The organism is Bradyrhizobium sp., from assembly GCF_036735945.1.
In the GTDB taxonomy this organism is placed as follows: domain Bacteria; phylum Pseudomonadota; class Alphaproteobacteria; order Rhizobiales; family Xanthobacteraceae; genus Bradyrhizobium.
Genome location: NZ_DAINNI010000021.1, coordinates 1 through 56,181 on the forward strand (window position 1 = coordinate 1; position 56,181 = coordinate 56,181).

Sequence of the window (56,181 nt, forward strand, 5' to 3'; positions counted from 1 at the left end):
GCGCGCGCGCTGAAAACCCGCAAGGTGCGGCAGCTCGGCGAACTGGTCATCGCCACCGGGGCTGACACACTCACCGCCAATGAACTGGCGGGTGCGCTGATCGTGCTGGCCGAGACAAAAGAGGCTGGAAAGAGGGAGGCTTGGGCCAGGCGCGGGGCCGCGTTCTTTCAGGGACGGGCGCGGGGAACTGCGTCGGCAACTGACCGCGACCCAGACGGCGCTCCGGCGCAACCGGGGGGCGCGCAACCGATCTCAGGTCGCAAGGGCGCGACATGACATGCGCACGTGGCAGGTCGAGCGCCGCAAGCGGACGCGGCACCTGATCGAACTCGGTGGCCTCGTCGTGAAAGCTGGGCTCGTCAACCTGACTGGCGACGACCGTGCCCTGATCTACGGCGCGCTGCTCTGGATGGCCGACAAGCTCCAAACCGATCAAAGCGAACAAGCGCGAGCGCTGTGGTCGGCAAAGGGGAAGCAAGCACTCGAAGCGGACCCGGCGCCACACAAGGGGACAGATCGAACTGTTCCAGAAGCTCGTCGTTGATAGACGACAATGGCATGTCAGCCGAGCGCTTCGTGCGCGGAGCGTCGTTTGAGCATGCGATCAAGCTGGAATCGGAGCGACAGAGCACGCAATCCACCAAATGTAAATCGGCGCCCAACATTGACCCTACACTTGCAAGATCGATCAATCACTTAGGACGCCGATCGGCGTTCGGACCCCACGCCGAATAACACTCACCAACAATCACGTCGTCCAGGGCGTCTCGACAGTTCAGGTGACGACCAAGGACGCCCGGCAGTTATCCGCAAAGGTAATCGGGCGCGATGCGCCGACGGATGTTGCCGTGCTCCAGGTTCAGAACCCCGTCGGGCTCCAGGCGCTTCCCTTCGGCGATAGCGACACACTTGAGGTCGGCTGCTGGCAATCGGCAATCCCTTCGGACTCGGCCAGACGGTGACTTCAGGACTTGTCAGCGCGCTAGGGCGCACCGGACTCAGCAAGCAAGGTTATGAGGATTTTATCCAGACCGATGCTGCGATCAATCCAGGCAACTCTGGAGGTGCCTTGGTGAGTCTGCGTGGCGAACTTGTCGGTATCAACTCAGCGATTATCTCGCCGGCTGGCGGCAATGTCGGGATCGGTTTCGCGATCCCCGTTAGCATGGCGCGCCGGGTAATGGAGCAAATCATCGCCACCGGACGCGTCGAGCGTGGCCGTATCGGCATATCGTTGCAAGAGCTCCAGAAAGGACGCAATGGAGGTGCTGTTATTGCTGACATCGCATCAGAGTCTCCCGCTGAAAAAGCCGGACTGCGCAAGGGGGACATCGCCACTATGGTGGATGATCGTCCAGTGCGTTCGGCGGCGCAGCTGCGTAACACGGTGGGCCTCGCCCGGATCGGCCAAGAGTTGAAACTTACTATACAACGTAGTGGCTCGCAGTCGAACGTGATGGTCAAAGTGGCCCCACAGCAGAAGCCGAGCAACGCGTCGACGTCACTCATTCAGTGAGTCGCGCCGACGGCGCTGGGAAAGACTGGTGGTCGAGGGACCGTGGTAAGTTATGTCCAGCCGGCGCAAGTTGTGACGATCTTGAGCCACAACGCCGGGCGGCAGGAAGATCGGGCGGGCGCTCGGGTCGGCAGCCGATAGGAACAAAGGCCTATCGGGTGTGTTAAGTCGGGGCAGGGTCTAGCGAGCGGCGCGAATGCGACGCTATTATTTCGACTTGCGCGACGGCGATGTGTTAGTCGTCGATGAAGAAGGTTTGGAGCTCTTGGATGTTGTGGCCGTGCAGGAAGAGGCTGCACGCGCTCTGGCGGGCTTCGCTTGGGATGCGGCACGGAGCTCTATAGGCTCTGACAGTCATCAGCTAGCAATCGAAGTACGTGACGAAGCCGGCCCCGTCATGAACGTTCGGTTCACATTCGAAATCGACTGGAAGCACTAGAGCACCCAGTTGGTGCGAACTAAAGACAGAGTGGCCTGCTCCGCTACAAAAAAGGAAAATCGATGGCGTCGCGTTTTGCCGTGAAGAAAGCAGTGGAGAAAGTCGGTACCAGTCGCCGAAAGTGGAGTGCCGAGCCAGTCGCTACCGTTGGGAGGAGGCAGGGTAGTGAGCCGGCGACGGGTGGCCGTCGGTGAGCTCGGGTCCAATGTCGACAACTTCGATGAAGTGGTGAGCGACGTCGCTGTTGAAGCCGATAAAGTTCCACCTTGCGCCGGCGCCGTGGCTGGCAATGCCGGTGAAGCGTGCCGGTTGCCACTCTGAATCCTTCGTGCTCGAGCGCACCAAGACCCAATAGAAGCGACCTTGATTCAGCTGTGCGATGTCGGTCATGGAGTCAGGTTCGTTAATTTTATACCGCCAATTTTCCGTGGATCTCATCACCACAAACCGCGATGCAGCAGTATGGGCCGAGAGCGTGATTCCTCAGGCTGTTGCGCGATGCTCCGTTAAACGGAAGCGCATTGGCTTTCTCCCCGGAGGGTTGCGGGTGCCTCAAGGATTTCATCGATTTGAACTGGCGTCTTCTTTGGATGCTGCCTCCAATCAAAAGACGCGTTAAGGTATTTGTCGCGCGGGCAGACCCGCGCGGCGGCGATCGGTTTCAAGCCGCAGATCGGTCAGGCGGCCTTGGCCTCGATCTGGCTCACATTGCCTGGGCCGGCGCCGCGCCCGCCTTGAAGTTCCGGGCCCGGCTGGCGCCCCGGCCGCGATGTCCGCGGCGACCAAAAAAATCTGCAACCGGCAAAAAAGTTCAAGAGGGGACCAGAAAAATTTTGTGGCCATGGCGGCCGGTTGGTTAATCGTTCTTTGGCCCGCCCGGGGGTCTTGACTTGGGCCGGATAGCCTCCCAATTTTTCGCCGGGGCTTACCCCAAATTCGCAAAGGAACGCACGACGACCGTCAGGAGACGACGATCATGATTGATGAGAATCTGGCCCGCCTGCGCGCCCACCGCAACAACGTCCATCGCTACCGCAGGCTCCTCGCAACTCAGCTCACGGACCTTGAACGCGCTTATATTGAGCGCCGCCTGAGTGAAGAGCGGGCCGCTATGGCAGCTCTTTCCGAAGAGACATTTCCCTTTACCTTGCCGCCGGCCGCGGCTGCAGCAGCCGCCAAAAAGGGCTACCATGCTTGACGTGGACGCCTTCGTTATCCAAGGCCACCAGAAGGTCATCGACTATTACTGCTGGCTGCGCGACTCCACCATCTCTGACGTGGAGCGCGAGCGCTTCCAGCGGCGCATCGACCAAGAGCGCGATGCACTAGACCATCTAGAAGAGCGATTACGCGGCCCGCAACGGGCCGCGTAATCAGTCTCGTTCTGATTGGCTTGGGTCAGCGCCAAAGCGCAGGGGGGCCTAGAATCGATACCCTGCTGCTCCCTGATTTCAATTTTTCGCCCAGATCGAAGAACTCGGCCTTTGCACCTAGTGAGGCCGGCGGGACGAAAGCGGTGATCCCCCGACTATCGCTTACGTAAGCTGTTCCCACCTAAAGAAGGACCTTCGAAAGGCGCCCGATAAATACGGCCCGCTGCGGGCTCGGTTCACGACTCTGGGTCAACGCGGTCCAACAGTTCGCGCACGCGCAAGGCGAGTTTTGCCTGAGAGATCGGCTTTTCCAATAACTCGACTCCCTCATCGAGGCGCCCTTGGTGGACGACGGCATTTCGAGAGTACCCTGTCATATATAGGATTTTGATGCCCCGGCGGATCTGTCGAGCGCGCCGACCAAGCTCCCGTCCATTAATTCCAGGCATGACGACATCAGTCAGTAAAAGATCAACTTTCGCCTCTTCCTGCAGGAGAATGGTCAAGGCAGCCTGGGCGCTGGAAGCAGCAGTGACGCGATAATTCAAATCTCGCAAAAGCTCAGAAACATATGCTCGTAGATCCGCATCATCTTCGACGACGAGTATCGTTTCCAGTCTCTCGCCCCCGGGGCGAAATTCGTCTGCGTCACTATCGACCGGTCGAGCTTCCCCATGGTACCGGGGGAAATACATTCTGATGCTGGTACCCTGGCCAACTTCGCTGTAGATCTTCACGTGCCCGCCAGACTGTTTTACGAAACCATAGACTTGGCTTAACCCCAGGCCTGTGCCTTGCCCAGATTCTTTCGTCGTAAAAAAAGGCTCAAAAGCATGGTCAAGGACGTCGGCAGTCATCCCGGTGCCCGTGTCGGTCACGCAAATGATGACATACTGGCCCGGGGAGAGTTCGGGATTTACCCGGCAATAATCCTCGTCAGCTGCGACGTTCGCAGCTTCAACCGTCAGTTTGCCACCATCCGGCATTGCGTCGCGGGCGTTTATACCGAGATTAATAATGGCGGATTCTAGGTGGTTGGCATCGGCCTCGATCGACCATAGACCTGCACTTCCGACGGTCTGAACTTCGATGCGTTCCCCGAGTGTACGCTGCAGAAACTCTTGCAAACCATTCAGGAAATTATTCACATTGATTGGCTGCGGGTCGAGCGCTTGCCGACGTGAGAATGCGAGCAGGCGGCTAGTCAGTGCTGCTGCCCGTTGAGCTCCCCGCTTGGCATTGGCCAGTGCCCGCTGAAGATTCATGCTGTTAGCCAAGCCGCGGCTGTTTCGCTCGGCGGTCTCAAGGTTGCCAAGCACTATCATCAGGAGATTATTAAAGTCGTGCGCAATCCCACCGCTGAGCTGGCCTACGGCTTCGAGCTTCTGAGAAGCGGCCAGCTGCTGCTGAACGCGCTGAAGTTCATCCTGGGCCTGCTTTCGCTCCGTTACGTCGCGAGTTACTTTTGCAAAACCGACGAGTTCGCCAGCCTCATCTGTGATGCGATCGATGACAACCGACGCCCAAAAACGACTGCCATCCTTTCGCATTCGCCAGCCTTCGGCCTCAAAGCGTCCTTGTTTGGCCGCCTCGGCGAGCGCCAGTTTAGGCACGCCAAGTTGAATATCGTCAGGAGTGTAGAATCGGCTGAAGTGCTGACCGATGATTTCGTCCGGATCGTAGCCTTTGATGCGCTGTGCACCCGGATTCCACGTAGTTACGTTGCCGGCAGGATCCAGCTGAAAAATCGCATAATCGACGACCGCCTCGACCAATCGACGGTATCGTCGCTCGCTCTCTAAAAGCTCGTTGTGGGCCTGCTGACGTTCTGTGATGTCGCGCGTTACCTTTGCAAAGCCGATCACTTGACCTTGCTCGTCGCGAATCGCATCCACGACGACGAGTGCCCAAAAGCGGCTCCCGTCTTTGCGGACGCGCCACCCTTCGGAGCTGAAACGGCCGGTTTCGGCCGCAATCCTCAATGCGGTTTCGGGAAGCCCTTTCGCTCGATCCTCAAGCGAATAAAACGATGAGAATGGCTTTCCGATGATCTCGTCGGCCGAGTAGCCCTTCAGTCGCTCGGCACCGGAGTTCCAACTACGCACAGTGCCATCTACATCGATCACGTAGATTGCGTAATCCACGATGGCGTCTATGAGCAGTTGAAGCCGCCGCGCGTCGGCGACCCCGTCGAGCCCTGATTGTAGTATCATCAACGGGTGGAGCACTCCCAAACAAACCTAACGTATTGGGATGCGCACAGGTTCCAAATCTAACACAGTGCGCTGAGGGCAATCCGCCGTCGTTGCTACCAGCCAGTGCAAGCTGAAAACCAAAAAAAGCTTGGCAGCCTGAGGGGTACCTACGTCAGACACTCGGACAGTTCGAGCCGGGAACCCTGCCCCGGGGTAAAAGTTTCCATCGATCAATGTCGAAGGTTCGCCTGCGGCGAAACGGGGTTTGATATGGATGATGACAAGCGGTTGCCCGACGGGGATGAGCTCCCGAGGATTTCCACTGGGAATGCAGGTTTAGACGACATCCTCGGGGGCGGCATTGATCCCGAGAGAATGTATCTCTTCGAAGGCCAACCCGGATCAGGCAAGACAACGTTGGCTCTGGAATTTTTGCTGGAGGGAGTTCGCGCCGGCGAGCCGACGCTCTACATCACACTATCGGAGACCGAGCGAGAACTGCGTCTGGTAGCGAAGCGTCATGGGTGGTCGATCAACGGCATCACGATCTTTGAATTAATCCCCCCTGAGACCACCTTGGATCCGAGCCAGGAACTCACGGTGCTGCATCCTGCCGAGATGGAGCTCAGCGAAACCACGCAAATGATCTTCGACCGGGTCGAGGCACTGGCCCCGGCACGTGTTGTACTCGATAGCCTGTCGGAGCTTCGGCTCCTGGCACAAAGCCCGCTTAGATACCGCCGTCAGATCCTCGCGCTTAAACACTTCTTTTCAGGCCGCAAGTCCACCGTGGTTTTGCTTGACGACCTTTCATCACAGCAGAACGATTTGCAATTGCACTCGATCGCCCATGGCGTTGTGCTGCTCGAGCAGCTGGCGATCGATTACGGCGCGCAGCGGCGACGCCTTCGCGTCGTAAAAATGCGTGGCATCGATTTCAAGGGCGGCTTTCACGACTTCACCATCCGGCATGGCGGTCTCAAAGTTTACCCCCGACTTGTCGCCGCAGAACATCATAAGGAATTCGACAGCGACGTCGTCTTAAGCGGAAATGCTGAACTGGACACGCTCCTAGGCGGTGGCCTTGAGCGCGGAACGAATGCGCTGCTCATCGGTGCAGCGGGCGTTGGAAAATCATCTCTCGCGCTTACCTACGCGATCGCAGCTGCAGCTCGGAACGAACGCTCCGTGATTTTCGCCTTCGACGAGGGACGTGGCACCATGAGAGCGCGCGCCAAGACGCTAGGGCTTCCGCTTGAAGAGAGCCTCGAAAATGGCCTGATCACTATCCAGCAAATCGACCCTGCTGAAATGGCCCCAGGCGAGTTCGCGGACGCCGTCCGAGGAAGTGTAGAAAGTGAAAATGCGCAGGTAGTAATTATCGACAGCCTCAATGGCTATCTCAATGCGATGCCGGACGAGCGTTTTTTGATTCTGCAGATGCACGAACTGCTGAGCTATCTCAGTCAGCGCGGAGTCTTAACCATCCTCGTGCTTGCGCAGCATGGTCTCGTCGGGCCGATGGATACGCCGCTCGATATTAGCTATCTCGCCGATGGCGTACTGATGCTGCGCTATTTCGAATTTAATGGCAGCGTGCGGCGCGCGCTGTCTGTTGTGAAGAAACGGAGCGGAAATCATGAACATACGATCCGCGAATTCAAGCTCGGCAACCAAGGCATTACCGTCGGCCCTCCACTGAAGGGTTTTAGTGGTATTTTCACCGGTACGCCGGTTTACAAAGGGGACGAGGCGCCTCTGATGTCTCGGGATACCGATGGTCGGGGCTGAAACGCCAAAAGGCAAAGTTTTGGTCCTGATGCCCGTCGGACGGGACGCCGCTACGGTTGCAGGGTTAATCGAAAGGACCGGCTTACAGCCCGTGATCTGCGCCACGGTGCGGGAAGCGGTGGAGAATCTTGAGCGCACCGCCGAGGTCGCGATCGTGGCCGAAGAGGCACTGTACGGCAATAATGTGATCGATCTTGAGGACTGGGTGGGCCGTCAGCCGCAATGGTCGGACCAACCCTTTATCGTATTGACTAACCATAATGAAGGACCGAAATTTGCCGCGTTCAGACGCGAGTTGGTTGCACGCCTGCGCAACGTCGGCTTTCTCGAGCGCCCCCTACAGGCCATCACGCTGCAGGCCACGGTGGTCTCCGCAGAGCGCGCTCGAAGACGGCAGTATGAAACTCGCGCGTACCTTGAAGCTCAGCGGGGGGTTGCGGTTGACCTAGAGCGGCGGGTGGCCGAGAGGACGGCAGAGCTGGAGCGGGCGAACAGTCAACTCCGCGAAGAAATTGCTGGTCGCGAGCGGGCCCAAGCAGCTCTGCTGCAGGCACAGAAGATCGAGGCGTTGGGCCAACTTGTCGGCGGCGTGGCGCACGATTTCAATAACCTGCTTATGGCTGTCATCGGCAATCTGGACCTGCTTTCCAAAAAACTAGGTGAAGATGCGCGACTTCACAGGCTCCTGGACGGCGCTATGGAGGGCGCTCGCCGCGGCGCCACTCTGACACAAAGGCTCCTCGCTTTTGCTCGTAAACAGGAATTGAAGGCGCAAGCCACAGATGTCCGAAGCCTTGTGGAGGACATGATGGGCCTCATACATCGCTCAGTAGGTCCCATGGTTCGTGTTGAGCTTCATGCCGAAGGCGAAGTGCCGGTCGTCGACGTTGACCCGAACCAGCTAGAGATGGCTTTGCTCAATCTCGCCGTGAATGCCCGGGACGCGATGATTACGGGCGGCGTCCTCACAATCGGGCTGTCCGATCAAATTGTCGAGGCCGACGACCAGCTTGGTGTCGAGCCGGGCCGATACGTGGTGCTTTCAGTGCGAGACACTGGAGAAGGAATGAGCGCGGAGACGCTGGCCAGAGCCGTAGAACCGTTCTTCTCGACGAAGGGAGTGGGCAAGGGAACGGGTTTGGGTTTGTCCATGGTATTCGGCCTAGCGCAACAATCCGGCGGCACCCTGCGGCTGGAAAGCGCCCCCTCAACAGGAACAACTGCTAAACTATGGCTGCCGATTGCCAAGGCAACGACGCTTCTTCCCGAACGCACGCCAAATGTCGTCACTCAAGCTTCCGGTCGAGCGAAAATCCTCTTTGTAGACGACGATCTTCTGATCGCGGGCAGTACCGCCGATCTACTGGAAGACCTGGGACATCAGGTGATTGAAGTGCACTCCGCCATGGAGGCGTTGCGACTTCTCGAAGGTGGATTGGCTGCTGACCTTTTGATAACGGACCACGCGATGCCGGGGATGACAGGAATCGAGCTGGCCCGAGAAGTGAGGCGCCAATATCCTCAACTTCCCATCTTGCTTGCGACGGGGTTTTCCGAGTTAGAAGGGGGCACAGTGGTGGACGTCGCACGTCTTGCGAAACCTTACACGCAGGCTCAGCTTGCCGCAGAGATCGCGCGCCTCCTGCCGGATGGAAGGGTTGGCTTCTGAGGTGAATCCCCGGATAGCAGGACCGAAGCCGCCGGATCCCGCTCGATTAATTGTTGTGCAGATGCGAGTTCTCGCCCAAATATTTCTTCATCCTGACCGGGGCCGTTGCAAGCCTAAGCGAATAAGCTCAAAGGATCTCAATAAATTCAACAACGAATTCGCTCGGATTTTTTCATGAAGCTCTCGCTTTCCTAGTGTCCCGCCTTTAGGTTATGACAGGCGACAATCACTACGTTGACTGCTCTTGTGGTTAGTGTGGGGGCCATATCCCGGGAATGGCTCAAGAAAGCGGCCGCCCTTGGCTCTCTATCGGCTGCTTCAATCCCAGCAAGCGAACAGGAGTTCCAAAGTTGAGCCGTGGTCTCGCTGGCGCTAGCCAAGCCTCCGTCACGGCACTTTCGATGAAGCGTTGTTCACTGCTGCATTGTGGGCAAGCAAACGATCGCACGTTCTGGCCCTACATGCTGGGCTCGATACCGTCAATGTCATGGGAGAGTTGCAAGCGTTGTACAGTGGCCCTTGGCTTTGTCTGTCGAGCATACGACACCCGTCTGTCGAGCGGGAGCAAGCCACCGCTCTCTGTCACCGATAGATGATACCGGGCGGTGATGACCGAGCATGCCCCCGAATTCCGGAGGTGTGCACCCCGGTTGAAGGCCGCAAATGTCGGACGTGGATGGTACGCCCGCCGCAAATAATGAGGCCGCCACGGAACTCTTAGGGACCTTTGGGCAATCCAAACGTTACCGTGCCACAGGGAGCCGCCGAGCAGCTATTTCCAAGGCCCATAGAATGATAACAACAAAGGCGGAGTTGAACAGGTACTTTGAGATGATTGATCGGCGCGTGCCGATTGGCGTCTCCCGATTCATTCGCTGGTTGCGTATACCGTCCTCATTTGCAGTTCGTCTCGCCATTGCAGTACTTCTCATTCTCGGAGGCATCTTCAGCTTTTTGCCCATCCTGGGCATATGGATGTTGCCTCTTGGCCTGCTGTTGATCGCGCAAGACGTTCCCTTTCTTCAAAAGCCCCTAGTGGGTGCATTTGCATGGGCCGAGGGGAAGTGCCAGTCGCTAAGAGCGAAATGGAGAGACAGGTGAGGCTTGCGCGCGTCCCGGACATTCGCGTTACGGCTCCCTCTTGATCTCGGGCTTGTCGTACAAGACCGCGTTCAGCAATGAACTATTGACCTCTATCTTCCGTTGGAGCTGATGAAGCCCAGCTTGCGGAACTTGTTCATGAAGAAGCTGACGCGGGACACCACGTTGGCGTGTATCACCCGCGGCCGCTCTGGCTTTGACGGCCGAACATTCGAGTGCCCTGAGTGCGATCACGTCCATCAAAGTGCCCAGGCGGCGTTGGCGTCGGAGTGGGAGTTGGCCCCCGCTGGTAACAAAGCTCGAAAGGCGATGAGGCCGCAGAGGAATCTGCCGCCTTTTTTCATGCGTCGCTGAATGTCGACGTCGCCCCTCACGCAGCTACCGTCGTCGACTTTTCCTGCGTGGAGCTTTCCTGACGCTGGTCCTTTACTCCCGCCGCTTCGATGCAGAGCTTGAGCGCGTCACCCAGGCTTGATGCAATGAGGTCGGCCTTGGCGCCTTCGCGCAACAACTCCAACGCAGCCGGGTCAGCCTCCTTGAGCCAACAGCCCAGGATAATGGTTGCGCTTGGTAACTTCCGCCTTAGGCGCCGTACGGCGTAGCGCATGTGGGCGGGTCCACTGGCATCGAGATAGACCAGGCAGACGATCGCAACGCCCGACGTATCCAGGCGGAAGACATTGGTGGTGGAGAGCGCTTCCGCAGCTTCTACCCGCGCCGGCAGTCCGTGCGCCGTCGAGAGCTGAGCCAGCATGATTGCGGCGGCCTCGTCGATGAGGCTGCGTCCTGCCACGCAGAGCACGGGATGTTCACCTTGCCATTCCGGCGGCAGGGTTTCCTTGCTGAGAATCGGCAAGTGTTCACTGACCGCATTTTCGGCCACGCTTTCCACCGCAGACGATGCTTCCGCATCGGTGGTCGCGCTTTCTTTTGCCGGCGGCCGGTCGTCCTGATCAGAAAGGTCGCCGGCAAATTCGCTAACCGCGTCTCGAATCTTGATGAGACGTTCCCGGTCAAGCGCCCCGCGCTCGGCATCGGCTTGCGCCAGTTGCAGACCCTTCAAGGCAACCTCGTCATAGTACGAAGCCAGAGACCGCTCTTTGAGAAACTCCTCGGCCTTTTCGGCAGCTTCCGTCGGGTCGCCCGCCAGCATCCGCTGATAAAATATTTCGGGGGGAGACAGCGCCGGCCGGTCCCCGAACATGACGTCAAGGAATTCCAGACGCTCGACATGACGGCCGAGCACAACAAGGCACACCGTGAGAGGCGTCGCGAGAACTAGCCCGATCGGCCCCCATAGTGCGGTCCAGAAGGTCGCCGACGCGACCACCGCGACGGGAGAAAGCCCGGTGCTGTGGCCGTAGACCATCGGCTCGACGACGTGGCCGACCAGCGGCTCCACGACAAGAAATAGTGCTGCTGTCCAGAGCAACATCGACCAGCCGGGATCGACGGCTACCGCCAGGGCCAGCGGAAATGCTGCCGCGATGACGGCGCCGATGTAGGGAACGAAGCGAAGCGCTGCCGCCAGGATGCCCCAAAGGATCGCGCTTGGAATCCCGATGATCCACAAGCCCGTCCCGATCACCACGCCGAATGCACCGTTCAGGAGAAGTTGGGTCAGGAACAGCCGGCTGAGCCGGCTTGCCGCGTCGTCGAGCGCCGCTGTCGTACGCTGCAGGTCGGATGAGCCCGCCAGCCGAATGAGACGGTTACGAAGATCTTCGCGTTGAAGCAGAATGAAGATCACGAAAATAACGATGATGCCGGTCGTCGCGAGGGGATGAACCAGCGGGGAGATCAAGGTCCGCAGGCTTTCCAGCGCGCCGGGATCGGGCTGACGTACTTCCACCGGAACCGGCGCCACTGGCCCGGGGACGCCGGGAGCGAGGACGGTACCTGGCGCACGCGCAGATGGCGCGTCCTTTGGCTTATCAAGCTCCTTGCTGAGATCCTTCAGCATATCGGAGGCGCGCTCCAGCGTGCCCCGGCCGGCTCGCGTGTCTCGGAAGGACTGGATCTTTTCGCTAATGGTCGACTGGTAGCGGGGGAGGTCGCCCGCGAGTTGCGTCAGTTGCGTAGCAAGAAGGCTGCCCATCGCGAAGATCAGCCCGAAGGCGAGTATGACCACGCTGACGACGGCCAATCCGCGGGGGACACTGATCCGCTGCAATAATCCAACCAGCGGCGCTAGTACGAAGCTGAGAAGAATAGCCAGCGCGACCGGCACGAAAATATCCCGGCCGAAATAGAGCATCGAGATGATGATGACGGCCAGAATCGCAGTCGCGACCGCGCTAAGCAGCGCCATAAGCTCTTCGGTAGTGCGTGGCTTAAATGGCTGTCTGGCTAGAGGCATCTGCTTTTCATAACGGGGGCGCCCGCATAGAAAAGCCGCTCGGGTATTACTCCGCGCGGCTCTTATAGACGGCTTTCCGGTTCCGCCGCTACCTACCAATAGATTAGCCGCGCAAAGGTTTCTGGCTGGGAGAAATAAAACCGCTGTAGCCGAGCCTTTCAAAGACACGCCTGCGACCCTGAAAAAGTCGGCTCGTTGACGATATGCCCTCTTCGCCGCTTATGGCATAGTCCAGTGAGTCGATCAGCACTCGCAGCTCCACGAACGTGCTGCGGGCGCGCTCAGATCCCGGTCGTAGCGGGCGTCCTCTATGCCGTTGGACTGCGACCCCGTTACCGGGAAAATGACGCGCTCACTGATGTCCTGTTCTCGCTCAAACCGGCCTCGATTTCGTCGCCGATCGGTCCTGACACCGGAAGTGCCGCCGATCAAATAGTCGCAAGTCCAGGCCATGCAAAATCACGGAGAAGGGCTTGCCCGAAGGCAGCCGCATTCTGCCTAAACCGCATCCGTTAGCGGCGGTCGCCAACGCGATTCGCCAACTTATTCGACAGAGCCGGCCCCGAGCGGCTGGGCGATCAGGTGTCCCTTCAAGAAGGTGCAGGCCGGGAGTTGCAGGGGAGCTTGTTGCAACAATGAGAGCTCAATAGTGCAGGCGTCAGCCCCGCATTTTCGAACGTCGCGACTGATGGTCTGGCTGCGGATGCTCGAGAGGCGAGCGGCGATTCATCTCGCTCGACATACGCTAATTCTGACACTCCGTATTGCCTCACCTGCGAATGTTACCCTGATGGCGCCATTGCGGCTGACGATCCGATGTCGGCTGATCGGTCGCGCCAGTTGGCTTTCCCGGCTTGCTCGACGAGAGGGGCTGTGGGCGGGTTGGGCCCTACATAGCCCGAGCCGTCCACAGACCCGGGCCATGGGGCAGCGGTCGTGGTGTCGCCCAGCGGATCCTGAGCGACCAACTGCTCGGCTGCCTTCCTTCTAAGCGCCCTCAGCAGACGCTGCACGATCGAATGCTGCCTCGTTCCGAACTGCTCGGGGTATCTCTCACTCAGCCGGCCGACGATGGCGAGTGCAGTCAACTGCGGCCGCGCAGCGAGCCAGCCCTCTATCGTAGCAATGTGCGGGTCGAGCTTGGACGGCATGCGAACCCTAGTCTTATAGGGCCGATGGGGGCGCCGATGCGTGGCACGCGGCTCGCCGAGCTGCACCGTCCTGCCGAGCGTCTTTGCAAAAGCGGCCGCGGTCGCCGGCGCGGGGGTTTTGCAGGCGCGCTGCAGGCCGCGCGCGGCACGACGATCGACACGATTGCCGAGTTCCTCCTGGGTTACCCGAATCTCGCCCAAGAGTGCGACCGGGTCGAGCGAGCGATACTGATCACGCAGCCGCTTCTTCACAGCCGCGGTCACCTTGGGATGCGCCAGCGCACGTTGATAGGGCGTCGACGGGGCATGATAGCGCTTGATCACTTTCGCCCCTTCGCGGCGCTTCTCCTTCAGCTTGAACGACGGTTGGAAGAAGTTGACGTAGAGCCGCGCCGCCGCATAGAGGCGTCCCATCGTGCGCGCCGTTTCGAGGCCGTCGAAGCGGCCGTAGCCCATCAGGCGGCGCACGACGGCACCGTTCTTCTGCTCGACGAACGCCTGATCGTTCTTCTTGTAGGCACGCGAGCGTGTCACCTCGAGCTTCTGTTCGCGGCACCATGGTACGACGACATCGTTCATGAACGCGCTGTCGTTGTCGAAGTCCACGCCGCGCAAAAGCCAGGGAAACAGGCTCTGTGCGTGTTTCATCGCCTCGACCACCAACGAGCCATCGCGCGTCACCAACGGCAGGCACTCCGTCCCGCCCGTCGCGACATCGACCATCGTCAGCGTCTGGATGAACGAGCCGGTCACAGACGTGCCGCCATGGGCTACCATGTCGACCTCGCAGAAGCCGGGCGGCGGGCTGTTCCAGTCATTGAACGTGCGGATCGGAACTTCGCGCCGGATTGCCGAATAAAAGCCGGCACGTCGGCGCTTACCGCCGCTCGCCGCAATTTTCACATCGCCGAGCAGGCGGTCGATGGTTGCGGCGCTGATGGCGAGAACACGATCACGATCCGCCTGGCCAAGCTTCAATCGGCCATGTTGCTCAAGGGCCGGCAGCAAGGTCGGGATCATCACCTTGAGCCGCTTGCCGCACACCCGATCCGACGCCTCCCACAGCGCCGTCAGTGCATCCTTGATCGTCGCGTCGTATCTGCGCCTGCGCTCTCGCGGTGCTCCGACCTCGGCCGGCGCAACCGTCTCGCGTTGCCGGAGGGCGCGCACCGCATGCTTGCGATGCCAGCCCGTCGTCGCGCACAGCGCGTCGAGCATGCGCCCCTTCTCCGCCCGCTTGGCCGATCGGTAACGCTCCGTCACCGCCGACACCACCTCGCGCCGCGCGCCCATGCTGATCCTTCCCGCCATCGACGACATCGACCCGATTCGGCGACGCCGCTCCAGTCATTGGCGGGAACTTGTCCAGTAACATTCGTGATGAGGCAATGCGCACTCTCTCCGCCAGAGTACCAGAACAAGATATTGAATTTTATGCTATTTTTTCTGTAAATTTCTCTTCCCCACCCACGCGCAAACTGATTTTTTTATCCAATAGGCCCCCTATCAGGGAAAGCGCCTCTTGTTAAGAATTTGCAAAAGGCGAATTTCTGCTGTCCGAAGTGATGGCGAGACTATTTATTCTAACTCAATTTGGCTTTGAACTGACCGGACAACCCGCTCAAAGGCAGCTTTGGCGTGCCGATCGTCAGTGATCCACTCCATCGTCCAATTCGGCTGGCCCTCCAATTTTTCGAACGTTGCGACTTCGTAGGCGCCGCTGGCGCGCGACAGCGACGCCTTGAGAATTGGGTGGTCATGGACCAAGGACCAAACTCTCGCTTCGATCTCGCGTCGTGCCACCTTGACCGGATGCAGTTCGTATTTTGCCTGGAGGTCGCTGGCAATCTGGTTGAGGCGCGCGTAGCAGGCCACGGATACCTTGTCGTCCTTGCCAGCTATCCCAAAGCCCCAATGGCATCTGGGCGTGGCGTAGGGCCAAATATGAAAAGATCCTCCAGCTCGCTGCACTCGTCGTCGTTGCGCGCGGCCGCCAGCATCATCTGGCGCAGCTCCGTTTCACTCCTTCGTTCCTTGACCACCTGGCGTCTCCCTGCATTCAATTCTTGAAGCCAGCCTTCACGGATACGTTCGGGCTCGCGTCGCGCGCTTCCTTCCAAAGCGGTACATCGTGCCCCACGCGTTCTTGATCATTGATCGGCCGTGCGTCGCACAGGCGCAGCTTTTGCAGGGCCCACCTCGACGCTAGAGCTGTAAACAGTGCTATTACGTTCGAACCGAAGCGCGACGCGCCCGCCGAGCGGGGTGAGGCCGATTAAATTGCGAAGCTGGGACGCGCTTCTGATCGGCGTGCCATCGACCGCCTTTACGATGTCGCCCTTCTGCAGCCCCGCTTTCTCCGCCGGCGAACCGTTGGCGATCTCGGCGATCAGCGCGCCCTGATAGCTTTCCCTGGCCGCGAGATCGGCTGCAAGATCGCGGACGGAAATGCCGATCTGGCCGCGACGAACTTCGCCGTATTGAACAAGCTGCTCCATGACCCGGCGAGCCATGTTGATAGGGACGGCGAACCCGATTCCGACGTTACCGCCGCCAGGCGAAATGATTGCCGTGTTGATCCCGATGAGTTGTCCCCTGAGGTTTACTAAAGCGCCGCCGGAATTTCCGGGATTGATGGATGCATCGGTCTGGATGAAGTCCTCATATCCTTGCTTGCCAAGGCCGGTTCGGCCAAGAGCGCTGACAATTCCCGAAGTCACGGTCTGGCCCAAGCCAAACGGGTTTCCGATCGCGATCACGAAATCACCGACCTCGATCTTGTCGCTATCGCCCATAGGAATGGTCTTGAGGTTGCCTCTCGGCCCTTGAAGCTGAAGAACGGCGATATCGGTTGCAGGATCCCGCCCGACCAATTTTGCGTCGAACTTTCGTCCGTCCTTGGTCGTGACCTGAGCTTTTGAGATCTGTGCGACAACGTGATTGGCGGTGAGCACATAGCCGCGTTCGGCGTCGACGATCACGCCTGAGCCGGTTGCCTGCACTTCCTTTTCAAGCTGCTTGGGAAGATCAAAAAACTCCCGAAAGACGGGATCACGGTAGAGCGGATTGTCCTCCTTGACCCGCGCGTGCACCGAAATGTTGACGACCGAGGGGGTGGTTTCCTTTACCACAGGCGCGAGTGTAGGAATTTGGCCGCCCCTGATATCCGGGACCTGTGCGAGCACGGGCGAGCACGCGATAGATGCGCAAAGAAGCAACGCCCAGGCTAATCGTCGATTCACTTTTGCCGATGAGCTATCCGACATGGTCAGTAAACGAGTCTGTACAGGCGGAATTTCCGACGTCCGGACGATTACGCGCCCGGACGTTGGAAGGTGTCAGCCATTGCGATTGATCGCGATGCGGCGGACATTCTTCGCTTCGGCGGATTTCGGCACGGTTATGGTCAGGACGCCGTTCTTGAACGCGGCCGAGACTTTGTCCTCATCGACGTCCTGCAGCGGTATGCGCCGTTCGAACCGGCCATAGTATCGCTCACTGAAACGACGTGCCTTGTCTTCCGATTCCGATTTTTTCTCGCCGGAGATCGACAGAACGCCATTTGCGATTTCGAGGTTGACGTCCTTCTCGTCGAGGCCAGGCAGTTCGGCGGTGATGCGCACCTCCTTGTCGGTCTCATCGATGTCGATCTGAGGCCAGCCAAGCCCGCTCAGTCCCCGGGTCGATCCGAACGGCGCAAGATCGAACCCGCGGAATACATCGTCGAACATGCGGTTCATCTCGCGATGCAGCGTAAAAAACGGATTCACGTCGGTACCCCGGTGAATGGCGACCTCGCGTCCGCCGTTATTCCAGGGAATGAGATCATTGATACCCATGGTGTGTTCTCCTCGATTCAAGCGACTTCCGCCGCGGACAAAAGCCGCCGCGGAAGTCGGTTCGCTGATGTAAGTGTCGCTTCGCGGTCAGGCCGCCTTGCCGTCGATCTGCCGGACGTTCGAAGCGGGCGAGCCGTCGATCGAAATCCGGCGCGGCTTCATGGCCTCGGGGATCTCGCGCACCAGTTCGATCTGCAGCAGCCCGTTGTCGAACGCGGCTCCCTTGACCTGGACATAGTCCGCCAGATTGAACTGCCGCTTGAATGGCCGCGACGAAATTCCCTGGTACAGGAACTCGCGCTGTTGCTTTTCCGACTTCCGGCCCTCGACCGTCAGCACGCTTTGTTCTGCAGTGATCGCGATTTCATCGGCCGAGAAGCCCGCGACTGCCAGCGAGATCTGGTAGCGGTCTTCGCCCAGACGTTCGACGTTGCATGGGGGATAGTTGTCCTCCGTGCCGGCCTGTTGCGCGGCGTCCACAAGATCGAACAGGCGGTCAAAGCCGATGGTCGACCGCCAAAGGGGAGCAAAATCGTAGGTAGTTCTCATAGCCAAATCCTCCATTGAGCAAGATGGGTACGAGCAGGCGTCGGACACCTCCGGCGCCCGTCTCCGCCGGGCCCCGAAGGGCGCCCGGACCGCTCATCGCGGCACGCTAAAAATTAGAAAAAGCCGTTCCGATTTCAAGTGGGCCTCACGTTCATTTTCTAAGCTGTCAGGGAACGGGAATCCGCCGATTTAGTTTTGCTCGCGGTCACCCGGACTCTCTCGCGAAGGGCGATCAACCTCCGGCCAGGCACGCGAAGCCATGACTACCGCGTGTCTGGCTTTTCCACGCTCTCATTTTACGCAATATTTTCGCGCATATTGGTGAGGCCGGCCGGTACTGCGAATGTTGACGAGTTTCCGTGTCAGGACAAGCAAATGCGCGGCACCGCCGCCGATACCAGCGGTGGTGCCGCGTCTGGGCTCGTTTGCGTCTTCTTATTATCTTTATTATCTGGTTGCCATCCTGCTTAGACTTGATTCAGCATTCCAGAGACCGTTGTGGGCAGACGCCGAGTTTTTCGCCAAGCCCGGAGCGTCGAAGTCGGGTAGCCACAAGGTGTCAATTCCGGGTCCCTTCGATTCCGATCCAAAGTTCATCCATGGCATCGTATCGAGATAGGGAATGGGCGGGAGCGGTAGCTTTTCCGGAAACTTTGACGCAACTGGTCGCGCGCTGTCATTGGTCAGCGCACTCTCGTTCGCTTGACCGACTTGCGGAGCCACGAGGGCGCCCGCCAGCAAAAGTGCCAACAGCCTTTCCATCATGTTATCCTCCGTAAAAGGTTGCCGTCGGGCTCGTCCCTGGGGTTTCGGGCCTTGCGCCCAACGCTGGTCGCCGAACGCTCAACCAAAAGAAAGGTTCCCCTCCGCGAATTGCAGAGGATCCGCCTGTCATGCTGTGTCCGCAACTTCACCTTGTTGCCAAGATAAGTCGGCGTTGGCGATGCCGGCGGTATCCGCTGCCAACGCCGGCGAAGCCACACGACCTGTCTCGAACATCGCAGCCTGCAAGGCGACAAGGACTGCTTCAGTCGCTGCGACTGTGTTTGCGATCACGAGTAGAACGACCGACGGAGTAAACATGGCGATCAGTCCGGTGATCTTTTGCGGGCTTAGGAGCGCGCCTCCCTCTGCGTCATTTCTTTCGCGCGGGAAGAGGGCGGGCCATCGGCCTCATGCCGACTTGTCAGCATCGCAGCCTTTACCTTTTGAAACGCTCGCTGCTCGATCTGGCGGACCCGTTCGCGGGATACTCCATGTTCCGCGGCAAGTTCTTCAAGGGTCGCCGACTCCTCGTTCAGCCAGCGCGCGGTGAAGATGTTACGTTCGCGAGGGTTGAGGTTGGCGAGGGCGTTAGCAAGGGCCTGACGACGATGTTTGGTCTCCTGCTCCTCGGCCAACGTGATTTCACTGGTCGGCGCGGGATCGACAAGCCAGTCCAAACTTTGTCCGGCCTCATCCTCGTCGTGGATCGGTACATTCAAGGAAAGGTCTCCACGCAGACGCCGGTCCATGGTGACAACGTCTCGTTCAGCCACCTTGAGACGCTCCGCAATCAGCCTGACCTGCTCCGGACGCAGGTCGCCGTCCTGCAGCGCCGAGATTGCGCTTTTGGCCCTCCGCAGTTTGAAGAAAAGCTTCTTCTGGCTGGCGCTGGCGGCGATCTTGACTAGCGACCAGGACCGCAGGATGTACTCCTGGATGGTGGCCCTGATCCACCACATCGCATAGGTGGCAAGGCGGACGCCCCGGTCCGGATCAAACCGCTTCACGGCCTGCATCAGCCCGATGTTTCCTTCCGAGACGATTTCCGCGATCGGGAGGCCGTAGCCGCGATAGCGCATCGCTATCTTGGCGACGAGCCTGAGATGACTGGTGACTAGGTGGTACGCTGCGTCACGATCCCGATGTTCGCGCCAGCGTCTTGCGTAGGCGAACTCTTGCTCGGGCTTGAGCATGGGAAACTTGCGTATCTCGACGAGATATTTCGACAGCCCAGCGTCGACAGACGGAGCAGGTAGAGCGGCAATGTTAAGCATCTTGTACACCCCCATTGGAGCTAAGGATTGGACTCGTTTCAATTGACCTCAATTGACCGGCTCGTTCTCGCTTGATCGAGGGAGGGCACGCGCGTGGACACGCCGGCACGGGTGCGGCGGCCAGTGAGCGGCCCGGCCTTGCGGGGAGCCCGTCGAACGACCAGCCTTCAGGCCGCTTCGCGCTCGATCTGCTGGACGTCGGATGCGGACAGATTGTCGATCGGGATCCGGCGAGGCTTTATGGCGTCCGGAATCTCTCGAACCAACTCGACCTGGAGCAGGCCGTTGTCAAACCGTGCTCCCTCGACCCGGACGTGGGCGGCCAGAACGAACTGCCGCTTGAACGGCCGCGATGAAATTCCCCGATAGAGGAGTTTAGGTTGCCCGTTATTGGCCTTGCGACCTTCGACGGTGAGCACGTTCTGTTCGGCCGTTAGGGCGATGTCATCGGGGGAGAAACCGGCCAAAGCCAGCGAAATCCGATACCGGTCGTCGGACAGGCGTTCTACGTTGCAGGGTGGGTAGTTGGCTTCGCCGGCACTGCGCCGGGCCGCGTCGACCAGATCGAACACGCGGTCTAAGCCGATAGTTGACCGCCACAGGGGGCTGATGTTGTAGGTCCTCATAGCCAAATCCTCCAAGGAGCAAGATGGGTACGAGCAGGCGTCGGACACCTCCGGCGCCCGTCTCCGCCGGGCCCCGAGGGCGCCCGGACCGCTTATCGCGGCAAGAAAAAACTAGCAAATCGCCTTTTGGTTTCAAGTAGGAAATCGGGAATTTTTGTCCGAGGACTAACCCATGGTTACCGAGCCCCGGAGCACGTCTTCAAAGTTAGGCAAAGCCAACGAGGGGGGAAACGTTTCAGGGGCCCTACCGGAGGCGCGTAGCTGCGTCGGAAAACGCCGCGGCAATATCGTGGCTGGGTTTCGATCGTCAGGCGTGTAAACGCTGCAATTCCGCTTCGGCCATTTCGACCAACCGGGTGAGGCGTTGGCGATGTTCTGCAGCGAGATCCTGAGATTTAAGAAGTAGCCTGCAATGCTCGATCACTCGGCGCTGGCTCGCAGCCAGGAAGGATGGGACGCTGCGGGGCCGCTCAAACACAGGCGCCTCCGGCGGTAACCGGACGCTGGTCAGTACGTCAGACATGATCGAATAACGAGGGGGCCGGTTAGGGGATGCGATCTGCGTAATCGGTCGGAGATCGCATCCCGGTGAGTGAATGAAACTAGCTGATTGCTGGTCTCTTGCTATCGCCGTCTTCCGGCATGAGCTTGATTCCCGATGGGTCCAGGATCGGTGAAAGCAGGATGTCCACCTTCAGCGTGTTCACCCCGGCACCCCACTTCAACCAGGGCATCGAATCCAGATACGGGATCGGCGGCAGCGCGATCGTCCCGAAGGTGTTCCCCGACTTCGGCTTACTGCGCGGGCATCCACCCCCCAAGCCGCCAGCGACGGCAGGGTCAGGACCGCTGCCATCGAGGCCGTGAGAATCCCCCGGACCACGCGCTGCCCGAAGGCTTGTTTGCGTTGCTCCGCACGAGCGGAGACAATGGTTTGATCACTGATCATCTCATCCTCCAATCGGTCGAAAACTGATCCAGGCAATCGTCCCGAAGCTCAACGCGAACATGAGCCAATCCAGAACGATCGACTTGGCCATACGCGGCCTTCCCTGAACTGGTGTGTTCATCTCAGGCTCCTTCGTTATCGATATCCTTTTGTCGTTCGACGACGAGGGGAGCCCGGCCTCTAAGGCCGCGCTCCCCGACGCGCCGCAGCATGCGGTCGCGGGCTTCGGTCGAAAACTTCACGTCCTTGGCAGCCATGATTTTATTCTCCTTTCCCTTCGATGACTGTCAGCTTCTCAAGCGGCCTTCTTCAGCGAGCCGGTCTTTTCGACCACGCCCAGAAGATCGCTTTCATTCATGATCAAAAGATCCTGGCCTTCGATTTTCACTTCGGTGCCAGACCATTTTCCGAACAGGACACGGTCGCCAGGCTTTACGTCGAGCGGGACCAGTTGCCCCTGCTCGTTGCGCGCACCAGGCCCGGCGGCGATCACCTCGCCCTCCTGCGGCTTCTCTTTCGCGGTATCGGGAATGATAATGCCGCCGGCAGTCTTTTCCTCGGCATCGATACGTTGCACGACCACGCGATCGTGCAATGGACGGAAATGCATGAACATCCTCCTTTACAGTTCAGCGATGTCATAAGCCCGGCGCCAAACGGCCCCCGGGGCGAAAACGACTTGGGAGCAGCGAAAATCAGGTTCAAGAGGGCAGGTGAAAATTTTTCAAACCCGGGTCAGGCGCTATCCGGACGCCGGAGGCCAAACTGACGACGTCGGCTCATCCGCGAAACACCTGGCGAATAACGACGGGCAAAGAGCTCTGCGCGTGCGCCAGCCTTGAGGCACGGAATTATTCAGCCCAGCCTTGAAAATTGCCGCCGTTTTTCTAAGTGGATTTTTGTCCTCGAAACGAAAGGAGTTGGGAGGAAGGACATGACGGATATGAACCGACATTTTGACGAGAATGTCTATGACCTGAACGCCATTTTGCATCCCGGCACAGTCTTCGATCACCCTCGGGATGTCCTGGCTGACGCAACGCTTTCGAGAGCCGAGAAACGGGCGATCCTGGCATCCTGGGCTTCCGATGCTGCCGCGGTGACTTCGTGCCCCAGCCTGCGGGCGATACCTGGGACAAAGAACGTCGTGTCGATCGACGATATCCTGGAAGCGCTTTCCAGTCTGGATCACTCGCCGCGAACGCCACCCGGCGGCAAGCCGGCAAGGCTGAAGTCGACCGACCGAGTTGCGATGGCAGCTTGATCGACCCTCACCAAGGAGAGGAGGTGAGCAGCGCTATTTGAACGTCCCGAAATTGGAGCACTGTTCAGGATGATGGGTTACCTTCTAAGCACGATTTTCATCCTGACTGTCCTTATCGGGGGTGCAGCCGCGCAATTCCATCAGATCTGGAACAAAATGTTTCTGGCGACGTTTCGGTGACGCGCGGCCATCGCCCGCCGTTCACAACGGCGCCTGTCGCGGATAGCCAAAGGTCTTCGGACCCGCTGTTATTCACCCACTAGCGCTCGCGCGGATAGCCAAAGGCGATGGCTGCGGTTCGTCGATGATTTCAAACTGCGATGGATGACCCCTACTACGATCTGATTTTAGCCATGTTTGCATTGGCGGTCACTGCCGTCATGCTCGTGGCGGGCGAACTTTACCTCGTGACAAGGCCCGAGCCACCGGAGACCCTCACGCCGCCGGCCTCGATAGTAACATCATCCATCCGGTAACTTGGTAGCCTGCACGTAACGGCGGAAACGCGGCGGCCGATTTTACAGAGAAAAGCTGACGCCCCGCGCCGGCGGGGCCTTCTGAGGGCTACGATAGGTGAGACAATCCTGACCCGACGAGGCGAGCAATGACTGACTTGGCTAAGAAAGACCTGGTGAACGCGCTAGCCGCGCTGGTTAAGGAGCGCAGGATGTGCGCCCAGCTTCTTTCCAAACCCTATGAGCGTGGCACTTATGAAGCCACGATGGCGCGGTTTGTGGAATTCCAAACGGCGATAGAAGCCGTAGAGCGCGCCCTTGTATCGGAAGCTGACTATCCCTGACGCGAGCGCTACACGATCGGCAGAAACTGACCGCGAAGCTGGACAAGGCTTCTTCATGACGTCGACCACCGACCGCCGACTGAAATTGATGGGGCTAGAACTTGGATGAGCTACCATCGGATGCGCCGTTGGCTAGTAGCCAAGACCGTAGGTTCCCACGTGCTGGAATGAAAAACAGCTATTACATCAAAGGGGATTGACTGACACTCTCTCCGCCAGCCACGCGATTTTCGACGCCAGGCTACGATAATCTTCCATCCAGTTCGCTGGCAGAACTCGAACACGCGGCAGGTCCATTCCTTTCGCCTGCCAGATGGTGGTCCTAGATACGCTCCGACTCCTATGAAATATATAAATATATATGGAGTTTAAGCGCCAACCATGAGCCGCCGCCCGGCCTATCGCAACAACGACGCGAGTCCGAAATGCGCAACTGCGGCGGCTATCTGCAGCCTGACACACACGGACTGCCTCAGGCAGCCGTCTCGAAACCGAAGCCGTCGTCGCCGAGATGCTTCTGCAAGTGCTCGACCCGGCGCCGGATGAGGGCCGGGGTGTCGCTTGGGCCGGGAATATAAATCGGCCTGCCGTCGCGACCGAACCGGAAAGCCGCGTCGCTCGCGTCCGCACTGACGTTGCCGAAAGCCCTTTCCACCGAGGCGAAGTCCTGATGCGGCGCGAAACCGATCGATTGCGACCACTCGGCAAGGTCGCGAAGCAGTTTGCGGGCGTAGCTCGGATCGACGGGCACCATAGGGGACGCGGCGGCCGAGGCGTTCATATACAGTTCCAAAATTTCACGATCGATCGTTCTGAGCATCACGTCCTTGACGCCAAGGCAGAAGACGTCGATCAGAAACAGACTCATTGCGAAGCGATCGGACGTGGCGCCGCGCGCCAGAACTAGTGTCCCCATGCCGATGTCGAAGATGTCCTCTGTGAGCAGGCAGCGTTGAATAGGCGCCTGGGCCGCGCGCAGCGCGCGGGCCGGGAGACTTGCTTCGAACGCCTCCGCTTTCCGCTTGGCGGCCACGAGCTGTTTCTGCCGTTGCGCCTTCTTGGCTCGCTTCTGCGCCATGTTCGTCGCCATAATGTCTTCCTTTGCTGATTCGGCCACTGTTAGGATTTTAGCAGTGACGAAGTCGTCGAAGTCACGGCGGCGGGACAAATAAATCTAGGAACAAGTCTCCGAAGTTGTGCAATGGAGGCAAGAAGGTTCCGGTTGCATTATTGCGCATCCGCCAGAGCCTGCGGCTCGACCAGCAGACCCTGTCGTTCGTAACGGCCACGGGTCCTGCTGAAGCGCACGACGACGGCATATCGGCTGCTGTTCGTTTTCGCGCGCCGCGTGAGCACGGCATCGCCCGCCGGCAGGTACTCGAGATCATCGAGACCAACACAGCGCAAGCAGGCCGGACCGGGTGTCTCCATCATCAATAGACTGCCGGAGCCGCCGCACCGATGGCATGTCCAGTCGTCGTTCAATGGCTGGATCACCACCAGCTCCGGGGCGCGGTTGGCCTTCTGCGCCAGACGCTCGCGCTTCTTCTCTGAAAGCTTCGGCGAGACCCAATGGGTCCGATAGGACGCCTCAATCGAAGCATTTCCGCTCCGGCTGAAGCGCAGCGTCTGACGGCGCGGCGTGCGCGCGACATAGGCCGTCGTGCTTGCGGTCAATCCCCGGCCCGTCGCCCAGGATCGGAAAAGCTTCATCGCTTCGGAGATGCGCGGCAGATTGCTCCGGATGACCCGTTCCAAGCAATCAACCTGCCCGCGACGCCAGCTCTCCACCGCTTGCGGGTCAAGCCACCTGATTCCGATGAGTACGTCGATCGCGCTTACAAAATCCCGAACGGCAAGTGCCGCTTCGGCCGCCTTGGCGACGCGATCGGCAAGTGGAACCTTGTTTTTCCGGCTCATTCTGCAGTCGGACTCACTGTTCGGTGCGATGCAAGGCCAACATCATCCACCCAGCGCCGATACATGCTCTAGATCCTGCCGGCGCTGCTTCGCGCGCCGTTCGTGGCTGGCCTGGTTCTTGGTAGCGACCACCGTATGGGGACTACCGTGCCTTTCCGTCGTGAGATCAAGGTCACATGCTGCGCTTCGAACGCTTTGCTCGACATGGGTCCTCCGGTCCTGGACCGCCTTCAGGCGCCATTGCTGTTGATCCGGCGCAACCAGGAAGGCGCCGAGTCCATGGCAGTCGGCGCACGTGCATTTCAGCGGGTTGGTTCTGGTCCAATCCCGTGGTGCGTCCAGCGGCTGCGCGATGCGCTGGCGGAGATGGTCGAGGGCGGCCTCTCGAAGCCGCCCCAGCGCCGGCCAAGCCATGCTTTCCACCAACTTGGCAAACGAGAGAGCAGCGGGGACCAGCACGTCATCCGGCCCATATGTCTTCGGCCGAGCCAGCAGGTGCTCGATCGCACGCGTCGCGAGGCCCACCTCGATCCGGCTCGTCGCCGTCAGAAGATCTACGACGAAACCCGGCTTCACCGGCTTTGGCCGAGCCCAAGTACCTGCGTCCGCCCGCCCCATCGCGTCACCCGGCAACGCATCAATCAAGGCTGTGCCGATCTGCTCCAGGTTGCCCACCGCCCCCGCCGGCGCCGAGACGCAGTGCGAGAGCAGATCGCCGCAGGCGCTGAGATTGGCCGGAGCGTTACGCCGGACGATCCGGACCAATATCTCCGTTGCACGCGCGGTGGGAAGAAGGGCGACGGCGCGAACGATCGCTCCATTGTCGGACGCGGCGTAATGGCCTTCGGCCGACAGCTCGGCGAGAAATGTATCGATGCGTCCCACGTTGCCAAGCCGGACTTGTAAATCGAGCATCCGGCCAGCATCGGCGTCATCGTCCACCCGCCACGGCGAGCGTGGCCAGGAGCGCAGCATGTGCCCCGAGAGCTCATCGGCTTCGCGCCACAATGGCGTCTCGATCGATGTGTTGCTCGTCTCCCAACGCACCGTGAGATCTTGGAGATACGGCAGCGTCGTGCCGAGGCCGGCCTGGTTCAGCACCGCGAGCCTTCGCGCTGCCGGCCACAATACGAAACCGGCGCGGCGATAGGTGCGCTCGAAGGACGCACCTTCATTGCCCGTCGCCTCGTGAAAATGCTGCTCGTCCGGCGTCAGATTCTCGAAAGCATCGGGCGGACATAGTTCGTCCTCGTCGAAGGGAAAATCGCCGAACCCGGCCTCGCCGCCGTCTGGACGCCGCCACTCGGACAGGATCAGGGCCCGGTCGAAGACCTCGGAAACCTCGAACCCGTCTTCATCTTCGTCCTCCTCCTCGCCTCGACTCCAGCGGCGGCGACGGCCGTAATAGAGGGCATGTTCGGCGCTGCCACTCTCCTCGACCGACACGAGGGCAAGGTGGAGATCGCAATCCGCTTCCGCGGCGGCCCTGACCAGCACGGACGCCACGCCCGCATCGGCACCCTTGAGTGCACTGAACGACAGCTCGGCTGGCGTATAGGCGTGCTCCAAGGGCAGAATCAACTTATCGGGCTCGTCCTGAGCGCTCGTCCAGTTCCGCAGCAATTCCACCACTCGCCCGTGCTCCGTCCGATAGTCGGGTGCCTTCAGTGCGCGCCCCTTGCCGATGAAACGCAAATTATAGACGAGGGTCAGGCGACATCCCGTTTCAACGGGACGCACCTCATGCACGCAGTCGGCATAGAAAGCCGCGAAGCCGATCTCCGACGGCTCCTCCGGACGCAGGTCGAGCACCACCTCCCGGCCGAGATGCTTGACGATCAACTCGCCGCCGCTATGGGCCGAGGGCAGCACGAGCACCAACGTCGCGAACATGCCGGGAACCTTCTCGGTATCGCGGTGGTCGATGAAAAAGCTGCCGGTATCGTAGACAAGAAGCTTATAGAAGTCGGCCGCAACCGGATCGCCCACACCGAGCCCGTGGGCCATGTCGGCGACCAGGCCGGCCAAGGTCTTGTCCCAGTGACGCCCTCCGATCCGAACCTTGGCGGTATCGACCTGCCGGGTTCTCCGGACTTCGCGATCGACCACCGTCTCCTCGCCCCGCCCATAAGGGGCTGCCTGCGCGATTGCGACGAGCTGCTCGGCTTGGACGGGCAGGATCGGAAAGGCGAGCCTGCCCACGCCCTCGACGTCGATCGTCGGCATGAAGATTTCGCGAATTCCGCCGACGCAGAAGTCGCCGGGACGCTCAACGGATCGCAGGCCGTTGAGCAACTTGGCACCGATCGACGACATGATAATTCCCCGGCAAGCTTGATGGCGTTTCGTGAGTGATCGTCAAGTCAACGTGCTAGCCCTTCAAGAAATGATGCGCAGCGAACGCACGCGCGAAAAATCGCGGTCATGCGTCGCCAGAGCGGCTGCGTTGATCGCCAGCGCGCTGGCTGCTTGAACGGCGTCTGCGAGCTTAAGGCGGAGTGACGCCCGCAGTCTCGCAGCGCTTTCCGCAATATCGACATCAAGCGCAATCGGTTGCCACGATTCGAGGATCGCACGGTAACGCCTCGCGAGCGCGTCATCACCTGCCTGCAAAGGCCCGCCTAGCACTTCGGCGATGGTAATGGTCGTTACGGCGAAGCGCAGGCGCCCAGTTCCGTGGGCTTCGAACAGCGGCTTGAAGCGCGGCCCGAATTTCGAGTGTCCCTCGAGAAAATAGATGACGGGTGCCGAATCGACGAGAACCAGAGCACCCTCCGGCAGATCCGAGAGATCTAACGGCTCCATTCGTCGCGCAGCTTTCGAAGCGTGCGGGTACTATTCTTTCCCCATAGACCGCGACCGGATCCTGAGACGGGCATCAATGGCTGCTGGCGAACGGCAGCGCCATACGCCTCGATTGGCACCAATGCTGCGACTGGACGGCCATGTCTGGTAATGATTGTCGAACGGCCCTTCTCGGCTGCCTCGAGAAGATCCGGAAGCTGATTGCGAGCTTCTTCCGCGCCCTTGCGCAAGATGGTATTCACCATAATGTTTGCCTCCGGAGCAACCGTACAGCACCGTACGGAAGTAGTCAATGACACGCGGCCGCCAGCCCGACCGGGAAAATGACGACAAAGGACGCCACCACGGCGGCAATGATCCCCTCAATACGTTGCCTTGCGGAGCCGCCCGATGGTTCCTTCAAGCCGCCGACCGCAATTGAAGCTTGGGTGAGCCGCGATCAGCTTGAGACCGAAGGGTCGAACTATCGGCAAAGCCGGCAACTTGAGCTGCTGCCGGTTTGATGGACACCGGGATTAGGTGTTTTATCAAGCCGGAGGTAGGCCATGCAGAGACGGAAGTTCAGTCGCGAGTTCAAGATCGAGCATGCGGACTAGAGTTTAGCACCGGCCCCACGGAGAGTCGGCACGAGCCGCATCACACACAATCGTTTTGGAGAACGAGCCACCAAACCATCTGCTCGTCAACGAGCCATCCTTGTCGATCCAGGGCACCGGCGGCAATGTCGGCAGGTAGGATGCATACGGCATCACTTTCGCAAGCGTCACCCTGTACGGAAACCGAGCGAGGAAAGCCTTGTTCATTCCGCCGTCAAGTCCGCTGTATTTCGGGGCCGCCGGCACGTTGTCTTCAACCAATTTCGCGTAGGCGCGCTCGTCGGCGCGCCGTTTTTCCTGCGCCTGCCGCGCGATGTCCGGATTGACGACGAAGGGGGGACATTTTTCGGTCGCGTTGAACACGAGCGGGCGCGGCGAATTCGCCGGTGGTTGCGCATCGAATACATAGCGGCGGTTGCACACGTCTACCCTGGGTTCGAGTTGCGTCGTCTCGAAGTGGTCGTTGCCGACCTTGAGCATTTTCCAGAAGGCCAGGTTGGGACTGTTTCGGTGCCGCGCCAGATTCGCCGGCGTCAGGCGGAACGGATAGGCCTGGACCTGGAACGACGGCCGGCCGCTGAGGGAGTCGCGGGCCAGCGAATAGATTTCGCTGATCTGTTCGTCGGTCATGGCATAGCAACCGGCCGACAGGCAGTCGCCGTGGATCATGAGGAAGCTGCCGCTGCGTTTGTTCGCTCTGTCAAAACTGTTGGGGAAGCCGAAGTTGATTGAAAGATGGAAGTTGGAGTTGGGATTCATCAACTCGGGCGTGATCGTATAAAACCCTTCCGGCGCCTGCCGGTCGCCCTCGTACAATTTCGGCCCGAGATCGCCCGACCACCGGCAGATCGGATAGGTCTTGAGGATCTGAAAGCGGCCGGCCGTGTCCTGTTTCCAGACTTCGAGCTCCGCCTCTTCCTTGAACAGGCGCACGACGATCGGCGAATATTTCGGCATCTTCTTCTGCTCGAGCAGCGCGAGCAACTCGGGCGGCAGCTCCTGTGTTGCCTTGGCAGGCAACGGTGTGCGGCTTTGCCCAAGGCACGTGACCGGCGTCATGCCTGCGGCAACCGCCGCCGCCAGCACAAGTGAATGTCGGACCATCGCGCGGATCACTGCTGTAGCTCCAGCCCTGGTCCGGGATGTCGAAAATTCCTGATCTTGCGATAAGCGTTTACTGACACACTCTCCCCCGGATCTACGCTGCCGCGCCACCCCGGCAGCCTTCGGCCAAACGACGGCCCGCTGCCAGGCGTCTCTCCAGGGCGGTCATACCAGTTCGATCCTGGCATGATGGCCGGCCGCGGCGGCGAGGCGTTGGTCGCGGGTCAGCAGCGGCGCGTCGAGCGCTTCGGCAAGGGCGACGTAGACGGCATCATAGGCGGTGAGATTGTTTCGCAAATCCCAGACCCGCGGCAAAAGGAAATCATGCGGGTATCGGCGAAACGGAAAGTCGGCGAGGTCGGCGAGAGCCGCGCGACCGCGTTCGCTGTCGATCTCGCCCTTTGCCGCATAGCGGCGGATGACCTGCGCCACTTCGACATCGAGCAGATGCGGCGCATGCAGCGTCTGTCGGGGCGCGAACAGCCGCTCTTCCACTGCCCGTGCCGCCGGTGTGCGGAGTAGCGCCTCGAGCAAGGCCGAGGCATCGACGACGATCACTGGCGATCACGTTCAGCGCGGATTGCCTGAACCGGTGACACCGAGGGGGTCATTCCGGGGCGGCGCTCCAGGCGCGCACGCAATTCATCGAGCGTCGGCCGCTCGGCGACCTGGCGAATCTCGCTGAGCAGGTAATCGGACAGCGACATGCCCGCCAATGCCGCGCGCGATTTGAGCCGACGGTGCAGCGCGTCCGGAACATTGCGAATTTGGATCATCGCGGTCATGTGCAAAACATAAACACATGTGGTGCACATGTCAAGGTCGCGTCCGCGTTGCGCGTAGACGCCCGCTACGTCTCGAACCCGACAAACACCGTCGCTTCCTCGACCGACTTCCGCTCCGACACCACCGCGTTCGCCGGAAAAGTCTCATCCGGCCAGCCCAGCGCGATGCTTTTCATGATGACCTGATCGTCGGCGATCCCTGCGTGCTCGCGCACCACGGGGGATTGCATGATGCCCTGGCTGTTGATCACGGCGCCCAGCCCGCGGGACCATGCGGCATTGACCAGCGCGGTCGCCACGGCGCCGCAGTCGAAGGGCGTGTCGTCGCTGCCGTCGAGCACGCGGTCATAGGTAATGATCACGCAGACCGGCGCGTCGAATTGACGGAAGCCGCGCAGCACCCAGTCCTGGCGCTTGTCCTTGTTGTCGCGCTCGATTCCCATCGCGGAGAATAACTGCTTGGCGACGCCGACCTGCCGGTCGCGGTGCTTGCCTGCAAAGGCCTGGCCCGTTCGGAACTCGCGCGACTGCGGGATGCCCGCCACCATCCGTTCGGTGTTGCCGGCGCGGATCCGATCCAGCGGTTCGCCAGTGATGACGTAGAAATTCCAGGGCTGGGTGTTCATCGACGACGGAGCGCGCATCGCCAAGCCAATGATTTCCGCGATCAGTGCCTTCGGCACCGGATCGGGTTTGTAACCGCGGATACTCCGGCGACCGAGAATAACATCATCAAACTGCATTGGCGTGGGATTCCCTGACGAGTTCTGAAACAGCCCGGATTTTCGCGGTTCCTGCACCCTCGCGCAAGCGGCGGCGTGTCCTCAACGGTCTGGCCACGCGGAACATGATCGCGCCAATATCGCGCGCACGCATTCGTTTAGCGAAATCCGGGAGGATGAAATTGTGCCGCTGAGTTGCCCGACGTGTCAAGCTTTCGGTCCAAACAGTCGGCTGCGGCGGCCGCCGGCTACTGTGCATGGGGTTGTTTTCGATATTTTTGTGGGAGCCGCGGCGAGCCGTCTACTTCACCGACTGAATCGCCCGATCATACGCCTCGATCGTCGCGCTGGCGCGATCGGCGACCTGTGCGGCGCTCATGCCGGGCTTGTAGAGGCTGCTGCCGAGACCGAATGCGGTGATGCCGGCCCTGGTGTAGTCGGCAAAGTTTGCATCGGAGACACCGCCCACCGCGGCGACCATCATGTCGGCGGGGAGCACGGCGCGTATCGCGGTGATGCCCGCGGCGCCGAGCACGCTTGCCGGGAAGAATTTAAGGCTCGAGGCGCCGGCGCTGGCGGCCAGCAGCGCCTCGGTCGGGGTGAAGACGCCGGGCATCGTGACCATGCCGCGCGTCCGGGCGCTGGCGATGATTTCGGGATCGACGTTCGGGGAAACCATCAGCCGGCCGCCGACCTCGTGCAGCTTTGCGACATCGTCCAGCGTCAACACGGTGCCGGCGCCCACCAGGACGTCCGCGGGCGCCCGCCTGACGGCGATCTCGATCGAGCGGAACGGGTCCGGCGAATTGAGCGGGATCTCGATCGCCGTCATGCCGCCCTCGATCAGCACGTCGACGATGGCGGCCGCTTCCTCAGGCTTGACGCCGCGCAGGATCGCGACCAGCGGGCGCTTCATCGGGGGGAACGGGACAGTGCTCATGTTCATATGCTCCAGATCGTGGCCGCGGCCATCGAAAGGCCGCGCCGGGTCGCGTCATCAGCCTCGACGGATCGGACGGCCACGGACATCGTGTCAAACGCCAATTGATAGAGCCGCCGAAGCCGCCCCGACGCCACCAGCGTGACGCCGGCACCGGCCGCTTCGCCGGCCAGCCCGGCCGCGAGTTCGAGACCGATCAGCGTCCCCGAGATTCGTTCGCGGGCTGCGGCGGGCGTGCCGCCGTAAAGGAGCTGGCCCGATCGCACCTGAAACAGCCGGTTGGCGGCGAATGCCGGCCGCTCGAATGCGGCTGACACCGCGGATTTGAAGGCGTCGATGTCGATGGCTTCATCGGCGCCGGCCACCGCATGCGCCAGGATCGTCTCGCGCGCGATTGCGCCGAACAGCTCGCCGGTCATGAAGGTGGCGAAGCGTTCAACGGTGCCGCCATTCACGCTGACCCATTTCGAATGCGTGCCCGGCATGCAGACGAGGGCATCGGCAGCCGCCTGGGGGCCGAGCACGCCGAGCAACTGCGTCTCCTCGCCACGCATGACGTCGGGCGCGCTGCGGTCCCGCTGCGCTATTCCCGGCAGGATACGAACGTCCCGGTCCTGTCCCGGCACCGTGACGGCGTGCTGCAGGACCGATGCGAGCGGCGCCGGCGTATCGACATAGCCGGCTTCGACCCATCCCTGCCGCGCGCCGGCCATGCCGCAGATGATCACGGGCAGCGCAGGCAGAGCGCCGACGGCTTCGAGATGCGATTGCAGCACGGCTGCGAAGCCGGGCTTACTGGCCGCCATCATGCCCTCGTCGCTGCGCCGCTCTCCCAGCACGTCACCGGCGCGGCCAACGAGCCAAAGCCGAAAGCTGCTCGTGCCCCAATCGACCGCGACATAGGCCGCCTCGCTCATTCCAGGTCCGTCCCGATTATTTGTGCCTTGCGGCATGGTACCACGCCGCTCTGCCGGCGAGCTATGCTCGGCTGCCATTGATTTGGAGATGCGCAATCAGCATGATCCGGGGGGTGTGGGGCGCGGCCGTGGGCTGCGGCCCGGCTTTGCCAATGAGCATAAGTCCGCGACCAGGCGGCATAGCAATAAAAGCAAGATCCGGGAGGACGCCGTCGTGAACAATTTCCCCCTCAAGAGCGCGCTTATCGGCCTCGGCCTTCTCATGGCGGCGGTCGCGCCGCAGGCCCAGGCGCAATCGACTGCGAAGACGATCACGCTGGTGGTGCCCTTCGCGGCCGGTGGCGGCACCGACACCGTCGCGCGCCTGATCGGCGAGCGGATGTCGCGCACGCTCGGCCAGACCATCATCATCGAGAATGTCACCGGTGGCGGCAGCACGCTGGCCAACGATCGCGTCGCGCGGTCGACGCCGGATGGATCGATGGTGCTCATCAACCACGTCGCGCTGCTTGCGGCGCCGAGCCTGTTCACCAACCTCAGATATGACACCACTACCGCCTTCGAGCCGGTCGGACTCGTCAACAATGCGCCGATGATCCTGGTCGGCCGCAAGTCCATACCCGGTGAAGGTCCGAAGGATTACGTGGCCTGGATCAAGGCGCAGCGCGACAAGGCGAACTTCGCGCATGGCGGGATCGGCACCAACAGCCATTTGTGCGCAGTGATGATGGGTAATGTGCTCGGCTTCAAGCCGACGGTGGTGGCCTATCGCGGATCGGCGCCCGCGATCGCCGACCTGCTGGCGGGGCAGATCGACCTGTTGTGGGACCAGTTAACCAACGCGCTGCCGCAGGTCCAGGCCGGAACGCTGCACGGCATCGCCATCACCTCGCCGCAGCGGCTCGAGCAGGCCAAGGATGTGCCGACCACCGCCGAGCTCGGCATGCCCGAAGTCAGCTACACGATGTGGCACGGGCTCTATGTGGCGAAAGGCACGCCGAAAGCGACCATCCATGCGCTGAATGCTGCGCTCCGTGCCGCGCTGTCCGAACCGGAACTCGTGGAGAAGCTCAAGCAGCTCGGAACGCTGCCGTTCCCGAATGACGAGCTGACGCCCGAGGCGCATGCGCGCCTGTTCGCCGCCGACCTGCCGCGCGTGGCAAAGCTGATCGAAAGCTCGGGGATCAAGGCGAGCGAAGCGAAGTAACGGGCGCGGCCGGAAACCGCAGGCTTCCGGCCGCAACGTTCGGATCAGTCGAGCTTGACGTTGGCCTCGGTCACGACCTTGCGCCAGCGTTCGACTTCCGCGGAGACCATTTTCGCGAACGCAGGTCCGGTGACGTCAGGCACGTCGGTGCCGTTGCGTTCCCAGGCCTCCTTGATCGTGGGCGTCTGCATCGCCTTCTGCAGTTCCCTGGTCATCTGCTCGACGATCGCCGGCGGCGTGTTCTTCGGTGCGAACACGCCGTACCAGGTCGACACTTCATAGCCGGGAAGGCCCGCTTCCGCAGCGGTCGGAACATCCGGGAAGGCCGGCACGCGTTTCGGTGCTGCGACCGCGAGCGCGCGCAACTGTCCGGCGCGGACGGGGGCTGCCGACGAACCGAGCCCGTCGAACACGACGGGCACGTGGCCGGCGATCAGATCCTGCATCGCAGGGCCGGCCCCGCGATAGGGCACGTGCTGAATGTTGGTCTTGGTCAGGATCTTGAACAGCTCGCCGGCGAGATGATGCGTGGTGCCGGCGCCCGCCGAGCCGTAGTTCAACTTGCCCGGATTGGCCTTGGCATAGGCGATGAACTCGGCCAGCGTCTTGGCCGCGACCTTGTCCGGATTGACAACAACGATCTGCGGCGGCCGCGCCATCAGCGCCACCGCGATGAAGTCCTTCTCGATGTTGTAGTCGAGATTGGGATAGAGCGAGGGCGCGATCGCATGATGCGCCGCGCCGATGAAGAAGGTGTAGCCGTCGGGCGCGGCCTTGGACGCCGCGGATGCGCCGACGGTGCCGCCGGCGCCGGCGCGGTTTTCGATCAGGATGCGCTTGCCCAGTTGGGTATCGAGCTGGGCCGCGAGCGGGCGGGCAAAGGCGTCGGTGCCGCCGCCGGCCGCGAATGGCACGATGAAGGTGACCGCCTTCTCGGGCCATGCCTGAGCCTGGGCTGCGGTCGGGGCCTGGGCGGCCACGGCTGAGATCACCGCCAGAAGTGGCAGCATGGCATGGCGGATAGCGCTTGGCTTCACGAGATTTTCCTCCGGCAATTTGTGGATTGGCGTCCGCATCGGCGACGCGATTGTTGCTTGCAGTCCCGGTTCCGCCGCTGGCGGGCAGGGCGCGACAGGCCCTAACGTAGGCAAGACGCCGGGCGCGATCCATTGAAATGAGCGGTCAAACCGGCCGCAGCCCCGGGACGTTTGGTCGCGCTCTCCATGGGCCGCAGTGCGCCCGCCGGGCGGCTCACCGTCGGCCGCTGCTCGCACTCAGCGCGGTGAACGCCTACCGCGAATTGCTGCCGCGGCCTTGTGCGGTCTGGGCGATCCAGGTGCCCCAGCTGATGCTGGCGAGGCTGCGCTGGTCGGTTGCAAGCGGGCGCCGGGTCTGCCGTTCGTAGGCGGCGATGATGTGCTGCGACTGCCGGATCTTCTGCTCGAGCTCGGCAATTGTCGTATGGGTCTTGCCGACCCTGCTTGCCTGGGCGGGGTCGCCCACCATGAATCGCGACGTCTCGATGCTCCGCAAGGTCTCGCGGAGCTTCTTGAGCTGGGCCCGGTGCCATGCGATCGCGCTGTCACTGTCTACCGGCATGCAAAGCCTCCTGATTCGCGGCCGAATCTAGCACGCGTGGGGCAAGTTGGGCCAAGGGGAGGCGCCGGCGCGGAACCCGGCCCACGGGTTTTGCACGTGAGGGACGGTCGATTCCCGATTTCGGCCGTATTTTGCCTTCGAAGCGACCGCCGGCGAGCCTTCAAACAACAAACTTGCATGGCGATCTGTGCAGAGCGCGGTCCCCTTATCGGCCTGGCGGCAGAATGCCGGGAGCCATGGAGTGTACGATGGGCGAAGCTGAGTTCGAGCGGGTTGTCGATGCCGTGCGGAAGGAAGTCGCGCTCGCACCGGTGGTGCATGGGATGACGGGATTGCGCGCGTTCGACTGGCGGGCAAAGGCCCCCGGCAAGCCGGTGTCCGGGCAGCGCACTCCTGCGTCCCGGATCCGCCGCGTCGGCGAGGGACGCAAGCGCTACAGGTGAAGCGAGGCCGGCGACGGTAAAGCCGGCATGAAGCCAATCGCTCGACTTTGACCGATGTCCTCCACGTGTCGGGAGGAATTTGAAGCTAGCCTGAACATGTCCGCGTATTCGCGAGCCATGCGTGGATCGACACTGGCCGCCGTCGGTTTACCGCCGGCGGCCCTTTCATTTCACATCGTCGAACGGCGACACCGCGGGACTGCCGACACGCATCCGCTTGATGCGGCGCACCGCCATCGGCGCACCATCGGACTGATACTTCAGCTCGTACTTCTTGCCGTTGCCGTCCACCGCGGTGCAGGAGATGGAGGAAAGCTCCAGCGTCACGAAGTTGCCGATCTGCGTGCAGAGGCCGGCAGTCGCTTCGACTGACGGCACCGGGAGGCCATCGACCTTCGGCCTGTACTTGGATTTCAGGAGCATCCGGTCGATCGGCAGTTCGTACAAATTGGCGTCCGGCCGGCGTCCATTGTCGCCGGAAAAGGTGATGGTGTGGCTGTCGTCGCTGGGGTCGTCGAGCGCGACGGTGAAATTCGCCCTGCCTTCCTCGGTCTGGAAGAAGGCCACGGCACGGCAGGGAAAATCCCGTCCGGCGACCTTGAACGTGCTGCACTTGCCGGACATCATCGCGAAGATGATGGTGTCGGGCTCCGGCCGCGGCAGTTCGTCCGAGGCGCCAGCCGGCATCGCGGCAAGAATGGCGGCAAAGGCGACAGCCTGGCGGAGCAATTGGATGGTCATACCGGGTTGATAGGATATCGGGCGCCGGGTGACCAGCGTCTCGCAGGGTTCCAGGAGCAGCGGGGAGCGAATCTCGCGCCCTCCGAACGGTATCAGAAATCGAGCGGCGCGTTGTCGACGACCTCCTTCATGACGAAGAAGGTCCGGGTCTGGCGAACGCCGGGCAGCGCCGTTTCAGCCGGCGCGGCATTGGTCAACCGCCCGCTATTCTGCAGCAAAAGCAATATCTTGAGGTCGATGCGGTCAAGCCCTCCGGTCACGAAGGAAAGGCTGAGCGCACCAGCGCGAGCAGTTCGTCACCGTAATGTTCGAGCTTCTTGTCGCCGATGCCGGGGACACCACGAAGCTCGTTCAGCGTCGACGGCCGCGCGGCGGCGATGCCGTCGAGGGTGGAATCGTGCAGCACGACGTAGGCCGGCACGCCGCGCTGGCGCGCGATGTCCGAACGCCATGCACGCAGCGCGGCCTGCAGGCCCGCATCGGCGGGTCGTGTATCGGCGCGCGGCGCCAGGTCGTCGCGCCGCGATTTGGCGCGGCTGGCGCGAATGCGCGTGCCAACCGGCATCTCGCGCAGCATGATCTCGGTCTCGCCTTTCAGGACGCCGCGCGAACTCTCCGTCAGCTTCAGCGCGTTGAAAGCCTCGCTGTCGGCGCGCAGATGCCCCATCGCGACCAGTTGGCGGATCACGGCGCGCCATTGCTTCTCGTTGAGGTCGCGGCCGATGCCGAACACCGACAGCTTGTCATGGCCGAATTGCGTGACGCGCTCGGTCAGCCGGCCGATCAGCACGTCGATCAGGTGCATGGCGCCGAAACGCTGCCCGGTGCGGTAGACGCAGGATAACAGCTTTTGCGCGGATACCTTGCCGTCGCGAAGCTGCGGCGGCGACAGGCAGTTGTCGCAATTGCCGCAATTCTCTGATGTGACGGCCTCGCCGAAGTAGCCGAGCAGGCGGCTGCGCCGGCAGCCGGCGGTTTCCGCCAGCGCCACCAGCGCATCGAGCTTGCCGATCGACACGCGCTTGAATGCATCCGAGCCGGTGGACTCGTCGATCATGCGGCGCTGCTGCACGATATCGTTCAGGCCATAGGCCATCCAGGCGCTGGATGGCTTGCCGTCGCGCCCGGCGCGGCCGGTTTCCTGATAGTAGGCCTCCACGCTCTTCGGCAGATCGAGATGCGCCACGAAGCGCACGTCCGGCTTGTCGATGCCCATGCCGAACGCGATGGTGGCGACGATCACGACGCCGTCCTCGTTGATGAAGCGATCCTGGTTGCGGGCGCGAACGCCGGCATCGAGCCCGGCATGATAGGGCAGCGCCGGGATGCCGGCGTCGGCCAGCCCTCGGGCGACATCCTCGACCTTGGCGCGCGACAGGCAGTAGACGACGCCGGCGTCGCCGGCGTGGCGCTCGCTGATGAAGGCCCTGAGCTGGGCCGGCGCATTCTGCTTCTCGACGATTTCATAGCGGATGTTCGGGCGGTCGAAGCTCGAGATGAAACTCGGCGCGCCATCGAGTCCGAGCCGGGCCACGATCTCCTTGCGCGTCATCTCGTCGGCGGTCGCGGTCAGCGCGATGCGCGGCACGTTCGGAAAGCGTTCGGCGAGGACGGACAGGCCGATATATTCGGGACGGAAATCGTGCCCCCATTGCGAGACGCAATGCGCTTCATCGATCGCAAACAGCGCGATGTTGCACTGGCCGAGCAGGTTGAGGCAGCGCGGCGTCAGCAGGCGCTCGGGCGCGACATAGAGCAGGTCGAGGTCGCCGGCGAGCAGCCGCCGCTCGACTTCAGAGGCCTCGTCGAACGACAGCGTGGAATTCAACGCGGCCGCGTTGACGCCGGCTTCGAGCAGCCCCGCGACCTGGTCGCGCATCAGGGCGATCAGCGGCGACACCACGATGCCGCAGCCTTCACGTAGCAGGGACGGCAGTTGATAGCACAGCGACTTGCCGCCGCCGGTCGGCATCAGTACCAGGCAGTTGCCGCCGTCCGTGACATGTCGAACAATTTCTTCCTGTGCGCCGCGAAATCGCGGCAGGCCAAATACCGAGTTCAGCACGGACAACGCATCGGGGGCGTCGTCGCGATGAAGGGATGCAGGAGAAGACATTACTGATAGCTCGCCACGATGTCAGACACCGCGCGCTCCAGTTGCTGCGCGGTGGCGCATTGGCGGACCACCGTGCAGAAGGTGGAGTAGCGCGGCATTTCCGAGTCGCCCCAGCCCCAGGCCATGCGGCCCTCGGGGTTGAGCCAGACCAGCCGCTTCGATCGCTCGGAGATGCGGCGCAGGATGTCGGCGCGCGGGTCGAGGTTGTTGCTGCGGGCGTCGCCGAGCACGATCACGGTGGTCCGCGGTGTCAGCGCGCTCATCCATTCGTCTTCGAAATCGGCCAGCGAGCTGCCGTAGTCGGACGAGCCGAAGCCGACCTTGGACATGATCTCGGCCATCGCCTCTTCCGGCGATTTGGATTCCAGGATATCGCTGACCTCGATCAGGTGGCCGGAGAACGCAAAGGATCGGACGTCGTCCACGACCTCGTGCAGGCTGTGGATCAGAAGCAGGAAGAAATCCGAGACGCGCGCCACCGAGCCCGAGACGTCGCAGAGCGCCACGATCTTCGGCTTGTCGCGGTGCCGCCGCTTCCATGCGGTGAGAAATGGCACGCCACCCCAGGCGGCGTTACGGCGGATCGTGCGGCGGACGTCGAGATGGCCGCGGCGCTGGCGCTTGCGCGGCTTCGAGTAGCGTTCGCGCAGACGGCGGGCGATCTGGCGGATCAGGTGGCGCATCTGCTCGACCTGCCGCGGCTCGATCCGCGACAGCGGCGCGTTGCGCAGGATTTCGTTGCGCAGGTTTTCCGCTTCCTCGCGCCCGTACAGCATCAGCGCCTGCGAGACCGTGTCGCGGACGGTGCCGCGCAGCCCGTCCAGCGCATTGGTCAGCCGCTCCGCCAGCGCCGGGTTGGTGGCGGTGAGATTGTCGAGATCGTCGCGCAGCCGCTGGATGCCCATCTGGTCGAGGATGCGGCCGGAGAAGATGCCGCGCTGCGTGAAGTAGCGAATGTCGGACAGCGCGGCCGCATTCGCCGCATTGGCGACGGCCGCGGCGATCTCGTTGCGGTCCCGCGCCAACAGCATCTCTGCGAGCGGGCCGAGCCCCTCGGCCTGCTGGTCGCCACCGCTGCTATCGGCTGGCGAGTCCGAGGCCGAATTGGACCCGGACGAATCCTGCTCGTCCGCCTTGCCGTCCTCGGGCGTCTGCTGCCCGGGCTCCGGCTGGTCGAAGAACAGGTCGAAGCAGTCTCCGAGCGCTTTCTTCTCGTCCTGCGTCTTGGCGAGCGTCAGCAGAAACGTGTCACGCAGGATCGCGCGGTCGGTGAAGCCGATCCTGGAGACGGCCCGCATCGCATCGATGCTTTCGGCCGGCGAGAGCCTGACGCCTGCGCCCCGCGCCGCACGAAAGAAGCGATGCAGGTTCTCCCTCATGCGCCGTCACCCAAAGACGCCTTGACGCGACGACTTGGCGATGAAGGTGGAGACCTGCGGCATGGTGGCCTCGATATCGGCCTCGTATTTCAGGAGAACGTTCAGCGTGTCCTTGACGATCTCATGGCCGAGTTCGGGCGCCTGCAGCAGCACCAATACGCGCGCCCAGTCGATGGTCTCGCTGACCGACGGCAGCTTCTTGAGGTCGAGCGTGCGGACTTCGTTGATGAAGCCCACCATCTGCCGGCGCAGCGTCTGCGAAATGCCCGGCACGCGGCTCTCGACGATCCGCTCTTCCAGCCTCTGCTCGGGGAAGCCGATATGCAGGTGCAGGCAGCGGCGCTTCAGCGCATCGCCGAGATCGCGCTCGCTGTTCGAGGTCAGGATCACGGTCGGCGGGGAGACCGCGACGACCGTTCCGAGTTCCGGTATCGTCACCTGGAAGTCGCTGAGGATTTCCAAGAGCAGCGATTCGAACTCGGCGTCGGATTTGTCGATTTCGTCGACCAGCAGGACGCAGCCGGCCGGCTGCTCCAGCGCCTGCAGCAGCGGGCGCGGCTCGACGAATTCCTTGGAGAAGAACACGTCGCCGAAATCGTGAAGCTGGTTCAGCGCCGCTTCCAGCGTCGGCGCGCCGCCGAGCACTTCGCCCAGCTTGTCCTTGAGGATCTGCGTGTACAGCAGCTGCTTGGCGTATTTCCACTCGTAGAGCGCCTTGGCCTCATCGAGCCCTTCATAGCACTGCAGGCGGATCATCTTCATGCCGCGCCAGGCGGCGATCGCCTTCGCCAACTCGGTCTTGCCGACGCCGGCCGGGCCCTCGACCAGGATCGGCTTTTCGATCTGCTGCGCGAGGTAGACCGCGGTCGCGATCTGCCGGCTCGCGATATAGCCTTGCGCCGCAAGGCCGCTTTCCACTGCTTCGATGGAGGCCGAAGGGCCGAGATCAGCCACGGGGTTTCAACTCCGAATTCGATAGATTTCGGAGTGTTCTGCCCGCGTTCCCGGCAAAGAACAAGCGCCGTTTGGACATGGCGCGGCGCAAGTTCCGGTATTTTCCGCCTAGCGCAATGCCAGCCCGGTCGCCGCTTCAAGCTCCGCGATCGCCTGCGCGGCACTGGTTACCTTGATCGTGGTCATGCCCATCGCGCGCGCCGGCTTCAAATTGATGCCGAGATCGTCGAGATAGACGCAGTTCTTCGGATCGACCTGCAGCGTCTCGACCATCATCGCGTAGATGCGCGGATCGGGCTTGCGGAGGCCGATCTTGGCGGATTCGATGACATGGTCGAACAGCGCCATCACCTCGGCGACATAGAGCGTGCGGCCGCTCCTGCTGCCGATCGCGTTGGCCGGAAGGTTGTTGGTGATGCAGCCGGTCTTGAAGCTGGCCCTCACGCGCTTGAGGGCCTCGACCATCTCGGGACGCAAATCGCCCGACAACAGCGGCAGCACGTCCTTGCCGCGAATCGCGGCGCCCAGCGCCAGCGATTCGGTCGCGAACAATTCGTCGAAGGCCTCGATGTCGACCTCGGCGCGCTCGAATTTCGCCCAGGCGTTCTCCAGATGGTTGGCGGCGTTGGTGCGCCGGATGATGTCGGCAGGCAGCCCGCGCTCGGCCTCGAACCGCGCAAATGCCTCGAACGGCGACGTCGTCAGCACCCCGCCGAAATCCCAGATCACTGCCTCGATCATTGTTCCCTGCCAGCCTGAAAATCGTTTCGCGAGCGGCTAACACGGAATCCCTGATAGAACCAGCCCGATCCGGCGCTTGGCGACATGCCGGGCGCAGGCTATGGCTGCAGCGATGAAGCTCCCGTCTCCCATCGTTGCCGGCCTCGCGCTGCTGCTGTCCGTGCCCGCTCATGCCATCGTAGGCGGCGGCGCGCCCTCGGCGGACGGTGTCGGCCGTTCTGTGGTCACCATCGTCGGCTCGCGCGGCAATTTCTGCACGGGCGCGCTGATCGCGCCGAAACTGGTGCTCACAGCGGCGCATTGCGTGCCGTCGGGCGCGGACTACAAGATCGTCGAATATGGCGCGGACCGGCAGCCATCGCTACAGGATGTCAGGAGCGTCGCCATCCATCCCGGCTTCAACATGCAGGCGATGTCGGCCCATCGGGCGACGGCGGATGTAGCGCTGCTGCGATTGGCGGCGTCGCCCAGGGGCAAGACGCAGGCGGTGCTCGGATTGCCCGAACTCCCGATCAATGTCGGCAGCCGCTTCACCATCGCAGGCATAGGAGTGACCGTGCGCGGCGACGGCAAGAGCGGTGGCACCATTCGCGCTGCCGGCCTGGTCGCAACCGGCAAGCCAGGGACGCTGCAGATCAGGCTGGTCGATCCGGCGGGGCAGGGCGTGCGTGAAGGACTCGGCGCATGCACCGGCGATTCTGGTGCGCCGGTCTTCGAGGACAAGCAGGCCGGGCCTGCGATCGTCGGCGTGGTGAGCTGGTCGACCGGACCGAATGGAAGCGCCGGCTGCGGCGGCATGACGGGCGTGACGCCGCTGACGTTGTATCGAGACTGGATCTTGCAGACGGCGCAGAAATGGGGCGTGGGGTTGTAATTCCCGTCGTCCCTGCGTTCGCTTGCGTTCGCAGGGACGACAATGACCATTTAGCCTGCCGCCTAATGCTTCGCCGCCTTGTTGGCCGCAGCATTGTTCAGCACGATCAGGCCGTCGACGGCAACGCCGACCTTGCTGTTGATCAGGAACGGATTGACGTCAATCGAGGCGATGCGGTTGCCGGCGTCCGCCATCAGGTTGGACAGGCCGACCAGCGCCTTCACCGCGGAAGGCTCGTGCAGCGCCGGCTTGCCGCGATAGCCCTTCATCTTCACGCCGGCCTTGGTCCTGGCGATCAGCTGCTTCGCCTCGGCTTCGTCCAGCGGCGCGCCGGCGAGCGCGACGTCCTTCATCAACTCGATATCGACGCCGCCGGTGCCGAACAGCACCACCGGCCCCATCTCGGCATCGAGGGAAGCACCGACCACGAGTTCGAGATCGGCCTTGACCTGCTGCGCGATCAGAATGCCTTCGAGCTTCGGCTTGCTCCTGATCTTCTTCACCCGCGCGGTGATGTCGTTGAATGCCTTCTTCACCTCGGCCGCGCTGTTGAGATTCAGCACCACGCCGCCGATATCAGACTTGTGCAGGATGTCAGCGCTGACGACCTTGGCCACGACGGGAAAGCCGATCTTTTTGGCGATCTTCACGGCTTCCGCAGCGGTCTGCGCGATTTCTTCCTTCGAGACCGGGATGCCGTAGGCCTTGAGCAGTTTCTTCGAGGCGACCTCATCGAGCGCGGCGGCGCCGTTGGCGGCCTTCAGCGTCTTCTCCAGCATCGCGCGGGCGGATGCCTTCGAGCTCGAGACGATGTCGGGCACTTCCTTGCACAAGGAAGCATATTCGATCAGCGATTTGATCGCGCCGACCGCGCGGTCGAGGCCCTGCATGACCGCGATGTTGGGCAGCGACTTGCGCAAGGCCTTGGTGAATTCGGTGAAGCCGATCGACATCGCGCTGATATAGACCACCGGCTTGTGGGCGGCGCCGGCCATCTCGTTGACGATGCGCAAATTGCGTTCGCGCAATTCATGAGGCGCCTTCGGCAACTCGGCGTCGATGATGACGATGTCGGTATCGGGATCGTCGATCATGATCTTGATCGACTTCATGTAGACGGAAGGATCGACCACGGCCGCGAAGCCGGCGTCGAGCGGATTGCCGACGATGCTGCCGGGCCCGAGCATCTGCGCCAGTTGCGCCGTCGTATTTGCGCTGAGCGGGGCGAAGTTGAGGCCGGCCGAATAGAACGCGTCGATCAGCAGGCCGCGCTTGCCGCCGGACAGCGACACCGCGGCGAGATGGTTGCCCTTTGGCGGATCGGCGTGGACGAAGCATTCGGTGGTCTCGATCAACTCGTCGAGCCCGCGGACGCGAATCACGCCCTCGCGGGTCGAGATCGCGTCGAAGGTTTCGATCGAGCCCGCGAGCGCGCCGGTATGCGCCATCGCGGCGGCGCGGCCGCCTTCGGAAGCGCCGAGCTTGAGCGCGATCACCGGCTTGCCGGCGGCGCGGGCCGCCTTGCAGGCTTCGCGGAACACCTTCGTGTTCCGGACGCCTTCGAGATAGACCACGATGACGCGGATCGAGGGATCGGCGGCGAAATAGGTCATCAGGTCAGGCGTCTCGAGGCCGGTCTCGTTGCCTGTCGTCACCATGTAGCCGACGCCGACGCCGCGATCCTCCAGCGCCTGGCGGATCGCCATCACGATGGCACCGGACTGCCCGGCGATCGCGACGGGGCCGGCTTCCATCGTGACGATGCGGTCGTCGATATTGGTGAACAGCTTTTCGCCCGCGCTCAGATTGCCGAGGCAGTTCGGACCGGTGACGGCAAGGCCGGTCTCCTTCACCGCCTGCTTCAGCTCCACGGCCAGCCGCTGGCTCTCTTCGTCCTGCAACTCGCTGAAGCCCGAGGTGACGATGGTGGCGGAGCGCGCGCCGGCCGCGGCGGCGTCGCGGATCACCTGCACCGCAAACCGCGCCGGCACCAGCACCAGCACGTGGTCGGGCTTCTCGGGAAGGCTGGCAAAATCCTTGTAGCAGGGCACGCCCCAGATCGTCTCGCGCTTGGCGTTGACCGGGAACAGGCCGCCCTCGTACTTGTACTTGATGAGATTGTTCCAGATGCGCTCGGCATAGTTGCCGGGCTTGTCGGTCGCGCCGACCAGCACGATATTGCGCGGGTGCAGCATCGCATGGATGCTCTTGACGATGTCGCTGGCGTCGGACGAAGGCGACCATGTTCCGGCGTGATGCGATGCGGTGCTTGCCTGGGCGTCCATTTGTATCCCTGATTTTCGCTGTTTTCTCTGGCGTGGCGATCGAGAGCGATCGTTCCGCCATGTTTTTCTTTTGATTGCGCCCTTTTTATTGAGACTTGGCGAGGGTGGCAACACGCGTTGCGCGATGAGCGCCATTCGCGCGGCGCAACATTTCCCGGCTGGCGGAGAATCTAGTTCGAGCCTCGTCTTGGCCCGATCAAGCTTCCTGGCCCGATCAAGCTCGCATGAACGAGATAGCGCTCCGGTCCCGGCGTCAGCGCCTCGAAGGGCCAGCAGGTCGACAGCACGAGTTTGTATCCATCCGCGAGCGGATCGATGCCGGAGTCATCGAAGCGCACCACCGAAGTGCCATCCACCCGGTAGCGGAAGGATCCGCCGTCGCCTCGCGTCACCTCGATCTCATCACCGATGACGAGGTTCTTCAGGAACGCGAAATGCGTATCGCGATGCGCCGAATAGACCGCGACGCCGCGCACCCCTGCATCAGGCGTGCGTTCGACATGGCCCGGGCCGAAGGCGAGCGCCTGGCCGCTGCTGCCGGCGAGCACGACCGCATGGGCGCCGAGCCGCTTCACCTCGATGCGCGCGACCGGCCAGGTGTCGGCCCACGACCACGGCTTGGTCTCGTGCCCGGTTGCGATGGTTTGCGCAAAGGCCCGCTCCAGCAGCACCTGTGCGAGCAGCGCCTTGGCGTGGATGTAGGCACCCTGGCCGAACAGGATCAGGCCGGCGACGGCGAGGAGGAGAGGGAGGATGAAGCGGGGCATTTGCGCAATTCAATGACGGCAGTGGAGAAAAAAAACGGCGCGCGCGGCCTTGGGGGACGGGTGGAGCCGCGCGCGCTCTGTAAGGAGGAGGTCGGGGAGGTCTCCTCCTTTCAGGGGATGTCAGGGCAATGACATCTGGCGTCGAGTGAACACGAGCAGGATCAGGCTGACCGTGAGCAGGATCACACCCGCAATCATCTTCAGCTCGGCGTCGGTTGCTGTCTTCGGCAGCGGCACGCTGTTGGGCGCCGGCGGCACGATTGGCTGCGCCCGCTTCAGCGCCGCGACCTGAACTTCGCCCGCATCCGCGCGCCGCTCGGTCGGCACTGCCGGAGCGCGTGGGCGCTCGCCGAACACCTTCTCAAAGTCCCAGCCTGCCGGCAGGTTGATCGGCAGTTCCGAGAGCTTGAGTGGCGCGCCCTCGGGCCGGCTCGGCGTCTTGTCGAACGCGACCAGGCTGGTCAGGCGGGTGACGAGCTGATGCTCGAGCGCCAGCGCCAGAATGGTCTTGTCGGCGTCCTCGGGCGTGGCCTGCCGCGTGGTGCGCGCAACTTCCGCATCCGTGATCTTGCGCCGCGCCCAGAGCTTGGAGAGACCCTTGCCCTCGGCCGCATTCGCCAGCGGCAGGGTGACGGTCCAGGGACGGTCGCCGACGCGGCCCTTGATCTCGACCGAGCCCGCGAGCTTGTCGAGCTTGGCCGCCAGAACCAGCGGCTCGTCGCGATAGATGTCGGGCAGCGCGGCCGGCGTCATGTCGGCGCCGGCTTCGGAGAACTTTGCGACGAGACTGGTCACCGCGGGATTCTCCAGCTTGGCGAACAGGCCGCGCATGCGCTCCTCGACCTGTTCGACCGACCCAATGTGAGTGAATGTGCCGCGGCCGAGTTCGGCGGCGCGCGTCATCAAATGGGTGTTCGGGGCTGAGCCGATGCCGACCATGAAGATGCGCGAACGTCCCCGCAGCGCGTTGATGGTCTCGAACAATTGCTGCTCGTTGCCGATCGCGCCGTCGGTGAGAAACACGACCTGCCGAACCAGGTTCGCGTCGCCGGCCTTGTCGAACAGCGCCGCACGCATCGCCGGCACCATTTCGGTGCCGCCATTGGCCTGCAGTGCGCCGACAAAGGAGGTGGCCTGGCCGATGTGCTCGCTGTCGGCCGGCACGGCTGACGGGGACAGCGCATCCATGGTGTGGTCGAAGCGGATGACGTTGAAGCGATCGTTCGGCTGCAGGCGGCCGAGGGCGTAGATCAGGCTCGCCTTGGCCTGGACGATCGAGACGCCGCCCATCGAGCCGGAATTGTCGATCACGAAGATCACCTCGCGCGGCAGCGGCTTCTGCTGCACCTGTTCGACCGAGGGTGGCGTCACGAAGACGAGCAAATAGTCGCTGTCGCCGACGCGCTCGCGGAACAGTCCGACCGAGGGCGCCTGCTCGGCGGCGGGCTTCCAGGTCAGCTCGAAATCGCGGTCCGCCGGCACCGCGCCTTCGGCAAGCCGGATGATGCTCGTGTTGGCGTCAGGCTTTTCGGTCTTGATCGCATGATGGTGGCTCCTGACCTCGCCGAGCGGGAAGCCGGCCTGCAGCCGTACAGTGATGCGGGTCGGATTGACCGGCGCATTGGTCGCGGGATCGAGCACTTCAGGCGAGATGCGGTCGCGATCCGGCACGGGATCGGATTTGGTCGAACCCCAGCCGCCGCTGTCGGGCCGGAAGTCGACGCTCTGCACGACCGGCGCCGGATTGTAGCGCGGGGCGACCACCATCGGCACCCGCAGCGAGAATTCGTTGCCGGATTGCTGCACCGGCTCCTGATATTCGATCTGCACCAGCACGGTTTCGCCGGGGCCGATATTGGCGACGGAGTTGGTGAAGATGTTCGGCCGCTCCTGTTCGGTCAGCGCCGCCTTGTGTCCACTCTGTTTGGCCTGTTCGTAGATCGCCTTCGCCTGCTGCCGCTCCCTGATGTCGCCGACCACGACGCGATCGCCGATCACCATCTTCAGCGAATCCACCGCGCCGCCTGCGGGCAGCGGATAGACGTAGACCGCCTCGACCCAGTCCTTCGACGGGTTGCGGAAGATCTGGGTGATGCGGGCGCGGACCGTGGGACCTGAAACGGTGAGGTCGACGTCGACGCCGAGCCTGGAAGCATCGGCATATCCCTCGTCGTTCCTGAGCAGCAGCGAGCCGGCGCGGGCATCGCCTGGCTTGAGGAAGTTGGATTGCAGGCGCTCCGCCGACCATACCGGCTCGAAGCTCAAAAATAATGCCGCGAACCCGACCAGGATTACGGCAACGCCTTGCATCACGAAGAACAGCACCAGCCTGATCAGGCTGGGCTGTTCGCTGCATTTGTCGGCCTCAATTTCGTCGCATGTCGTCATGTCGTCTCTCCGAACGGCGATGTCGCCGTGCGAAGAGGATGTGGAATCCGCTGATCTGGCGCGAGCGGAATGATCGGCATTGTTCAGTCGCCCGCCACCGGACACAGCCACGGCCGGGGCGGCTTTGTGCGGGTTTGTGATGGATTGTGCGTCTGCTAGACTGGCGTTGATAAGTCAGGGGTAAAGATGTCAGTGCCGGACAAGCAGCTTTCCGCCGAGCAAAGCCGGCAGGTGGCCGACAAGATCCGAGAGGAAATCGCGCGACGCCGCATCTCGCGGCAAGCGCTGGCCGAGCAGGCCAGGCTCAGCCTTTCGACGCTCGAAAAGGTGCTGGGCGGCCGCCGCCCGTTCACCCTCGCCACCACCGTCCGCCTCGAACAGGCGCTCGGCGTCTCCCTGCGCCAGGCGGGGGAGGCGGCGCCGCCACCCGCCGCCGCCGTCAACGGCGAAGTCGCGCCGGACAGCCTCGGCGCCTATTCACGCCGCGCTGTGGCATGGTTCGAGGGCACCTACGTCACGGTGCGCCCCTCGTTCGGCGACAAGGATGCGATCTTCGCCTATCGCACCGAGATCAGCTGGGACATTGCGGCTTCATCACTGGTGTTTCGCGAAAGCGAACGGCAGGACGCGGCCTACACCCAGTTCGGCGAAGTCGCGGTGCCGAACCAGTCCCGTCACATCTATCTCGTTACCAACCGGCACGGCCAGCATCGCCTGATCACGCTGGCGCATCTGGCGATCTCGGGAGAGATGTACGGCATCATCACCACGCTGCTCGCAGGCCGCGGCTCGCTGCTGACGCCGATCGCGGCGCCAATCGCCTATCTGCCGATCAAGATGGTCGCCAACCCGAGCTTCGGACGGGTGTCAGCCGACGATCCCAATCATGCGCTGTACCGTCAGCACTTGCGGCGAACGACGGAGGAATCGTTCGCGCTGTTCTTGCCGGGCTAACGGTCTCCATTCCCTCCACTGTCATCGTCCGCCTTGTGCGCAATTGCGCACTGGGGCGGACGATCCAGTACGCCGAGACGTTGCGGTTCAGTCGTTACTGCCGGTGTTTACTGGATGCCCCGCCTTCGCGGGGCATGACGTTGGGGTAGGCGATTACGAAGCAAGCTTGTCGGTCGCGCTCGGCGCATTGAACTGCTTGCGCAGCGTCGGCTTGTGGATCTTGCCTGTTGCGTTGCGCGGCAGCGCGTCGACGAACTCGATCAGCCGCGGGCACTTGAAGCGCGCGAGGTTGGCGGCGCAATGGGCGTGAATGTCCTCGGGCGTTAGTTTCTGGCCGGGCTTCACGGCGACGATCGCCATGCCGACCTCGCCCCATTGCTCGTTGGGGATGCCGATCACCGCGGCTTCGGCGATCGCGGTGAGCTGATGCAGAACGCTCTCGACCTCGGCCGGATAGACGTTCTCGCCGCCGGAAATGTACATGTCCTTCCAGCGGTCGACGATGTAGTAGAAACCTTCTTCATCGATGCGCGTGGCGTCGCCGGTGTGCAGCCAGCCGTCCGTGAACGATGATTTATTGGCGTCCGGCCTGTTCCAGTAGCCCGGCGTGACGTTCGGCCCCCTGACCCAGAGTTCGCCGAGTTCGCCGACATCGGCGTCGGTGCCGTCGGGACGGACGATCCGCACTTCGGTGTGCAGCACCGGCTTGCCGGACGAGCCTGCCTTGCGCGCGGCGTCTTCGCGGTCGAGCGCCAGCACCGCCGGTGACGTCTCGGTCATGCCATAGCCCTGCTGCAGGGCGACGCCGCGTTCTTCCCACACTTTCAGCAGCGGCACCGGCATCGGCGCGCCGCCGACGCCGCCGATCACCAGGCGGCTGAAATCGGCGCTGGCAAATGCCGGATGCTGCGCCATGAACTGGTAGATCGCCGGCACCCCGAAGAACTGCGTGACGCCGTAGGCGGGATCGCTGATCAGTTGCAGCGAAAGACCCGGGTCGAACGCGCGCATGATCAGCACGGTGCCGCCGGCATGCAGCACCGGGTTGGTGTAGCAATTCAGCCCGCCGGTGTGGAACAGCGGCAGCACGGTAAGCAGCACCGTCGACGGCGAGACGTAGGCGGGGCCGCCGAGATTGACGCAATTCCAGAACGTCATGCCATGGGTGATGATCGCGCCCTTCGGCTGGCCCGTGGTGCCCGACGTGTACATGATGGTCGAGATATCGTCGTGGGTGACGAGTTCGAACGTATCGATCGGCTTCGAGGCGGCGATCGCCGCCTCATAGCTGCCGCCAGATCCGAACAGCAGCGTTGCCGAAACATTGCAAAGCCTGGCGACGGACAGCGCGATTTCGGCGAGGTCGGCGTCGTGAACCATCACGCTCGGCGAGGCGTCTCCGACGATGAACTGTAACTCCGGAACCGTCAGCCGCGTATTCAGCGGCAGGAACACCGCGCCGATGCGGCCGCAGGCGAACTGCACCTCGAGCGTATCCGTGGTGTTGAGCGCCAGCACGGCGACGCGGTCGCCGCGCGTGACGCCGAGCGCCTCGCGCAGATGGGTGGCAAGCCGCGAGATCCTGATATCGAATTGCGCGTAGGAGAGGCGGCGGTCGCTGGCGAGGTCGATGGCCGCGATCTTGTCCGGCGTGCGACGGCCGAAATGGGCGATCCAGTCGTAATGGCGTACGGCCACGGTCTCCTCCACATCAAGCGGCCTCGCGCCGCCTGTTTGCCTGACGGCATTCAATTTAGCAGATGAGAGACCAAATAGGGATGCTGTCTTGCGTGGAGTGGCTGGTGGACACACCTTCACGATCTCGCGGCCGATCTGCCGCCGCGATCCGAGCCGTCAGCGCGAGAGTGGGATCGCCGGCAACCAAAGCCCCGGCACGAGGCCGGGGCTTTGTATTTGAGAGACGAAATTCACCTACAAAGATGCAACGATCCTCTTGTAGTCGTCCTCTCCGAACGCCCGACACGTCTGCGACCGTACAAATCCGAGGGCCGCGTTCCCCAGGGCGAGCTTTGCTACAACTTCGTCGTTCGGCGCTTCAACGATGGACACGGCATCATACTGGCCCATTACGAGGTAAAAGGCCTTTAGCTCGGCGCCGGCATCGCGGAAGCGTTGCTTTGCCATTTCGAGGCGCCTGGGCCCGTCCTTGATCGCCTCGGCGCCCTTCTGAGTGAAGTTGATCAGCGAGATATAGGTGGGCATGGATGAGCCTCCATGGTCAAGAGTGAGCATCCCGTCGTGGACGAAACGGTCAAGCCGATAACGCAAGCAGAATGCCTGTCTTGATTTAGATCAACACGCCGGGATTGTTTATCGGCTGTCGATTATGGGTGGAGTCTATACGCCCGCTTTGGGGCAGACGCGAAGGAGCGTGTTCGATGCGTGCCATTTTCGTTGTAGTAGCGGCCGCTGGCGCATTTTTCTTCACCTCGCCCGTTCAGGCTCAGGTGACGATAGACGCCACTAAAGTTACTTGTGACCAATTCGTTCATGCGAAAGTTGGTTCTACGAGATCGGTTGCTGTTTGGTTAAGTGGCTTCTACCACGGCCAACGCAACAATCCGATTATCGATGAACAGGGTTTTGAAGACAACGTGACCAAGCTAGTAAACTTCTGCTCCGAGGAAAAGAATTTCAAGATTCTCGTTATGCAGGCAATCGAACGTGCCATAGGGTCGACGAAAAAGTAAACTGACCGCTCTGCTGCGCATCAATTCGAGATCGCAAAGGCATGTCCGCTTTGGGGCGCAAGCGGCGGTCGAAGATCGCTGATGCGAAGCCCGGCTATCCTCAATACCAGTGCCGAGGGCCACTCTGGCACGCTCGTGCGACTGGCTCGCCGCAGGACCGTCATCGATCCCGCGGCGACGCGATAGCGTTATGCGACTTCCTGTTCAGCGACTTCCTGCTGCCGCACCGGTTCGGCCGTCGCCGCAAGCTCCTTGGCGAGATTGGTCGCGCCGACGTAATCGGTCTTGCCGGAGCCCAGCAGCGGCACGTTGCCGACGATGCGGATATCGGCCGGCACCGCCAGCTCGGACGCGCCGACGGCCTTGGCCTGGCGCTGCATCGCCGGGCGCTCGGCGTCCTTCTGCGTGGTCAGGAGCACGATCCGCTCGCCCTTGCGTACATCGGGAATCGAGACCGCAACCGACATCGCCTGCGGCCACAGCGCTGCGGCCATGGCTTCGACCGCCGACAGCGAAACCATCTCGCCGGCAATCTTGGCGAAGCGCTTGGCCCGGCCCTTGATGGCGATGAAGCCGGCCGCATCGATGGCGACGATGTCGCCGGTGTCGTGCCAGCCGCCGGTGAGCTGCTCCAGCACGCCGGGGTTTTCCGCACGGAGATAACCGAGCATCACGTTGGGCCCGCGCACCGACAGGCGTCCGCCTTCCTCGATGCCGGGGACCGGATCGAGGCGGGCTTCCATCAGCGGCGACAGCCGGCCGACCGTGCCCGGACGATTCGCCATCGGCGTGTTCATCGCCAGCACGGGCGCGGTCTCGGTGACGCCGTAACCTTCGAGGATACGGATGCCGTAGCGCTCCATGTAGACCTGCCGCGTGCGGTCCTTGACCGCTTCCGCGCCGGCGATCACGAGGCGCAGGGTGCGGAAGTCGTAGGCATGGGCCGAGCGCGCGTAGCCGGAGAGGAAGGTATCGGTGCCGAACAGGATGGTGGCGCCGGTCTGGTAGATCAGCTCCGGCACGATCCGGTAGTGCAGCGGCGACGGATACATGAAGATCGGGATGCCGGCCAGCATCGGCATCATCATGCCGCCCGTCAGGCCAAAGGAGTGGAACACGGGAAGCACGTTGAACACCTTGTCGTTGGCGTTGGCGTCGACCCGCGCCAGTGCCTGGGCCGCATTGGCCAGGATGTTGCGATGGGAGAGCACCACGCCCTTGGGCGTGCCTTCCGATCCCGACGTGAACAGGATCACCGCCGCATCGTCAGCCTTGCGCGCCACGCGCGGCGCGGTGCCGGCGAGCAGTCCGCGGACCTTGTCGAGCGAACCGATGCCGGCGCGCACGTCCTCAGGTACACGACGCTGGCCTGTCCGACGATGGCGGCGACCAGCTTGTCGAGCTTGCCCTTCTCGATGAACGCCTTCGAGGTCAGCACGGTCTTCACCTGCGCGGCCTGCATCGCCGCCAGCACGTTGACCGGGCCGGCGGAGAAATTGAGCATCGCCGGCACGCGGCCGATGGTCTGCAGCGCCATGAACACGACGGCGACGCCGGCCGAATTCGGCAGCAGCACGCCGACGTTCTCGCCGGCAACCGTGCCGTTCTCGAGCTTGCGGCTCAAGACCTGGGCGCCCAGGATCATCTTGCGATAGGTCAGTTTGGTGCCGAGCGCGTCCTCGATGATCGGCTTGCCGGTATCGCGGTCGCGGCGGGCATGGGCCAGCGCTTCGAACAAGGTGTGGTCGAGCATGGCGTTCTGGACCACGGCGTCGATCATGACGTCCTGCAGCGCGGCGCCTGCCGCGTTGCGACGGGTCTTGCCCTTCAGGGCCGGGTCGATCGACAATTTCACCGGCGGCAGGATCGTGATCGTCACCTTGGGGAACCACGAGCGCTTGATCTCGCCATTCTTCAGGTAGCTCAGGCGCGAACGCTGCGCGCCTTCGATGCGGACAGGCACAACGATCGCATCGGCCTTGTCGGCGATCATCGCGGTGCCGTCGTAAACCTTCATCAGCGAACCCGACACCGTGATGCGGCCCTCGGGGAAAATCACCACCGGCTCGCCCGACGCCACCAGCTTGATCAGGTCGCGCGCCGCCAGCGGCTTGGTCGGGTCCATGGTGTAGTGCTTGATCAGCTTCAGGAACGGTTTTGCCCACCACGCCTTGGAAATCCCGGTGTCGACGGCAAAGCTGGCGTCGATCGGCAGCGTGGCGTGCAGCAGCGGGCCATCGACCAGGCTGACATGGTTCGGCGCAATCAGCATGCGGGTGCCGGGTGGCGGCAGATTTTCCATGCCGCGGACCTCGACGCGGAACAGCGCGCGAAACAGCAGCGCGCCGAAGTCGCGCACGCCTTCGCGACCCCATTTGCCGAGCACGAACCAGACCGAGCCGAAGCTTGCGACCGCAAGGCCGAAGAAGATCCAGGCGACCGGAACGCCAGCGGCCTGCAAGCCGGCGACGAGCAGCGATCCCACCACCATGAAGGCCGCCTGCAGCACGTTGCCGGCGGCGATCACGCGGGCGCGTTCCGACGGCGCGGACCAGGCCTGGACCGCGGCGAAGGACGGCACCACGAACAGGCCGCCGCCGAACGCGAACAGGAAGAAGTCGGTCAGCATCCGGACGCCGGCGAACGAAGTCACGAATGCAGCGGCCGTCACGTCCGTTCCGTGCACCGTGCTGCCGATCGCCCATGCCAGATCGAGACCGACGATGCCCATCACGATGGCGCCGATCGGCACCAGCGCGAGATTCGGGCGCACGTGGCTGAGCTGCGCGGCAAACAGCGAGCCCGCGGCAATGCCGATCGCGAACACGGCGAGGCAGACCGTCACGACGCCTTCGGTGCCGCCGATGCCGCCCTTGACCAGCGCGGGCAGCAGCGACAGCACGATCGCGCCAACCATCCAGAACCAGGACACGATCACCATGCCGTCCCACAGGCGCGGTTCGGCGTAGAGCGTCTTCAGGAGGTGAACGGTGGAAGTCCAGGGATTGGTCGTGATCACGAGATCAGGCGCGGACGGCTGGGTCACGGGGATACGGGCCGCGAACGCCCAGGACAGGACCGACAACCCGACCACCGCCAGGCAGATCCATCCCATGTGCGACGCGCCTGCGACCAGCAGTCCGCCGGCGATCGTGCCGATCAGGATCGCCAGGAAGGTCGCGCCCTCGACAAGGGCGTTGCCGGTTGCGAGTTCGGAGAGCGATAGCTGATCGGGCAGGATCGCGTATTTCACCGGGCCGAACAGCGCGGCGATCACGCCGAACAGCGCCAGCGCCACGAACAGCAAGGGAATCGAATGCATGTAGAAGCCGGCGGCTGCAAAGCAGGCGGCAAATATTTCGGCGAATTTCAGCCGTCGCGCGACGGTCATCTTGACGAACTTGTCGGCCAACTCGCCACCGAGCGCCGAAAGCACGAAAAACGGGAAGATGAAGACTGCACCGGCCAGTGTCACCAGCGGCGCGCCCTCTTCGGCGGCCACGCCGTAGAGCAGCATGATGACGAGCGCATTCTTCAGCACATTGTCGTTCAGGGCCGAACAGAATTGAGAGCC

At 62.2% G+C, this 56,181-nt stretch carries 53 protein-coding genes and 4 pseudogenes (1 of these 57 only partly in view); 16 read left to right on the plus strand and 41 right to left on the minus strand.

Features of this window, described 5'->3' with window-relative positions:
* The 4 genes and pseudogenes from V7E26_RS10140 to V7E26_RS10155 form a co-directional block, all read left to right on the plus strand.
* Window positions 1-276, plus strand: a 276-nt coding sequence (locus tag V7E26_RS10140; protein WP_324415334.1) for a conjugal transfer protein TraD, incomplete at its 5' end; no start/stop codon positions are given.
* 1 nt (window position 277) lies between these two features.
* The gene (locus tag V7E26_RS10145; protein WP_324415336.1) at window positions 278-544 is read left to right on the plus strand and encodes a conjugal transfer protein TraD; all 267 of its coding nucleotides are present in this window, start codon (window positions 278-280) and stop codon (window positions 542-544) included.
* Window positions 545-713: 169 nt separating this feature from the next.
* Window positions 714-1,516: pseudogene (locus tag V7E26_RS10150) on the plus strand (S1C family serine protease); the annotation flags it as partial.
* A gap of 196 nt (window positions 1,517-1,712) precedes the next feature.
* Window positions 1,713-1,955, plus strand: a complete 243-nt coding sequence (locus V7E26_RS10155) for a DUF6894 family protein (RefSeq protein WP_324415338.1) — start codon at window positions 1,713-1,715, stop codon at window positions 1,953-1,955.
* A 141-nt stretch (window positions 1,956-2,096) separates the two neighbouring features.
* On the opposite strand, the gene V7E26_RS10160 is transcribed toward V7E26_RS10155, so the two are convergent.
* Window positions 2,097-2,345, minus strand: coding sequence for a hypothetical protein (locus tag V7E26_RS10160; protein WP_324415340.1), 249 nt, complete (start codon window positions 2,343-2,345; stop codon window positions 2,097-2,099).
* A 586-nt stretch (window positions 2,346-2,931) separates the two neighbouring features.
* Between V7E26_RS10160 and V7E26_RS10165 the strand changes: the two genes are divergently transcribed.
* On the plus strand, window positions 2,932-3,153 hold the full coding sequence (locus tag V7E26_RS10165) for a hypothetical protein (protein WP_324415342.1): 222 nt from the start codon (window positions 2,932-2,934) through the stop codon (window positions 3,151-3,153).
* Window positions 3,146-3,328 carry a hypothetical protein gene (locus V7E26_RS10170; protein ID WP_324415344.1) on the plus strand — a complete coding sequence of 61 codons (183 nt, stop codon included), beginning with the start codon at window positions 3,146-3,148 and terminating at the stop codon, window positions 3,326-3,328. Before V7E26_RS10165 ends, V7E26_RS10170 begins: the two co-directional genes overlap by 8 nt.
* Window positions 3,329-3,564: 236 nt before the next feature.
* Here the strand turns inward: V7E26_RS10170 and V7E26_RS10175 are convergent, their stop codons facing one another.
* Complete coding sequence (locus tag V7E26_RS10175) at window positions 3,565-5,541, minus strand: hybrid sensor histidine kinase/response regulator (RefSeq protein ID WP_324415346.1); 1,977 nt, start codon at window positions 5,539-5,541, stop codon at window positions 3,565-3,567.
* A gap of 252 nt (window positions 5,542-5,793) precedes the next feature.
* Between V7E26_RS10175 and V7E26_RS10180 the strand changes: the two genes are divergently transcribed.
* Window positions 5,794-7,314, plus strand: coding sequence for an ATPase domain-containing protein (locus V7E26_RS10180; protein WP_324415348.1), 1,521 nt, complete (start codon window positions 5,794-5,796; stop codon window positions 7,312-7,314).
* Entirely contained in the window at window positions 7,301-8,983 is a 1,683-nt protein-coding gene (locus tag V7E26_RS10185; RefSeq protein ID WP_324415350.1) for an ATP-binding protein, read from the plus strand. The genes V7E26_RS10180 and V7E26_RS10185 overlap by 14 nt, the downstream gene beginning before the upstream one ends.
* A 1,128-nt stretch (window positions 8,984-10,111) precedes the next feature.
* Here the strand turns inward: V7E26_RS10185 and V7E26_RS10190 are convergent.
* The 14 genes and pseudogenes from V7E26_RS10190 to groES form a co-directional block, all read right to left on the minus strand.
* Window positions 10,112-10,242 (minus strand): annotated as a pseudogene (locus tag V7E26_RS10190) (Crp/Fnr family transcriptional regulator); the annotation flags it as partial.
* 212 nt (window positions 10,243-10,454) lie between these two features.
* On the minus strand, window positions 10,455-12,395 hold the full coding sequence (locus V7E26_RS10195) for an AI-2E family transporter (protein ID WP_324415353.1): 1,941 nt from the start codon (window positions 12,393-12,395) through the stop codon (window positions 10,455-10,457).
* Window positions 12,396-13,225: 830 nt separating this feature from the next.
* Window positions 13,226-14,914: an integrase catalytic domain-containing protein gene (locus tag V7E26_RS10200; protein WP_324415355.1), complete on the minus strand. Its 1,689-nt coding sequence runs from the start codon at window positions 14,912-14,914 to the stop codon at window positions 13,226-13,228.
* 258 nt (window positions 14,915-15,172) lie between these two features.
* On the minus strand, window positions 15,173-15,469 hold the full coding sequence (locus tag V7E26_RS10205) for a hypothetical protein (protein WP_324415357.1): 297 nt from the start codon (window positions 15,467-15,469) through the stop codon (window positions 15,173-15,175).
* Window positions 15,470-15,492: 23 nt separating this feature from the next.
* Window positions 15,493-15,636 carry a hypothetical protein gene (locus tag V7E26_RS10210; RefSeq protein WP_324415359.1) on the minus strand — a complete coding sequence of 48 codons (144 nt, stop codon included), beginning with the start codon at window positions 15,634-15,636 and terminating at the stop codon, window positions 15,493-15,495.
* A 108-nt stretch (window positions 15,637-15,744) separates the two neighbouring features.
* Complete coding sequence (locus V7E26_RS10215) at window positions 15,745-16,860, minus strand: trypsin-like peptidase domain-containing protein (protein ID WP_324415361.1); 1,116 nt, start codon at window positions 16,858-16,860, stop codon at window positions 15,745-15,747.
* A 72-nt stretch (window positions 16,861-16,932) separates the two neighbouring features.
* Complete coding sequence (locus V7E26_RS10220) at window positions 16,933-17,433, minus strand: Hsp20/alpha crystallin family protein (RefSeq protein WP_324415363.1); 501 nt, start codon at window positions 17,431-17,433, stop codon at window positions 16,933-16,935.
* An 87-nt stretch (window positions 17,434-17,520) separates the two neighbouring features.
* Entirely contained in the window at window positions 17,521-17,982 is a 462-nt protein-coding gene (gene hspB / locus V7E26_RS10225) for a small heat shock protein HspB (protein ID WP_324415461.1), read from the minus strand.
* 447 nt (window positions 17,983-18,429) lie between these two features.
* Window positions 18,430-18,747 carry a hypothetical protein gene (locus tag V7E26_RS10230; protein WP_324415365.1) on the minus strand — a complete coding sequence of 106 codons (318 nt, stop codon included), beginning with the start codon at window positions 18,745-18,747 and terminating at the stop codon, window positions 18,430-18,432.
* A gap of 126 nt (window positions 18,748-18,873) precedes the next feature.
* A complete protein-coding gene (locus tag V7E26_RS10235; RefSeq protein WP_324415367.1) occupies window positions 18,874-19,065 on the minus strand; it encodes a hypothetical protein in 192 nt (63 codons plus the stop codon).
* Window positions 19,066-19,094: 29 nt separating this feature from the next.
* A complete protein-coding gene (gene rpoH / locus V7E26_RS10240; RefSeq protein ID WP_324415369.1) occupies window positions 19,095-20,021 on the minus strand; it encodes an RNA polymerase sigma factor RpoH in 927 nt (308 codons plus the stop codon).
* A 167-nt stretch (window positions 20,022-20,188) separates the two neighbouring features.
* Window positions 20,189-20,647: a small heat shock protein HspA gene (hspA, locus tag V7E26_RS10245; protein WP_324415371.1), complete on the minus strand. Its 459-nt coding sequence runs from the start codon at window positions 20,645-20,647 to the stop codon at window positions 20,189-20,191.
* Window positions 20,648-21,718: 1,071 nt separating this feature from the next.
* Window positions 21,719-21,853: a hypothetical protein gene (locus V7E26_RS10250; protein WP_324415373.1), complete on the minus strand. Its 135-nt coding sequence runs from the start codon at window positions 21,851-21,853 to the stop codon at window positions 21,719-21,721.
* A gap of 38 nt (window positions 21,854-21,891) precedes the next feature.
* On the minus strand, window positions 21,892-22,206 hold the full coding sequence (gene groES / locus V7E26_RS10255) for a co-chaperone GroES (RefSeq protein ID WP_324415375.1): 315 nt from the start codon (window positions 22,204-22,206) through the stop codon (window positions 21,892-21,894).
* A gap of 324 nt (window positions 22,207-22,530) precedes the next feature.
* Here groES and V7E26_RS10260 point away from each other — a divergent pair, with 324 nt between their 5' ends.
* Complete coding sequence (locus tag V7E26_RS10260; RefSeq protein ID WP_442893385.1) at window positions 22,531-22,860, plus strand: hypothetical protein; 330 nt, start codon at window positions 22,531-22,533, stop codon at window positions 22,858-22,860.
* A 604-nt stretch (window positions 22,861-23,464) separates the two neighbouring features.
* Entirely contained in the window at window positions 23,465-23,659 is a 195-nt protein-coding gene (locus V7E26_RS10265) for a hypothetical protein (RefSeq protein ID WP_324415377.1), read from the plus strand.
* Window positions 23,660-24,131: 472 nt separating this feature from the next.
* Here the strand turns inward: V7E26_RS10265 and V7E26_RS10270 are convergent, their stop codons facing one another.
* From V7E26_RS10270 to V7E26_RS10290, 5 genes are all read right to left on the minus strand, one after another.
* Window positions 24,132-24,749, minus strand: a complete 618-nt coding sequence (locus V7E26_RS10270; RefSeq protein ID WP_324415379.1) for a hypothetical protein — start codon at window positions 24,747-24,749, stop codon at window positions 24,132-24,134.
* Window positions 24,750-24,886: 137 nt separating this feature from the next.
* On the minus strand, window positions 24,887-25,579 hold the full coding sequence (locus tag V7E26_RS10275) for a hypothetical protein (RefSeq protein WP_324415380.1): 693 nt from the start codon (window positions 25,577-25,579) through the stop codon (window positions 24,887-24,889).
* Window positions 25,580-25,621: 42 nt separating this feature from the next.
* Window positions 25,622-27,895 carry a 2OG-Fe(II) oxygenase gene (locus V7E26_RS10280; protein ID WP_324415382.1) on the minus strand — a complete coding sequence of 758 codons (2,274 nt, stop codon included), beginning with the start codon at window positions 27,893-27,895 and terminating at the stop codon, window positions 25,622-25,624.
* 63 nt (window positions 27,896-27,958) lie between these two features.
* Window positions 27,959-28,384 carry a type II toxin-antitoxin system VapC family toxin gene (locus V7E26_RS10285; RefSeq protein ID WP_324415384.1) on the minus strand — a complete coding sequence of 142 codons (426 nt, stop codon included), beginning with the start codon at window positions 28,382-28,384 and terminating at the stop codon, window positions 27,959-27,961.
* A complete protein-coding gene (locus tag V7E26_RS10290) occupies window positions 28,372-28,629 on the minus strand; it encodes a type II toxin-antitoxin system Phd/YefM family antitoxin (protein ID WP_324415386.1) in 258 nt (85 codons plus the stop codon). Before V7E26_RS10290 ends, V7E26_RS10285 begins: the two co-directional genes overlap by 13 nt.
* A 78-nt stretch (window positions 28,630-28,707) precedes the next feature.
* On the opposite strand from V7E26_RS10290, the gene V7E26_RS10295 reads away from it, so the two are divergent.
* Complete coding sequence (locus V7E26_RS10295) at window positions 28,708-28,887, plus strand: hypothetical protein (protein WP_324415388.1); 180 nt, start codon at window positions 28,708-28,710, stop codon at window positions 28,885-28,887.
* 96 nt (window positions 28,888-28,983) lie between these two features.
* Here V7E26_RS10295 and V7E26_RS10300 read toward each other — a convergent pair whose 3' ends face one another.
* The 6 genes from V7E26_RS10300 to V7E26_RS10325 all read right to left on the minus strand — a co-directional run bounded on the left by V7E26_RS10300 (window position 28,984) and on the right by V7E26_RS10325 (window position 33,448).
* Complete coding sequence (locus tag V7E26_RS10300; protein ID WP_324415390.1) at window positions 28,984-30,096, minus strand: murein L,D-transpeptidase family protein; 1,113 nt, start codon at window positions 30,094-30,096, stop codon at window positions 28,984-28,986.
* 153 nt (window positions 30,097-30,249) lie between these two features.
* Window positions 30,250-30,642, minus strand: coding sequence for a type II toxin-antitoxin system VapC family toxin (locus V7E26_RS10305; RefSeq protein ID WP_324415392.1), 393 nt, complete (start codon window positions 30,640-30,642; stop codon window positions 30,250-30,252).
* Window positions 30,639-30,869 (minus strand): FitA-like ribbon-helix-helix domain-containing protein, encoded by a 231-nt coding sequence (locus tag V7E26_RS10310; protein ID WP_324415394.1) that lies wholly within the window; start codon window positions 30,867-30,869, stop codon window positions 30,639-30,641. The genes V7E26_RS10305 and V7E26_RS10310 overlap by 4 nt, the downstream gene beginning before the upstream one ends.
* A 65-nt stretch (window positions 30,870-30,934) precedes the next feature.
* Window positions 30,935-31,612 carry a nitroreductase gene (locus V7E26_RS10315; protein ID WP_324415395.1) on the minus strand — a complete coding sequence of 226 codons (678 nt, stop codon included), beginning with the start codon at window positions 31,610-31,612 and terminating at the stop codon, window positions 30,935-30,937.
* A gap of 280 nt (window positions 31,613-31,892) precedes the next feature.
* Window positions 31,893-32,531 (minus strand): 2-dehydro-3-deoxy-6-phosphogalactonate aldolase, encoded by a 639-nt coding sequence (locus V7E26_RS10320; protein ID WP_324415397.1) that lies wholly within the window; start codon window positions 32,529-32,531, stop codon window positions 31,893-31,895.
* Between the two features lie 2 nt (window positions 32,532-32,533).
* Window positions 32,534-33,448, minus strand: a complete 915-nt coding sequence (locus V7E26_RS10325; protein WP_324415399.1) for a 2-dehydro-3-deoxygalactonokinase — start codon at window positions 33,446-33,448, stop codon at window positions 32,534-32,536.
* A gap of 214 nt (window positions 33,449-33,662) precedes the next feature.
* On the opposite strand from V7E26_RS10325, the gene V7E26_RS10330 reads away from it, so the two are divergent.
* Window positions 33,663-34,655 (plus strand): tripartite tricarboxylate transporter substrate-binding protein, encoded by a 993-nt coding sequence (locus V7E26_RS10330; protein ID WP_324415401.1) that lies wholly within the window; start codon window positions 33,663-33,665, stop codon window positions 34,653-34,655.
* A gap of 44 nt (window positions 34,656-34,699) precedes the next feature.
* Here V7E26_RS10330 and V7E26_RS10335 read toward each other — a convergent pair whose 3' ends face one another.
* Together V7E26_RS10335 and V7E26_RS10340 are read right to left on the minus strand one after the other, a co-directional pair.
* Window positions 34,700-35,692: a Bug family tripartite tricarboxylate transporter substrate binding protein gene (locus tag V7E26_RS10335; protein WP_324415403.1), complete on the minus strand. Its 993-nt coding sequence runs from the start codon at window positions 35,690-35,692 to the stop codon at window positions 34,700-34,702.
* Between the two features lie 253 nt (window positions 35,693-35,945).
* The gene (locus tag V7E26_RS10340; RefSeq protein ID WP_324415405.1) at window positions 35,946-36,254 is read right to left on the minus strand and encodes a hypothetical protein; all 309 of its coding nucleotides are present in this window, start codon (window positions 36,252-36,254) and stop codon (window positions 35,946-35,948) included.
* Between the two features lie 248 nt (window positions 36,255-36,502).
* Here V7E26_RS10340 and V7E26_RS10345 point away from each other — a divergent pair, with 248 nt between their 5' ends.
* On the plus strand, window positions 36,503-36,697 hold the full coding sequence (locus V7E26_RS10345; RefSeq protein ID WP_324415407.1) for a hypothetical protein: 195 nt from the start codon (window positions 36,503-36,505) through the stop codon (window positions 36,695-36,697).
* Window positions 36,698-36,862: 165 nt separating this feature from the next.
* Here the strand turns inward: V7E26_RS10345 and V7E26_RS10350 are convergent, their stop codons facing one another.
* The 6 genes and pseudogenes from V7E26_RS10350 to V7E26_RS10375 form a co-directional block, all read right to left on the minus strand.
* Window positions 36,863-37,438 (minus strand): hypothetical protein, encoded by a 576-nt coding sequence (locus V7E26_RS10350; protein ID WP_324415409.1) that lies wholly within the window; start codon window positions 37,436-37,438, stop codon window positions 36,863-36,865.
* A gap of 92 nt (window positions 37,439-37,530) precedes the next feature.
* Window positions 37,531-37,608 (minus strand): annotated as a pseudogene (locus V7E26_RS10355) (AsnC family transcriptional regulator); the annotation flags it as partial.
* A gap of 86 nt (window positions 37,609-37,694) precedes the next feature.
* Window positions 37,695-39,554: a DNA helicase RecQ gene (gene recQ, locus V7E26_RS10360; protein WP_324415411.1), complete on the minus strand. Its 1,860-nt coding sequence runs from the start codon at window positions 39,552-39,554 to the stop codon at window positions 37,695-37,697.
* Window positions 39,554-40,933, minus strand: coding sequence for a vWA domain-containing protein (locus V7E26_RS10365; RefSeq protein WP_324415413.1), 1,380 nt, complete (start codon window positions 40,931-40,933; stop codon window positions 39,554-39,556). Before V7E26_RS10365 ends, recQ begins: the two co-directional genes overlap by 1 nt.
* Before the next feature lie 6 nt (window positions 40,934-40,939).
* Window positions 40,940-41,887, minus strand: coding sequence for an AAA family ATPase (locus V7E26_RS10370; protein WP_324415415.1), 948 nt, complete (start codon window positions 41,885-41,887; stop codon window positions 40,940-40,942).
* Between the two features lie 108 nt (window positions 41,888-41,995).
* Window positions 41,996-42,628, minus strand: a complete 633-nt coding sequence (locus V7E26_RS10375) for an HAD-IA family hydrolase (protein WP_324415417.1) — start codon at window positions 42,626-42,628, stop codon at window positions 41,996-41,998.
* Window positions 42,629-42,740: 112 nt separating this feature from the next.
* Here V7E26_RS10375 and V7E26_RS10380 point away from each other — a divergent pair, with 112 nt between their 5' ends.
* A complete protein-coding gene (locus V7E26_RS10380) occupies window positions 42,741-43,502 on the plus strand; it encodes a S1 family peptidase (protein ID WP_324415419.1) in 762 nt (253 codons plus the stop codon).
* A 62-nt stretch (window positions 43,503-43,564) separates the two neighbouring features.
* Here V7E26_RS10380 and V7E26_RS10385 read toward each other — a convergent pair whose 3' ends face one another.
* From V7E26_RS10385 to V7E26_RS10395, 3 genes are all read right to left on the minus strand, one after another.
* A complete protein-coding gene (locus tag V7E26_RS10385; RefSeq protein WP_324415420.1) occupies window positions 43,565-45,787 on the minus strand; it encodes an acetate--CoA ligase family protein in 2,223 nt (740 codons plus the stop codon).
* 170 nt (window positions 45,788-45,957) lie between these two features.
* Complete coding sequence (locus V7E26_RS10390; protein WP_324415422.1) at window positions 45,958-46,554, minus strand: class GN sortase; 597 nt, start codon at window positions 46,552-46,554, stop codon at window positions 45,958-45,960.
* A gap of 120 nt (window positions 46,555-46,674) precedes the next feature.
* Complete coding sequence (locus V7E26_RS10395) at window positions 46,675-48,942, minus strand: marine proteobacterial sortase target protein (RefSeq protein ID WP_324415424.1); 2,268 nt, start codon at window positions 48,940-48,942, stop codon at window positions 46,675-46,677.
* A 186-nt stretch (window positions 48,943-49,128) separates the two neighbouring features.
* On the opposite strand from V7E26_RS10395, the gene V7E26_RS10400 reads away from it, so the two are divergent.
* Window positions 49,129-49,896 carry a helix-turn-helix domain-containing protein gene (locus V7E26_RS10400; protein WP_324415425.1) on the plus strand — a complete coding sequence of 256 codons (768 nt, stop codon included), beginning with the start codon at window positions 49,129-49,131 and terminating at the stop codon, window positions 49,894-49,896.
* A 153-nt stretch (window positions 49,897-50,049) separates the two neighbouring features.
* Here V7E26_RS10400 and V7E26_RS10405 read toward each other — a convergent pair whose 3' ends face one another.
* Both V7E26_RS10405 and V7E26_RS10410 read right to left on the minus strand, forming a co-directional pair.
* Window positions 50,050-51,594 (minus strand): acyl-CoA synthetase, encoded by a 1,545-nt coding sequence (locus V7E26_RS10405; protein WP_324415427.1) that lies wholly within the window; start codon window positions 51,592-51,594, stop codon window positions 50,050-50,052.
* Window positions 51,595-51,828: 234 nt separating this feature from the next.
* Window positions 51,829-52,119 carry a GYD domain-containing protein gene (locus tag V7E26_RS10410; RefSeq protein ID WP_324415428.1) on the minus strand — a complete coding sequence of 97 codons (291 nt, stop codon included), beginning with the start codon at window positions 52,117-52,119 and terminating at the stop codon, window positions 51,829-51,831.
* A gap of 176 nt (window positions 52,120-52,295) precedes the next feature.
* On the opposite strand from V7E26_RS10410, the gene V7E26_RS10415 reads away from it, so the two are divergent.
* The gene (locus tag V7E26_RS10415; protein ID WP_324415430.1) at window positions 52,296-52,607 is read left to right on the plus strand and encodes an HdeA/HdeB family chaperone; all 312 of its coding nucleotides are present in this window, start codon (window positions 52,296-52,298) and stop codon (window positions 52,605-52,607) included.
* A gap of 188 nt (window positions 52,608-52,795) precedes the next feature.
* Here the strand turns inward: V7E26_RS10415 and V7E26_RS10420 are convergent.
* Window positions 52,796-56,181 (minus strand): annotated as a pseudogene (locus V7E26_RS10420) (acyl-[ACP]--phospholipid O-acyltransferase) (it continues 45 nt past the right edge of the window).

Excerpts from the sequence above, each read along its gene's own strand:
- V7E26_RS10145 (WP_324415336.1), top strand. The coding sequence starts at position 278 with ATGCGCACGTGGCAGGTCGAGCGCCGCAAGCGGACGCGGCACCTGATC.
- V7E26_RS10155 (WP_324415338.1), top strand. The coding sequence starts at position 1,713 with ATGCGACGCTATTATTTCGACTTGCGCGACGGCGATGTGTTAGTCGTC.
- V7E26_RS10160 (WP_324415340.1), bottom strand. The coding sequence starts at position 2,345 with ATGACCGACATCGCACAGCTGAATCAAGGTCGCTTCTATTGGGTCTTG.
- V7E26_RS10165 (WP_324415342.1), top strand. The coding sequence starts at position 2,932 with ATGATTGATGAGAATCTGGCCCGCCTGCGCGCCCACCGCAACAACGTC.
- V7E26_RS10170 (WP_324415344.1), top strand. The coding sequence starts at position 3,146 with ATGCTTGACGTGGACGCCTTCGTTATCCAAGGCCACCAGAAGGTCATC.
- V7E26_RS10175 (WP_324415346.1), bottom strand. The coding sequence starts at position 5,541 with ATGATACTACAATCAGGGCTCGACGGGGTCGCCGACGCGCGGCGGCTT.
- V7E26_RS10180 (WP_324415348.1), top strand. The coding sequence starts at position 5,794 with ATGGATGATGACAAGCGGTTGCCCGACGGGGATGAGCTCCCGAGGATT.
- V7E26_RS10185 (WP_324415350.1), top strand. The coding sequence starts at position 7,301 with ATGGTCGGGGCTGAAACGCCAAAAGGCAAAGTTTTGGTCCTGATGCCC.
- V7E26_RS10195 (WP_324415353.1), bottom strand. The coding sequence starts at position 12,395 with ATGGCGCTGCTTAGCGCGGTCGCGACTGCGATTCTGGCCGTCATCATC.
- V7E26_RS10200 (WP_324415355.1), bottom strand. The coding sequence starts at position 14,914 with ATGTCGTCGATGGCGGGAAGGATCAGCATGGGCGCGCGGCGCGAGGTG.
- V7E26_RS10215 (WP_324415361.1), bottom strand. The coding sequence starts at position 16,860 with ATGTCGGATAGCTCATCGGCAAAAGTGAATCGACGATTAGCCTGGGCG.
- V7E26_RS10220 (WP_324415363.1), bottom strand. The coding sequence starts at position 17,433 with ATGGGTATCAATGATCTCATTCCCTGGAATAACGGCGGACGCGAGGTC.
- hspB (WP_324415461.1), bottom strand. The coding sequence starts at position 17,982 with ATGAGAACTACCTACGATTTTGCTCCCCTTTGGCGGTCGACCATCGGC.
- V7E26_RS10230 (WP_324415365.1), bottom strand. The coding sequence starts at position 18,747 with ATGATGGAAAGGCTGTTGGCACTTTTGCTGGCGGGCGCCCTCGTGGCT.
- V7E26_RS10235 (WP_324415367.1), bottom strand. The coding sequence starts at position 19,065 with ATGTTTACTCCGTCGGTCGTTCTACTCGTGATCGCAAACACAGTCGCA.
- rpoH (WP_324415369.1), bottom strand. The coding sequence starts at position 20,021 with ATGCTTAACATTGCCGCTCTACCTGCTCCGTCTGTCGACGCTGGGCTG.
- hspA (WP_324415371.1), bottom strand. The coding sequence starts at position 20,647 with ATGAGGACCTACAACATCAGCCCCCTGTGGCGGTCAACTATCGGCTTA.
- V7E26_RS10250 (WP_324415373.1), bottom strand. The coding sequence starts at position 21,853 with ATGGCTGCCAAGGACGTGAAGTTTTCGACCGAAGCCCGCGACCGCATG.
- groES (WP_324415375.1), bottom strand. The coding sequence starts at position 22,206 with ATGCATTTCCGTCCATTGCACGATCGCGTGGTCGTGCAACGTATCGAT.
- V7E26_RS10260 (WP_442893385.1), top strand. The coding sequence starts at position 22,531 with ATGACGGATATGAACCGACATTTTGACGAGAATGTCTATGACCTGAAC.
- V7E26_RS10265 (WP_324415377.1), top strand. The coding sequence starts at position 23,465 with ATGACTGACTTGGCTAAGAAAGACCTGGTGAACGCGCTAGCCGCGCTG.
- V7E26_RS10270 (WP_324415379.1), bottom strand. The coding sequence starts at position 24,749 with ATGGCGACGAACATGGCGCAGAAGCGAGCCAAGAAGGCGCAACGGCAG.
- V7E26_RS10275 (WP_324415380.1), bottom strand. The coding sequence starts at position 25,579 with ATGAGCCGGAAAAACAAGGTTCCACTTGCCGATCGCGTCGCCAAGGCG.
- V7E26_RS10280 (WP_324415382.1), bottom strand. The coding sequence starts at position 27,895 with ATGTCGTCGATCGGTGCCAAGTTGCTCAACGGCCTGCGATCCGTTGAG.
- V7E26_RS10285 (WP_324415384.1), bottom strand. The coding sequence starts at position 28,384 with ATGGAGCCGTTAGATCTCTCGGATCTGCCGGAGGGTGCTCTGGTTCTC.
- V7E26_RS10290 (WP_324415386.1), bottom strand. The coding sequence starts at position 28,629 with ATGGTGAATACCATCTTGCGCAAGGGCGCGGAAGAAGCTCGCAATCAG.
- V7E26_RS10295 (WP_324415388.1), top strand. The coding sequence starts at position 28,708 with ATGACGACAAAGGACGCCACCACGGCGGCAATGATCCCCTCAATACGT.
- V7E26_RS10310 (WP_324415394.1), bottom strand. The coding sequence starts at position 30,869 with ATGACCGCGATGATCCAAATTCGCAATGTTCCGGACGCGCTGCACCGT.
- V7E26_RS10315 (WP_324415395.1), bottom strand. The coding sequence starts at position 31,612 with ATGCAGTTTGATGATGTTATTCTCGGTCGCCGGAGTATCCGCGGTTAC.
- V7E26_RS10320 (WP_324415397.1), bottom strand. The coding sequence starts at position 32,531 with ATGAGCACTGTCCCGTTCCCCCCGATGAAGCGCCCGCTGGTCGCGATC.
- V7E26_RS10325 (WP_324415399.1), bottom strand. The coding sequence starts at position 33,448 with ATGAGCGAGGCGGCCTATGTCGCGGTCGATTGGGGCACGAGCAGCTTT.
- V7E26_RS10340 (WP_324415405.1), bottom strand. The coding sequence starts at position 36,254 with ATGCCGGTAGACAGTGACAGCGCGATCGCATGGCACCGGGCCCAGCTC.
- V7E26_RS10345 (WP_324415407.1), top strand. The coding sequence starts at position 36,503 with ATGGGCGAAGCTGAGTTCGAGCGGGTTGTCGATGCCGTGCGGAAGGAA.
- V7E26_RS10350 (WP_324415409.1), bottom strand. The coding sequence starts at position 37,438 with ATGACCATCCAATTGCTCCGCCAGGCTGTCGCCTTTGCCGCCATTCTT.
- recQ (WP_324415411.1), bottom strand. The coding sequence starts at position 39,554 with ATGTCTTCTCCTGCATCCCTTCATCGCGACGACGCCCCCGATGCGTTG.
- V7E26_RS10365 (WP_324415413.1), bottom strand. The coding sequence starts at position 40,933 with ATGAGGGAGAACCTGCATCGCTTCTTTCGTGCGGCGCGGGGCGCAGGC.
- V7E26_RS10375 (WP_324415417.1), bottom strand. The coding sequence starts at position 42,628 with ATGATCGAGGCAGTGATCTGGGATTTCGGCGGGGTGCTGACGACGTCG.
- V7E26_RS10380 (WP_324415419.1), top strand. The coding sequence starts at position 42,741 with ATGAAGCTCCCGTCTCCCATCGTTGCCGGCCTCGCGCTGCTGCTGTCC.
- V7E26_RS10385 (WP_324415420.1), bottom strand. The coding sequence starts at position 45,787 with ATGGACGCCCAGGCAAGCACCGCATCGCATCACGCCGGAACATGGTCG.
- V7E26_RS10390 (WP_324415422.1), bottom strand. The coding sequence starts at position 46,554 with ATGCCCCGCTTCATCCTCCCTCTCCTCCTCGCCGTCGCCGGCCTGATC.
- V7E26_RS10395 (WP_324415424.1), bottom strand. The coding sequence starts at position 48,942 with ATGACGACATGCGACGAAATTGAGGCCGACAAATGCAGCGAACAGCCC.
- V7E26_RS10400 (WP_324415425.1), top strand. The coding sequence starts at position 49,129 with ATGTCAGTGCCGGACAAGCAGCTTTCCGCCGAGCAAAGCCGGCAGGTG.
- V7E26_RS10410 (WP_324415428.1), bottom strand. The coding sequence starts at position 52,119 with ATGCCCACCTATATCTCGCTGATCAACTTCACTCAGAAGGGCGCCGAG.
- V7E26_RS10415 (WP_324415430.1), top strand. The coding sequence starts at position 52,296 with ATGCGTGCCATTTTCGTTGTAGTAGCGGCCGCTGGCGCATTTTTCTTC.